Source organism: Paenibacillus sp. R-74696 (assembly GCF_055814915.1).
The window spans coordinates 230,686-288,356 of the sequence record NZ_JBPULM010000025.1 but is presented as its reverse complement, the minus strand read 5'-3'; the positions used below and the strand labels follow the sequence as shown (position 1 = coordinate 288,356).

The 57,671-nt window shown below is 50.1% G+C and carries 48 protein-coding genes and 1 pseudogene (2 of these 49 only partly in view); 37 read left to right on the top strand and 12 right to left on the bottom strand.

The genetic code is table 11. The features are described 5' to 3' along the window. The 3 genes in view from ACSR9A_RS08610 to ACSR9A_RS08600 are tightly spaced (at most 4 nt apart) and all read left to right on the top strand, a layout consistent with a single transcriptional unit that may run on beyond the window. Window positions 1-1,059 carry the 3' portion of a carbohydrate ABC transporter permease gene (locus ACSR9A_RS08610; protein ID WP_473756711.1) on the top strand. It extends 255 nt beyond the left edge of the window, so the window shows 1,059 of its 1,314 coding nt (coding positions 256-1,314); its start codon lies off the left edge, out of view; it ends in the stop codon at window positions 1,057-1,059. Continuing rightward, the gene (locus tag ACSR9A_RS08605; RefSeq protein WP_473756710.1) at window positions 1,056-1,892 is read left to right on the top strand and encodes a sugar ABC transporter permease; all 837 of its coding nucleotides are present in this window, start codon (window positions 1,056-1,058) and stop codon (window positions 1,890-1,892) included. Before ACSR9A_RS08610 ends, ACSR9A_RS08605 begins: the two co-directional genes overlap by 4 nt. 4 nt (window positions 1,893-1,896) lie before the next feature. Next, the gene (locus ACSR9A_RS08600) at window positions 1,897-3,585 is read left to right on the top strand and encodes an alpha-amylase family glycosyl hydrolase (protein ID WP_473756708.1); all 1,689 of its coding nucleotides are present in this window, start codon (window positions 1,897-1,899) and stop codon (window positions 3,583-3,585) included. A 220-nt stretch (window positions 3,586-3,805) separates the two neighbouring features. On the opposite strand, the gene ACSR9A_RS08595 is transcribed toward ACSR9A_RS08600, so the two are convergent. After that, window positions 3,806-5,662, bottom strand: coding sequence for a glycoside hydrolase family 13 protein (locus tag ACSR9A_RS08595; protein WP_473756814.1), 1,857 nt, complete (start codon window positions 5,660-5,662; stop codon window positions 3,806-3,808). A 207-nt stretch (window positions 5,663-5,869) separates the two neighbouring features. After that, on the bottom strand, window positions 5,870-6,814 hold the full coding sequence (gene trxB / locus ACSR9A_RS08590) for a thioredoxin-disulfide reductase (protein WP_341280972.1): 945 nt from the start codon (window positions 6,812-6,814) through the stop codon (window positions 5,870-5,872). Between the two features lie 144 nt (window positions 6,815-6,958). On the opposite strand from trxB, the gene ACSR9A_RS08585 reads away from it, so the two are divergent. From ACSR9A_RS08585 to ACSR9A_RS08540, 10 genes and pseudogenes are all read left to right on the top strand, one after another. Beyond that, window positions 6,959-7,633, top strand: coding sequence for a response regulator transcription factor (locus ACSR9A_RS08585; protein ID WP_473756705.1), 675 nt, complete (start codon window positions 6,959-6,961; stop codon window positions 7,631-7,633). Continuing rightward, window positions 7,630-9,081: a sensor histidine kinase gene (locus ACSR9A_RS08580; RefSeq protein ID WP_473756703.1), complete on the top strand. Its 1,452-nt coding sequence runs from the start codon at window positions 7,630-7,632 to the stop codon at window positions 9,079-9,081. Before ACSR9A_RS08585 ends, ACSR9A_RS08580 begins: the two co-directional genes overlap by 4 nt. A gap of 78 nt (window positions 9,082-9,159) precedes the next feature. Next, a complete protein-coding gene (galU, locus tag ACSR9A_RS08575; RefSeq protein WP_473756701.1) occupies window positions 9,160-10,035 on the top strand; it encodes a UTP--glucose-1-phosphate uridylyltransferase GalU in 876 nt (291 codons plus the stop codon). A gap of 136 nt (window positions 10,036-10,171) precedes the next feature. Continuing rightward, complete coding sequence (locus tag ACSR9A_RS08570; RefSeq protein ID WP_341280976.1) at window positions 10,172-10,582, top strand: BlaI/MecI/CopY family transcriptional regulator; 411 nt, start codon at window positions 10,172-10,174, stop codon at window positions 10,580-10,582. Beyond that, a complete protein-coding gene (locus ACSR9A_RS08565; RefSeq protein ID WP_473756698.1) occupies window positions 10,566-11,429 on the top strand; it encodes a M56 family metallopeptidase in 864 nt (287 codons plus the stop codon). The genes ACSR9A_RS08570 and ACSR9A_RS08565 overlap by 17 nt, the downstream gene beginning before the upstream one ends. A 144-nt stretch (window positions 11,430-11,573) precedes the next feature. After that, window positions 11,574-12,323, top strand: a complete 750-nt coding sequence (locus ACSR9A_RS08560) for a YceI family protein (RefSeq protein WP_473756696.1) — start codon at window positions 11,574-11,576, stop codon at window positions 12,321-12,323. Between the two features lie 209 nt (window positions 12,324-12,532). Next, window positions 12,533-13,645 (top strand): GntR family transcriptional regulator, encoded by a 1,113-nt coding sequence (locus ACSR9A_RS08555; protein ID WP_473756694.1) that lies wholly within the window; start codon window positions 12,533-12,535, stop codon window positions 13,643-13,645. 42 nt (window positions 13,646-13,687) lie between these two features. After that, window positions 13,688-13,846, top strand: a pseudogene (locus tag ACSR9A_RS08550) (FGGY-family carbohydrate kinase); the annotation flags it as partial. A 132-nt stretch (window positions 13,847-13,978) separates the two neighbouring features. After that, window positions 13,979-15,232 (top strand): zinc ribbon domain-containing protein, encoded by a 1,254-nt coding sequence (locus ACSR9A_RS08545; protein ID WP_473756692.1) that lies wholly within the window; start codon window positions 13,979-13,981, stop codon window positions 15,230-15,232. A 12-nt stretch (window positions 15,233-15,244) separates the two neighbouring features. Beyond that, window positions 15,245-16,399 (top strand): S1C family serine protease, encoded by a 1,155-nt coding sequence (locus tag ACSR9A_RS08540; RefSeq protein ID WP_473756690.1) that lies wholly within the window; start codon window positions 15,245-15,247, stop codon window positions 16,397-16,399. Between the two features lie 105 nt (window positions 16,400-16,504). Here ACSR9A_RS08540 and ACSR9A_RS08535 read toward each other — a convergent pair whose 3' ends face one another. Together ACSR9A_RS08535 and ACSR9A_RS08530 are read right to left on the bottom strand one after the other, a co-directional pair. Further along, window positions 16,505-17,257, bottom strand: a complete 753-nt coding sequence (locus ACSR9A_RS08535; RefSeq protein WP_473756688.1) for a response regulator transcription factor — start codon at window positions 17,255-17,257, stop codon at window positions 16,505-16,507. After that, on the bottom strand, window positions 17,229-19,109 hold the full coding sequence (locus ACSR9A_RS08530) for a sensor histidine kinase (protein WP_473756686.1): 1,881 nt from the start codon (window positions 19,107-19,109) through the stop codon (window positions 17,229-17,231). The genes ACSR9A_RS08535 and ACSR9A_RS08530 overlap by 29 nt, the downstream gene beginning before the upstream one ends. 279 nt (window positions 19,110-19,388) lie before the next feature. Between ACSR9A_RS08530 and ACSR9A_RS08525 the strand changes: the two genes are divergently transcribed. The 3 genes from ACSR9A_RS08525 (at window position 19,389) to ACSR9A_RS08515 (ending at window position 23,040) form a co-directional block, all read left to right on the top strand. After that, a complete protein-coding gene (locus tag ACSR9A_RS08525) occupies window positions 19,389-21,038 on the top strand; it encodes an extracellular solute-binding protein (RefSeq protein ID WP_473756685.1) in 1,650 nt (549 codons plus the stop codon). A gap of 34 nt (window positions 21,039-21,072) precedes the next feature. After that, window positions 21,073-22,029 carry an ABC transporter permease gene (locus tag ACSR9A_RS08520; protein ID WP_473756682.1) on the top strand — a complete coding sequence of 319 codons (957 nt, stop codon included), beginning with the start codon at window positions 21,073-21,075 and terminating at the stop codon, window positions 22,027-22,029. 90 nt (window positions 22,030-22,119) lie between these two features. Next, window positions 22,120-23,040 (top strand): carbohydrate ABC transporter permease, encoded by a 921-nt coding sequence (locus ACSR9A_RS08515; protein WP_473756813.1) that lies wholly within the window; start codon window positions 22,120-22,122, stop codon window positions 23,038-23,040. A 105-nt stretch (window positions 23,041-23,145) separates the two neighbouring features. On the opposite strand, the gene ACSR9A_RS08510 is transcribed toward ACSR9A_RS08515, so the two are convergent. Both ACSR9A_RS08510 and ACSR9A_RS08505 read right to left on the bottom strand, forming a co-directional pair. Next, window positions 23,146-24,036, bottom strand: a complete 891-nt coding sequence (locus ACSR9A_RS08510; RefSeq protein ID WP_473756681.1) for a hypothetical protein — start codon at window positions 24,034-24,036, stop codon at window positions 23,146-23,148. Between the two features lie 162 nt (window positions 24,037-24,198). After that, window positions 24,199-24,813: a superoxide dismutase gene (locus ACSR9A_RS08505; RefSeq protein ID WP_341280987.1), complete on the bottom strand. Its 615-nt coding sequence runs from the start codon at window positions 24,811-24,813 to the stop codon at window positions 24,199-24,201. A gap of 358 nt (window positions 24,814-25,171) precedes the next feature. Between ACSR9A_RS08505 and ACSR9A_RS08500 the strand changes: the two genes are divergently transcribed. From ACSR9A_RS08500 to ACSR9A_RS08460, 9 genes are all read left to right on the top strand, one after another. Continuing rightward, the gene (locus ACSR9A_RS08500; RefSeq protein ID WP_046232160.1) at window positions 25,172-25,594 is read left to right on the top strand and encodes a GNAT family N-acetyltransferase; all 423 of its coding nucleotides are present in this window, start codon (window positions 25,172-25,174) and stop codon (window positions 25,592-25,594) included. Window positions 25,595-25,834: 240 nt separating this feature from the next. Next, window positions 25,835-26,377, top strand: a complete 543-nt coding sequence (locus ACSR9A_RS08495) for a DUF402 domain-containing protein (RefSeq protein ID WP_473756678.1) — start codon at window positions 25,835-25,837, stop codon at window positions 26,375-26,377. A gap of 18 nt (window positions 26,378-26,395) precedes the next feature. Further along, window positions 26,396-26,998, top strand: a complete 603-nt coding sequence (lepB, locus tag ACSR9A_RS08490; RefSeq protein WP_473756676.1) for a signal peptidase I — start codon at window positions 26,396-26,398, stop codon at window positions 26,996-26,998. Window positions 26,999-27,054: 56 nt separating this feature from the next. Next, window positions 27,055-28,221 carry a tRNA epoxyqueuosine(34) reductase QueG gene (queG, locus tag ACSR9A_RS08485; protein WP_473756674.1) on the top strand — a complete coding sequence of 389 codons (1,167 nt, stop codon included), beginning with the start codon at window positions 27,055-27,057 and terminating at the stop codon, window positions 28,219-28,221. Between the two features lie 145 nt (window positions 28,222-28,366). Beyond that, on the top strand, window positions 28,367-28,606 hold the full coding sequence (locus tag ACSR9A_RS08480) for a YneF family protein (protein ID WP_046232156.1): 240 nt from the start codon (window positions 28,367-28,369) through the stop codon (window positions 28,604-28,606). A gap of 39 nt (window positions 28,607-28,645) precedes the next feature. Then, window positions 28,646-29,239, top strand: coding sequence for a GTP cyclohydrolase I FolE (gene folE / locus ACSR9A_RS08475; protein ID WP_056030885.1), 594 nt, complete (start codon window positions 28,646-28,648; stop codon window positions 29,237-29,239). Between the two features lie 520 nt (window positions 29,240-29,759). Continuing rightward, window positions 29,760-32,348, top strand: coding sequence for a glycoside hydrolase family 9 protein (locus ACSR9A_RS08470; RefSeq protein ID WP_473756811.1), 2,589 nt, complete (start codon window positions 29,760-29,762; stop codon window positions 32,346-32,348). A gap of 44 nt (window positions 32,349-32,392) precedes the next feature. Further along, complete coding sequence (locus ACSR9A_RS08465; protein ID WP_473756671.1) at window positions 32,393-35,665, top strand: glycoside hydrolase family 48 protein; 3,273 nt, start codon at window positions 32,393-32,395, stop codon at window positions 35,663-35,665. Window positions 35,666-35,926: 261 nt separating this feature from the next. Then, the gene (locus tag ACSR9A_RS08460) at window positions 35,927-37,561 is read left to right on the top strand and encodes a response regulator transcription factor (protein WP_473756668.1); all 1,635 of its coding nucleotides are present in this window, start codon (window positions 35,927-35,929) and stop codon (window positions 37,559-37,561) included. A 100-nt stretch (window positions 37,562-37,661) separates the two neighbouring features. On the opposite strand, the gene ACSR9A_RS08455 is transcribed toward ACSR9A_RS08460, so the two are convergent. Continuing rightward, a complete protein-coding gene (locus ACSR9A_RS08455) occupies window positions 37,662-38,612 on the bottom strand; it encodes an alpha/beta hydrolase (protein WP_473756666.1) in 951 nt (316 codons plus the stop codon). A 345-nt stretch (window positions 38,613-38,957) separates the two neighbouring features. Between ACSR9A_RS08455 and ACSR9A_RS08450 the strand changes: the two genes are divergently transcribed. The 3 genes from ACSR9A_RS08450 to ACSR9A_RS08440 all read left to right on the top strand — a co-directional run bounded on the left by ACSR9A_RS08450 (window position 38,958) and on the right by ACSR9A_RS08440 (window position 41,412). Further along, window positions 38,958-39,704 (top strand): IclR family transcriptional regulator, encoded by a 747-nt coding sequence (locus ACSR9A_RS08450; protein WP_473756664.1) that lies wholly within the window; start codon window positions 38,958-38,960, stop codon window positions 39,702-39,704. Window positions 39,705-40,180: 476 nt separating this feature from the next. Further along, a complete protein-coding gene (locus tag ACSR9A_RS08445; protein ID WP_473756662.1) occupies window positions 40,181-40,534 on the top strand; it encodes a DUF4358 domain-containing protein in 354 nt (117 codons plus the stop codon). A gap of 167 nt (window positions 40,535-40,701) precedes the next feature. Next, window positions 40,702-41,412: a DUF421 domain-containing protein gene (locus ACSR9A_RS08440; RefSeq protein ID WP_473756660.1), complete on the top strand. Its 711-nt coding sequence runs from the start codon at window positions 40,702-40,704 to the stop codon at window positions 41,410-41,412. 179 nt (window positions 41,413-41,591) lie between these two features. Here ACSR9A_RS08440 and acnA read toward each other — a convergent pair whose 3' ends face one another. Continuing rightward, window positions 41,592-44,303 carry an aconitate hydratase AcnA gene (gene acnA, locus ACSR9A_RS08435; RefSeq protein ID WP_473756658.1) on the bottom strand — a complete coding sequence of 904 codons (2,712 nt, stop codon included), beginning with the start codon at window positions 44,301-44,303 and terminating at the stop codon, window positions 41,592-41,594. Window positions 44,304-44,783: 480 nt separating this feature from the next. On the opposite strand from acnA, the gene ACSR9A_RS08430 reads away from it, so the two are divergent. The 6 genes from ACSR9A_RS08430 to ACSR9A_RS08405 all read left to right on the top strand — a co-directional run bounded on the left by ACSR9A_RS08430 (window position 44,784) and on the right by ACSR9A_RS08405 (window position 50,558). Beyond that, window positions 44,784-46,082, top strand: coding sequence for an amidase domain-containing protein (locus ACSR9A_RS08430; RefSeq protein ID WP_473756656.1), 1,299 nt, complete (start codon window positions 44,784-44,786; stop codon window positions 46,080-46,082). A gap of 33 nt (window positions 46,083-46,115) precedes the next feature. Then, window positions 46,116-47,228 carry a D-alanine--D-alanine ligase gene (locus ACSR9A_RS08425; RefSeq protein ID WP_473756654.1) on the top strand — a complete coding sequence of 371 codons (1,113 nt, stop codon included), beginning with the start codon at window positions 46,116-46,118 and terminating at the stop codon, window positions 47,226-47,228. Window positions 47,229-47,269: 41 nt separating this feature from the next. Continuing rightward, window positions 47,270-47,587, top strand: a complete 318-nt coding sequence (locus tag ACSR9A_RS08420) for a hypothetical protein (RefSeq protein WP_046232147.1) — start codon at window positions 47,270-47,272, stop codon at window positions 47,585-47,587. A gap of 3 nt (window positions 47,588-47,590) precedes the next feature. Continuing rightward, window positions 47,591-48,655 carry a UV DNA damage repair endonuclease UvsE gene (uvsE, locus tag ACSR9A_RS08415; RefSeq protein WP_473756652.1) on the top strand — a complete coding sequence of 355 codons (1,065 nt, stop codon included), beginning with the start codon at window positions 47,591-47,593 and terminating at the stop codon, window positions 48,653-48,655. A gap of 120 nt (window positions 48,656-48,775) precedes the next feature. Then, window positions 48,776-49,597, top strand: a complete 822-nt coding sequence (locus ACSR9A_RS08410) for a sulfite exporter TauE/SafE family protein (protein WP_473756650.1) — start codon at window positions 48,776-48,778, stop codon at window positions 49,595-49,597. Between the two features lie 106 nt (window positions 49,598-49,703). Next, window positions 49,704-50,558 carry an inositol monophosphatase family protein gene (locus ACSR9A_RS08405; RefSeq protein WP_473756648.1) on the top strand — a complete coding sequence of 285 codons (855 nt, stop codon included), beginning with the start codon at window positions 49,704-49,706 and terminating at the stop codon, window positions 50,556-50,558. 176 nt (window positions 50,559-50,734) lie between these two features. On the opposite strand, the gene ACSR9A_RS08400 is transcribed toward ACSR9A_RS08405, so the two are convergent. From ACSR9A_RS08400 to ACSR9A_RS08385, 4 genes are all read right to left on the bottom strand, one after another. Next, window positions 50,735-51,637, bottom strand: coding sequence for an Rpn family recombination-promoting nuclease/putative transposase (locus ACSR9A_RS08400; RefSeq protein WP_473756646.1), 903 nt, complete (start codon window positions 51,635-51,637; stop codon window positions 50,735-50,737). A gap of 96 nt (window positions 51,638-51,733) precedes the next feature. Beyond that, complete coding sequence (gene coaA, locus ACSR9A_RS08395; protein WP_473756644.1) at window positions 51,734-52,645, bottom strand: type I pantothenate kinase; 912 nt, start codon at window positions 52,643-52,645, stop codon at window positions 51,734-51,736. Window positions 52,646-52,689: 44 nt separating this feature from the next. Next, on the bottom strand, window positions 52,690-54,000 hold the full coding sequence (locus ACSR9A_RS08390) for a glutamate-1-semialdehyde 2,1-aminomutase (protein ID WP_473756642.1): 1,311 nt from the start codon (window positions 53,998-54,000) through the stop codon (window positions 52,690-52,692). Window positions 54,001-54,158: 158 nt separating this feature from the next. Continuing rightward, window positions 54,159-55,220: an LCP family protein gene (locus tag ACSR9A_RS08385; RefSeq protein WP_473756641.1), complete on the bottom strand. Its 1,062-nt coding sequence runs from the start codon at window positions 55,218-55,220 to the stop codon at window positions 54,159-54,161. Between the two features lie 289 nt (window positions 55,221-55,509). Here ACSR9A_RS08385 and ACSR9A_RS08380 point away from each other — a divergent pair, with 289 nt between their 5' ends. The 3 genes in view from ACSR9A_RS08380 to ACSR9A_RS08370 are tightly spaced (at most 7 nt apart) and all read left to right on the top strand, a layout consistent with a single transcriptional unit that may run on beyond the window. Beyond that, window positions 55,510-56,556: an ABC transporter ATP-binding protein gene (locus ACSR9A_RS08380; protein ID WP_473756639.1), complete on the top strand. Its 1,047-nt coding sequence runs from the start codon at window positions 55,510-55,512 to the stop codon at window positions 56,554-56,556. Next, window positions 56,553-57,347: an ABC transporter permease gene (locus ACSR9A_RS08375; protein ID WP_341281009.1), complete on the top strand. Its 795-nt coding sequence runs from the start codon at window positions 56,553-56,555 to the stop codon at window positions 57,345-57,347. Before ACSR9A_RS08380 ends, ACSR9A_RS08375 begins: the two co-directional genes overlap by 4 nt. 7 nt (window positions 57,348-57,354) lie before the next feature. Beyond that, window positions 57,355-57,671 carry the 5' portion of an ABC transporter permease gene (locus tag ACSR9A_RS08370; protein ID WP_473756638.1) on the top strand. Its footprint extends 475 nt past the window's final position, so the window shows 317 of its 792 coding nt (coding positions 1-317); its start codon is at window positions 57,355-57,357; the stop codon falls past the right edge of the window.

Sequence of the window (57,671 nt, the reverse complement as noted above, 5' to 3'; positions counted from 1 at the left end):
GGGTTAATTCTATTATTTCTCGTATTTGTGCTGCTGGGCGTGTATGTGTGGAATATCATGGATGCTTATCGCAATGGCAAGCTGCGGGATGAGAATAAGCCTGTCAGAACGTTCAGGCAATCGTATGAGCATGCAACGACCTTTTATTTTCCGTATTTTATGCTGGCGCTTCCGGCGCTAGGCGTGCTTTTTTTCACGATTATGCCTATCGTGTTTACGGTCATGCTCGCTTTTACAAACTATTCGGCTCCTGATCATATTCCGCCAGCGAAGCTTGTCGATTGGGTAGGGTTCAAGACGTTTACCGATCTTGTGAAAATGAAGTCATGGAGCCACACGTTTGTAGGCGTGCTGATCTGGACGATTATTTGGGCCGTCCTGGCGACGGTGACGACTTATTTTGGCGGAATTCTCGTTGCCCTGCTGATTGAGCAGAAGGGTATTCGCTTCAAGAAGCTGTGGCGCACGATTTTTATCATTCCGTATGCGATTCCGCAGCTCATTTCATTACTGGTCATGAAAAATTTATTTAATGGCCAATTCGGGCCGATTAATCAATATTTAGGCTACTTTGGACTCGGCGGCCTGCCGTGGCTCACCGATCCTTTCTGGGCCAAGGTGACGGTCATTACCGTCAATATGTGGATTGGCATTCCTGTCAGCATGGTGCTTATACTTGGCATTTTGACCTCGATTCCCCGTGATTTGTATGAGGCTGCTGATGTGGATGGGGCGTCGACGCTGCAAAAATTCCGCATTATTACGATGCCGTTTATTTTGTTTTCGACGATGCCGATCTTGATTATGCAGTTTGCAGGCAATATTAATAACTTTAATGTGATTTTCCTCCTGACGGGCGGCAATCCGGCGAAGGGCGATTACCAGTTTGCTGGTGCGACCGACCTGCTGATTACTTGGCTCTATAAACTGACGCTCGATAACAATAAATATAATGTGGCTTCGGCCGTTGGCATTATTATCTTTTTAATCGTGGCTATTTTCTCGATCTGGAATTTCCGGCGCTCGAAATCGTTTAAAGAGGAGGATATGATCCAATGAGAAAATGGAAAAGCAATGCCCGTCTGACCTTGAGCTACGCGCTGCTGCTGTTTATTTCGGTGGTCGCAATCTATCCGGCACTATGGGTCGTTCTGTCTTCGCTGCGCCCGGGAGGCTCGCTGTACAGTGAACATTTTTGGCCTAGGCAATTTACGCTCGTTCATTATGCGGAGTTATTTACCAGCAAGGCCTATCTATATGGCACGTGGTATTTGAATACGCTGAAAATTGCCGTCGTCACGATGATTTTATCGACGATACTCGTAACGCTCAGCATGTACGCCCTATCGCGGTTTCGCTTTCGCGGGCGCAAGACAGCCTTGACGGTTATGCTGGTGCTCGGGATGTTTCCGAGTTTTATGAGCCTGATTGCGATCTATATCATATTGCTGCAATTAAATTTGCTTGATACGCATATGGCGCTTATTCTGGTCTATTCGGCGGGGGCCGCGCTGGGCGGATTTATTGTAAAGGGCTTCTTTGACACGATTCCCCGCAGCTTGGATGAGGCGGCCAGAATAGACGGGGCCTCGCATTTGCAGGTGTTTGCGAAAATCATGCTGCCGTTGTCGAAGCCAATGCTCACCTACGTGGCGCTGACCTCGTTTACTGGCGTATGGGGCGATTTTATTTTCGCAAGGCTGGTGCTGCGTACGAAGGAAAACTGGACAGTGGCGGTGGGAATGTGGGATTTGGTCAATTCGCTGCAAAATAGCAATTTCACGATGTTCGCTGCTGGCTCTGTACTCATTGCGATACCGATTACGCTGCTATTCATCTTTCTCCAGCGTTTTCTCGTACAGGGGCTCACCTCTGGCGCATCGAAGGGGTGAGGCGATGTGGATAAGCGTTCATGGGTTAATGGGCGCCAGCGTGCGCAAGGCTGGTTTAGCTGTTTTTGTTCTGCTGCTGCTGCTCGTTGCCGCTTGCAGCACCGATTCAAACTCCAATTCCGGCTCCAGTTTCAGCTCTAGCGCGAGCGCCAGTCCCGATTCCGGTCCCAGTCCCAGTGCCGGTCCAGAAGTTGATAGCTATGAAGTGGATGAACAGCCCTCCACTGTCTATTATGAAATATTTGTGCGGTCGTTCTATGATACGAATGGCGATGGCATCGGCGATTTGAACGGCGTAACCGCAAAGCTGGATTATTTGCAGCAGCTTGGTATAGGCGGCATTTGGCTTATGCCCATTCAACCCTCCCCAAGCTATCATGGCTATGATGTGACGGACTATTATGCGATAAATCCCGATTATGGGACGCTGGAGGATTTGCATAGACTTCTGGCAGAGGCGCATAAGCGGGATATCAAAGTTATTATGGATTTGGTGGTAAACCATACAAGCACGGAGCATCCGTGGTTTAAGCAGGCCAAGGAGGATGCTGCAAGCCCTTATCGAAGCTGGTATCATTTTGCTGATAAGGATGAGAAGGTGCAAGCGGATGGGGCGCTTGGGGGCAAGCCTTGGCATGCTGCCGGCAGCAGCCGTTATTTGGGTGTTTTTTGGGAAGGGATGCCGGATTTGAATTTTGATGAGCCTGGCGTTAGAGAAGAGATGATCCAGATTGGGCGGTTTTGGCTGGAGCAGGGCCTAGATGGCTTTAGGCTCGATGCTGCCAAGCATATATATGGCGATTTTGCTTCTACAGTGAACAGTGATGCTGTGAAAAAGAATAACCAGCGCTGGTGGCAGCAATTTCGCAGCGGGCTTTCGGAGGTGAATCCGGGCGCTTTTCTCATTGGCGAGGTATGGGATTCAGTGACGGTTGTTGCGCCTTATCTGGAGGGGGCATTTGATTCGGCTTTCAACTTTGACTTGGCCGGGAAGCTGCTCCGTGCAGCAAGCTCCGAGAGCGACCCTGATGCTGCTTTTTCGCTGCAACGGGCCTATAAGCTGTACGGAGATGCTTCAGGAGGTGCGTTCACCGATGCTTCGTTTCTGAGCAACCATGATCAAAATCGTGTGATGTCGGTGTTGAATGGAAATGTGGCACATGCGAAGACAGTGGCTTCCTTGCTGCTGACACTGCCGGGCAATCCCTTCATCTATTATGGGGAAGAGATCGGAATGAAGGGCATGAAGCCGGATGAGCGTATTCGCGAGCCGATGCTTTGGCACTCCTCCATAGATGGCGGTAAAGGACAAACGACTTGGGAGGATTCCAGCTCCAATGCCGACCCGAGCTTGGTGTCTGTGGAAGCGCAGCTCAATGATGAGCAATCGCTGCTGGCCCATTATCAAATGCTGATCGGCTGGCGTAATGAGCTGCCCGCCCTGCGTGATGGCGGCATAGAGGAATATCGTCTGGATTCGCCGATAAGTCAGGTTAGCTCGTATGCAAGGGCAACTGCTAAGGAACGGGTGCTGGTGCTAATTAACTTGTCGAAGGAACAGCAGCTTGTTAAACTGCATGAGCAGGAGCCTTTCGGCTCTTTCAACAAGGTAATACGTGGCAGCCATAAGGGTGTGGAGATGCAAGATGGGCTCATAAGTCTGCCGCCATATAGTGTGTTTATTGTAAAATGAGGCGACTGAACGGGCTGAGTTAAAGGTAGCCTCGCTTGAAACGTAACAGCGCTTGAAACGAAACGGCGTTTGAAACGAAACGGTGAACACAGAAAAGACAGGCGAGCATGCTGCCTGTCTTTTTCCTTGTTTAAAATATAATAACGGAGAAGCTCCACATTTAGAAGCTTCTTATAATTCACCCTCGAAACGGCTGCCGCCGAGCTTACGCCCGCTGCTATTACAGCTTTTGTTGCAGCAGCACCTCATAGCCATAAGCTGGCAGCTGCAATGTAATGCTGCCGGACTTTGCATCATGTGCTTGTGGAGAATCGTGAAGCAGAGACAGCCATTCATAACGACGAATTACATCTTGGACGGCTTCTGTTGAGTTAACCAGCTCTACACTGCTTTCGTCTGCGCTTGCGGCAACCTCCCGCGAAGCTTCTCCACCCGCTGTATCTTCTACGCGAAAGCTCACCTCGGCCGGCTTGGCTCCGGCATTCATCGCAATAACGATTCGCTCATCGCCTGAACGGCGCTCATAAACGATGATGCGCCTTGTTTCATCGGCGTGGATGAAGCGTATGGCTGTGCTGCGAAGAGCAGCATGGCTGCGGCGCAGGGCAATCGCTTGCTTAAAGAAATCCAGCAGCACAGCGTTCTGTTCCTCTGGCTCCCACACCATGCATTTGCGGCATTCGGGATCGCCTCCGCCATTCAACCCGATTTCATCGCCATAATAAATGCAGGGAACGCCGGGATAGGTCAGCTTGAACAGGGTAGCCAGCTTCATCGCGCCGAGCTCATCTCCGCAAACCGTCAATAGTCTTGGCGTATCGTGGCTGCCTAGCAAATTGAAGGCTGTTTCGGTTACCTGCTGCGGATAAGCAGCGAGCTGCGCTCCGAGGGCACTAGTGAAAGCGGAAGCGTCAATTTTCTGATAGGCGAAAAAGTCGAGCACAGCATTCGTAAACGGGTAATTCATGACGGCGTCAAATTGATCGCCCTGCAGCCACATCATTGAGTCATGCCAAATTTCGCCGAGAATGTAGGCTTCGGGATTCGCTTTTTTCACAACGGCTCGGAACTCGCGCCAAAACTGATGATCCACCTCATTGGCCACATCGAGCCGCCATCCGTCGATTCCGATTTCCTCAATCCAGTAGCGGGCGGCCTTAAACAGGTATTCCTTAACATCGGGATGCTCGGTATTGAGCTTTGGCATCAGCGGCTCGAAGGCGAACGTTTCATAGGTGGGTATGCCGTCTACTACACGCAAAGGCCATCCCCGCACATGAAACCAATCAGCGTAAGGTGATGCCGCGCCGCGCTCAAGCGCATCCACGAAAGGTGGAAATGTTCGTCCGGAATGATTGAAGACCGCATCAAGCAGCACGCGTATGCCCCGCTGATGGCACGCGTCCACCAGCTCTTTGAGCTTCTCATTCGTACCGAAATGCGCATCTACCTTCATATAATCCGCGGTATCGTATTTATGGTTAGTCGTAGCTTCAAATAAAGGATTGAAATAAATAGCGTTTATGCCAAGCTCGCCTAGGTAGTCCAGATGTTCAATGACCCCCTGAAGATCGCCTCCAAAAAAATTGCGTGGCGTCGGCTCGCCGCCCCAAGCTTCGGTAGCTTCGGGATTTAAATCGGTATCTCCGTTTGCGAACCGTTCGGGGAAAATTTGATAAAAAACGGCATCCTTCACCCATGCAGGAGGAGCAAATACGTCAACGGGATTAATAAACGGATAGTCAAAAAAGCTGTTCGAGTTTTCCGGCATCGTCCCATGAAAGCCCGACTCCGTCAAAATAAGCTGCTCCAAGCCGCTAGTCAGCTGGAAGGCGTATCGCAGCCTGCGAAAAGGCGGTATTACCGCTGCTTCCCAATAATCAAACAAGGCGTCGGACGATAGCAGCGACATCTCAATCAGTTTCTGAGTTTCCTCCCAGGCATATTTGTCGCCAACGATGGCGTGGACGTGGTCCATATCGTCTTTTTTGGTGCGCAGGCGGATATGCAGCGTTTTCCCGTCGTAGGCATACGCCCAGTTTTGCTTTGGCCGATGATAAATAGCTTCCAATAACATCATTCCACTCTCCTCAAGTTTAATGGCTTAAACGAGCAAGAAGAACGCAAAAAAAGGTACAACCCGCACCTTTTCAGCGAGGTTGTACCTTCTCCATAATCGATCAGCCTTTGATCGTAATGTGTTCGGTAGCATTGCCTTTATCTTCAGCTTTGATTATACACCGTGAAGGGAAATCATGCCATCATTTATTTAAGGAAAATGAGCTTAAGCATGGACCGAAGCCACATGAGCCTGAGCTTCTAGGAAACGCTCGGCGTCGAGCGCCGCCATACAGCCGCTGCCAGCAGCAGTAATCGCTTGGCGATACTGGCGATCCTGTACATCGCCGCAGGCGAAGACGCCAGGGATGTTCGTCTCGGCAGTTCCGGGCTTCACAATAATATAGCCTTGATCATCGGTGTCGATTTGACCGCCAAGGAAGCCCGTGTTCGGCGTATGCCCGATCGTAATGAATACGCCGTCCGCCTCAATCAGCTCTTCCTCCCCGGTTTCATTGTTGCGCACTTTAAGGCCTTGAAGTCCTGTATCTCCGGCTGCTACCTCAAGCGGGGTGCGGTCGAGGCTCCAGGAGATTTTGTCATTGTCGCGAGCGCGGTCCTGCATGATTTTCGAAGCGCGCAGCTCGGAGCGGCGGTTAACGACCGTTACTTCCGACGCGAAGCGAGTCAGGAACACCGATTCCTCCATAGCGGAGTCGCCGCCGCCGACAACGAGAATTTTTTTGCCCCGGAAAAAGAAACCATCGCAGGTTGCGCATGTGCTGACGCCGCGTCCAATGTTCTCCTGCTCGCCCGGAATACCGAGATATTTCGCCGAAGCGCCGGTTGAAATAATGACCGATTCAGCCTGCAGCTCGCCGATTCCTTCCACATCGAGCGTATAAGGGCGTTTGCTGAAATCTACGCTTTTCACAGAGCCAGTGCGGAACGTAGCACCGAAGCGCTGTGCTTGCTTGCGCATATTGGACATCAGCTCGCTGCCGAGAATGCCGTCAGGGAAGCCGGGGAAATTTTCGATTTCGGTCGTCGTCGTCAGTTGGCCGCCTGGCTGCCAGCCTTCAATAACGAGTGGCTCCATGTTGGCGCGAGCCAAATAAATAGCAGCGGTTAGTCCCGCAGGTCCAGTACCGATAATAATTGTTTTATGCATAAATGATTGCCTCCATTCGATAGCCTCTGATAATAAATTCTAGTTTAAAATTATTACAATTAACGGGTACTGTCAAACATGTTCATCTTAAATTCATCTATATGTATTATGGTAGGGTAAAGTCGAACAACAGGGGTGATCCGCGTGCCAAAAATATTAGTCGTAGATGACGATCCAAACATTCGTGAGCTTGTCAGCATTTTGCTGCGCCGCGAAGGTTTTCAAATTATAGAAGCACAGGATGGACAGGATGCGCTAGAGCTGCTGGAGACGGTGCTGCCGGATTTGGCCGTTATTGATGTCATGATGCCGCGCATGGACGGCTGGACCTTATGCGAAACGCTGCGCGCCTCGTATGATATGCCGCTGCTGCTGCTGACCGCTAAAGGCGAAACGGCGAATAAAGTAAAAGGCTTCGGCCTTGGGGCCGATGATTATATGGTTAAGCCATTTGAGCCGCTGGAGCTTGCAGTACGCATTAAAGCTTTGCTCAAGCGCTACCGCATCGCGGCTTCACAGACCGTGGAGCTGGGGCAGCTGACGCTCAATTTGAGTGAATTTCATGTCACGATGGCTGGCAAGCGGATGCTGCTGCCGCCTAAAGAGTTTGAGCTGTTGTTCAAGCTGGCGAGCTACCCGGACAAAACGTTTTCAAGGGAACAGTTGATCGAGCAAATATGGGGCATGAACTATGAAGGGGATGAGCGGACGGTGGATGTGCACATCAAACGGCTGCGCGAGCGCTTTACCGAGGAAGAAGCGGGTATCCGGATCGTCACGATTCGCGGGCTCGGCTATCGAATGGAGGAGCTTGAATGATTCGCAGCCTGTATGTTCGCGTGACCTTGACGTTTCTGGTCATTGTGGTCATCAGCATGGGCATCGCTTATTGGATGGCGGATCAAATTTTCACAAGGGATTTAAGCGGACAATTTCCTAACCAGCTGGATCGCTCGATTGTACGAATGGAACAGCTGTATGCCGCTTCCTCGCCAAAGTCCTTGAGCATCTTCATTAAACAGGTTGCAGAAATGCAAAATATAGCGATTGTAGCCATAGGCCGTAGTGGAGAAGTCATTGAGGCGGGCAAGACCAGCGCGGAAATCACACAGCTTCTAACTCCAGAGGTGATTGAAAATGCTTTCGCCGGTCAGCTGCAAATGCTGCCGAGCCAAGCTGAGGGCGAGACCAGCGGGCCATCCTCGCCACCAGCTTTAGGGCGCAAAGCTGTGCTTGGCGAAAGGGACTGGGCGATCTTCGTTCGGCCCGATCGCGTCCCGGAAATTCGCAGCTTCCAGCGCAATACCTACACCATATTGATCACGCTGCTTGTCGTTGGCTGCATTCTAATTCCGATTGCCGCCCGTTATTTGGTCAAGCCGCTCAAAATGATGACCGAAGCGACGAAGCGCATCGCCACCGGAGATTTCTCTGTGCAGCTGCCGGTGCAGCGCCGGGATGAGCTCGGCAATTTGGCGGACAGCATCAATCGCATGACATTAGGCTTGTCGCAGCTGGAGACGATGCGGCAGGATTTTGTATCCAATGTCTCCCACGAAATTCAATCGCCGCTGACATCTATCGGCGGCTTCGCCGAGGTGCTGCGCAGCGAGGAGCTGACCGATGAGGAACGCAATCGATACGTCGGCATTATTAAGCAGGAGAGCAGCCGCTTGTCCCGGCTGAGCGAGAATTTGCTTAAGCTCGCTTCGCTGGATTCGAAGCAGCATCCCTTTGAGCCGCGAGCGATCAGGCTGGACCGCCAGCTGCGCGATGTCGTGCTTTCATGTGAGCCGCAGTGGATGGCGAAGCAGCTCACGGTTGAGCTGCTGATGGAGGAGACGGTCATCGTCGCGGATGAGGATCAGCTGAGTCAGGTTTGGAACAATCTGCTGGCGAACAGCATGAAGTTTACACCGGATAATGGGCATATCCGCATTACGCTGTCTGAGGAAAATGGCTGTGCAACCGTGCGTATTGCCGATAACGGCAGCGGCATTTCCCCCGCTGATCAGGAGCGGGTATTCGAGCGCTTTTATAAAGCGGATGCGGCGCGTGACCGGGTGAAAGGCGGCAGCGGGCTAGGGCTGTCTATTGTGAAGAAAATCGTCGATATTCACGAAGGCGTGATTGAAATCGAATCCAGCGTCTTAGCAGGCAGAGGCAATGGGGCGCCATCCGGCACGACGATTCGGGTCATGCTGCCGCTTCGTTCGGCGCAGCTGCAAGCGGCTCAAGCTGACAGCGATGAAAAAGACATGGACTAGCTGGAAACAGAAGCCAAGACAAGGTATGATGAGGAGAGCTTTACTCGAACAAAATGTGAAAGACGGAGGCGGCGACGTATGGGACAAAAGGTACGCAAGGCGATTATCCCTGCAGGCGGACTTGGCACAAGATTTTTGCCCGCAACGAAGGCGCAGCCTAAAGAAATGCTGCCGATTATAGATAAGCCAGCGATTCAATATATTGTGGAAGAAGCGGTGCAGTCGGGCATCGACAGCATTGTTATTGTGAGCGGCCGTCATAAACGGGCGATCGAGGACCATTTTGACAAGTCGGTTGAGCTTGAAGGAGAACTAGAGGAGCGCGGCAATGAGGAAATGCTCAAGGTTGTAAAAGAAATTTCGCAGCTGGCCGACATTTATTATGTTCGGCAGAAGGAGCCGCTCGGTCTCGGGCATGCGGTGCTGTGCGCGCAGCGTTTTATTGGCGACGAGCCATTCGCGGTGCTGCTTGGGGACGACATTCTGACGTCCGAGCCGCCATGCCTGAAGCAAATGATCGATCGTTATGAGCAGTATGCCTCCTCAGTCGTTGCTCTTATGGAAGTGCCATGGAATCAGACGCATAAGTATGGCATTGCCGATATTCGCGACGAAGCGGGACATATCCGTGAGCTGATCGAGAAGCCGCTGCCTGGACAAGCACCCTCGAATTGGGCTGTTGTGGGACGCTATGTGCTGGAGCCGGTTATTTTCGACCTTTTGTCTAAGGCGGAGCCGGGCAAAGCGGGGGAGATTCAATTAACGGACAGCCTGCAGCGGTTGAACGAGCTGTCGCCGATTATTGGGCATCGTTTTACAGGCAAGCGCCATGATGTAGGGGATAAGCTGGGCTTTGTTCAAGCGACGATTGATTTTGCGCTGGAGCGTGAAGATTTGCGGGAGGACGTTCGGCGTTATGTGCTGGAGCGCCTTGCTGCCTATACACACAGCTAGTCCGCATGAGGCGTTTATGTATTTTTGTGTCAGATCAGTAAATTAATTTTCTGCTCATCTTTTTTTAAGGTTATTTTCATAAACCGGTTTTATAATTACACTACATTAAGTAGTTATAGCAAGGTGTGAGGCAGTCATGGGAACAAGTGACATTCAGACAAAAGGGCTGGAGCGGTTTTTTGGCCCGCTGGAGGCAAGGATTATGACCATCCTGTGGTCGCAGCCTGATAGCTACATCAAGGATGTGCAGCATAAGCTTGATCAGGACAAGCCGTTAAATTTCAACACCGTTATGACCGTCATGAATCGTCTTGTGGACAAGGGACTGCTGGTGAAGTCATCAGGAAAGCCATCGAAATATGCGCCTGTGCACACGCAAGAGCAATTTCTGAGCATTCAGTCTCGGGAGCTTCTTGAAGATCTTGGCCCGCTCGTCGTCAACTATATGTTCGATGCGATGGAAGAGGTTGATGAAGAGCTGCTGGACAAGCTTGAGCAAAAAATCAAATCGCTTAAAGAGGGCAGACGCCATGAGCTGGAGTCTTAGGTCGAAATGGATGTTTGGCTTTTGCCTGATGCTGATTGGATTTACGCTGCTGCAAATGGGCATGTATGCGGCGCATACGCTGTTCGGCTGGGAGAAGGCTGCGTTTAATGTATTTGAATTATGCGAGAGCCTGATCAAGCGGTACAGCCTGCTGCTCCTTAGCTACATTATGAAGCTTGCTGTCTTTGGGACGTTCGTCCATCTGATGTACGTAACGGTGAAGCAGTGGCTTGGCGTACGGGCCGCAAACCGTAAAATGAGTGTTTTACAGCATGACAACTTATCGGATGAGCTGAATGCGCGTTATTTTGCAGGCAGCAAGGCGATCATGGTCGTATCACATCCAGAACCGATTGCACTGACGCTTGGTTTTCTACGTCCCAAAATCATTTTATCCACTGGGCTTCTCAATCTGCTTGATAAGGAAGAGCTTGAGGCGGTCATCGAGCATGAGCACTTTCATTATCGCAATCGCGATCCGCTGATGATTTTGATATTGCAGGTAGGGGCAACGGTGCTGTGGTATATGCCGATTCTTCGCTGGGGAGTCGAGCAGTATAAAACGACCCGTGAGCTGTTAGCGGACCATTTCGCTTTGCAGCGGCGGGTGAGCGAGCATAGTCTTGGCAGCGCGCTGCTCAAGCTGGTGAAGTATAGCCGTGGAGAGCGCAGTGTTCGGACCTTTGTCCATGCTTCTTTCGCCGACCATTCGATTAATTATCGGTTAATGAGGCTGCTCAATCCCGAGTCACAGGAGCTAAGCATGCGTTGTCCGGTGCTGGCACTGGTATTATCGATACTGACCTTCGGATCGATCTCCGTCATGTATCTTTCTATTATGCTATAGAATTTGCAGCTTGATGCCCTTCTACAAATTCGAAATACAGGTTTTATGCGAAGCGCACAGATCCCTCAAGGGAAGGCGCGCTTCGCCTTTATATAACTTACAACACTACACAATGTAGTTTTAAAAACAAAGGAGGATTTTAAGATGAAGAAGAAAAATGTGGTTATAGGTGCTGTTGTTGCGGTGGTTTTGCTAGGTGGAGCAGGTGCATATGCGATGTATGATTCGTTTACGGGCAACAACAAGGAAATCCAAAGTGTCATTGGCACGGATTCGACAGCTACGAATAGTGCAGCAGGCACGAATAGCTCAGGTTCTGGTTCTACAAATAGTACAAGTGGTACGGAGACAGCTGCTGCTGGAGCTGTAGCAGATGTAAACGGGGCGTGGACGATTGATTCCACCTCCAATGTGTATTTCTCGGTTACGACTTCCCGTGAGACGGTGAACTTTGAAGTAAATGGCGTAACGGGAACATGGAATGTAGATACGGCGGATGCGGCAGCTAATGCGGCGGATGCGAGCCTGGATATGAACGTTCTCGATTCTGGCAATGGCCAGCGCGACGGACATGTGAAAGAAGCGGATTTTCTCGATGTGACCAACTTCCCAAGCTCCACATTCAAAGCTACAAAGTTTGAGGCGCTGCCATCGGAAGTGAAGGACGGAGAAACGTTCCCGCTTATCATGACAGGTGACTTGACGATTAAAGGGATTACGAAGGAAGTTACCTTTACAGGACAAGCGGCATACAGCGGCGGTAAACTGAATGTGGAGAGCGAGACGGTCGTCACGTTTGAGGAGTTTGGCATGCAGAATCCGCATAATGTCGTGATGGATACTGAAAATAACGTTACCGTGCAGCTGCGCCTTACTCTATCGCAAAACGCCTAATATGCGATTGGCGAGCCGCTAATCAGTTTCTTTTTAAAGCAAGAGCAGGGCTTAGGCCTTGTTCTTGCTTTTTTTATGGAAGAAAGGGAAAATGCAGAAAGTGGTCAAGTCCATTATTGGGAATGATATGGAAATATGTACGTACAAGTTGGCGATATGCTATACTTATGCAAATAATAGGATTTTATAATTGAGGTGCAGTGCAAAATATGCAACGTTCTCCTAAATATATGCAGTTGAAGCAAGAGATTACGAGCTGGATTGCAGCGGCGCAATTTCTCCCGCATGACCGGCTGCCATCGGAAAATGAAATCGGCAAGCAATTTGGCATGAGCCGACAGACGGTTAGGCAAGCCCTTGGCGATTTAGAGAAAGAGGGCTGGCTTTATCGCGAGCAGGGCAAAGGCACCTTTGTCTCGGATCAAAGCGTGCATGAGCGCAGAAGCGTCTCGGCAGGATTGACCGTCGGATTGATTACGACACATATTTCCGATTACATATTTCCGACGATCGTTCGCGGTGTAGAATCCAGCTTGCGATCGAAGGGCGGAAGGCTGGTGCTTGCCAGCACGGACAATGAGAAGGAGAAAGAGCGGGAAAGCCTCGAGTCTATGCTGCGCGAGCCGCTCAGCGGACTAATCATTGAGCCTACGAGAAGCGCGGAGGGAAATCCGAACTTTAATTGTTTTTTGGCGCTGGATGCGCTGCAAATTCCTTATATTATGCTTAATGAACGCTATTCGGACGTAGATGCGCCATGCTTGAGGCTCGATGATGAGCTGGGCGGCTACTTGGCTGCCGAGCATTTGCTCGACCTTGGACATCGCCGTATAGCAGGCTTTTTCAAGACGGATGATTTCCAGGGCGTGCACCGCATGCGCGGTTTTCTGCGGGCTTGCCGTGAGCGCGGCATTGCTGTGCAGCCAGAGCATCTCGTACGCTATAACACAGAGGAAAAGGCAACAAAACCGCAGCAGTCGCTTGATCTAATGCTCGGCCGGGCGCCTGAGCTTCGTCCTACCGCGGTCGTTTGCTATAACGATGAGCTGGCAGTTCGCATGCTGGATGTTGTGCGGCGACACGAGCTTCATGTCCCTGAGCATTTGTCTTTAATCGGTTTTGATGATGCGAATTTGGCGACGGCAACCGAAGTGAAGCTGACGACGATGGAGCATCCAAAGACGCGGCTGGGCGAAGATTCAGTGGACAAGCTGCTGCAGATGATTCAGCAGGGAGCTCCTTCCGGCCAAGTTCGGATGGCTGATACGGTGTATAAGCCGAAGCTGATTATTCGGGAGTCGACGGCGGAGCCTTTTGTCTGAAAAACAAGCTAGGCACTTGTTCGTACAACTTATATTAGAGTTATGGCGCGAGTACGCAAGGAGACGTTTAAACCGATTCCGGCCCATGCAGCGGTGTATGATAAACTTTATGCAGAATACAAGCTGCTGCATGATTATTTTGGCCGCGGGGTGAACGATGTCATGAAAAGACTGAAGGAAATTAAGGAAGCAGCGCGCTAATTCAAAAGGAATGTTATGATAAGCTTATTAATTTTTTAATTCCCATCATTTAAAAATGGAGATCATTTACTATTTCATATAGAATAGAGGCAAGGACGATTAAAGTTTGATTGCGTCAGGAGATGAGCACAGGTGCATTGCCAACATTGCGGAAATAAATATGAGCCTAGTGCCGTATACTGCAGCAAATGCGGGAAACCGCTGCTTCAGGACGCACAGGCAAATGAGCAGACGCAGGCCATTGTCATTCAAGAGCATGAATTATTTATTCGGGAGGCAAGTGCCTCATTAGTGCCAGAGCAAGCGCCAGTACGAAACAGAAGAACCCGTGCCGGGGCTGGGCGTAAGTTTATAATTGCGCTCGTGCCAGTTGTTGTGTTCATTACAACGTCTGCCGGGGTTTTTTCTTATTACATATATGAAAGCGATTTGAATGATCATGTCGCCGAATGGCATGAGCAAGCGAAGCAGAAGGCTTGGGGAGGCAAATATCACGAAGCGATGATCCAGCTTGAGAAGGCAGCGAAGGTGCGTCCAGCCTATGGTGCTCTTCAGGAGGATATGGATATTGTCAACGAGGCGGTTGCAATTGAAAATAAAATTAACAGCCTTGCCAGCGAGCTGGACAATGGAGCTTTGACGGAGGCTGGACCGCTAGTGAAGCAGTTGAATACGCTGCTTGCAGGCCGGGAAGAGCAGATTTTTTCTCCGCTGCGCGAGGCGTTTGCCGATTTAAATGTTAGAATGGTCGTTGTACAGGTGCAAAATGAGCTGGACCAGATTAACTCGCTGGATGCTTTGGCCGTAAAGCTTAATACCGTTAATGGTTTAGGCGGTGAAGAAGCGGTAGCTGTACGCAAGCAGATCGTGGACAAAATCGCGATTGTATGCCAACAGCAGACGAAGGAGCTGCTTCAGAAAAAAAGCTTCTCCGAGGCGATCGCCACCGTACAGAAGGGAATGGCTTATGCCCCGGAGGATACGAACTTGACGAAGCTGCTTGAAAGCATTCATGCGGAGAAGCAGGCTTTTGAGAAGGCGGAGCAGGAAAGAATTGAGCGTGCCATGCAGAAAGCGGCCGAAGAGGATTTGCTTAACCAGACGGCAGCCGCCCAGGTGGTTAAGGTGGATACGAGCTTTGATGAAACGGGCAGCTTCAAAATCCATGCCTTGCTCAAAAATGCTGCCACCCGGCCGATTTATTCCGTTGAAATCCAATATTCGGTGCGCGGCAAGGATAAACAGATTTTGAAGAAGGGTACGTCTATCGCCATGCCTAACTATATAGAGCCTAACGAATCCTTTACTTTCGACGCAGCTGTGGAAGGCATTGAAGAGACCGATGCTACTGTCGTCATCGATCATGTCACATGGTATTTGGACTAGGAGAAGATATTCATGAGAAAAGGAACTTGGCTTAGTCTTATAATGTCCGTTGCTTTTCTGCTTTTCGGAGCGGGAGCGGTCGTATTTATCCGTTCCGAAATTCCCAAGCAGCTCAGTGGCAAGCCGCTGCTCGCCGTGTCAGAAACGCGCTCGGAGAAAACCGGCAAGCCGCTTAAAGACGTCATATATGAAACCCAGAAGCTGGTCGTGATGATTGAAAGCGGCAATGGCAAGCAGGGATCAGGCTTTTTATACAATAATCAAGGTGACTTGATCACCAATGCGCATGTCGTATCCGGCGTTCATAAGGTGAAAATCCACACGTCTGATGCAAGGGAGCTTGATGGCGAAGTCATTGGCATCAGCAAGGAGACAGATATCGCGGTCGTACGCGTCCCGGGACTGGTTGGCGAGAAGCCGCTTAAGATGGTTCGCAATAAAAAAGCGGAAATAGGCGATGAAGTGATGGCGATCGGCAGTCCGCTTGGTTTTCAGAATACAGTAACGACAGGCATCATTAGCGGCTTGGGCCGTAATTTTACAATCGAACCGTATTCGTATAAGGATTTGTATCAAATTTCTGCGCCCATTGCGCCAGGAAACAGCGGCGGCCCTCTGGTCAGAAGAGAGACAGGCGAAGTGCTCGGCATTAATTCAGCAGGGATTGAGCAAGGATCTATTGGGTTCAGCATTCCAATTGTAAATGTGCTGGCAACGGTGGAAGCATGGTCGACGAAGCCTATGGAGGTGCTCCCTGAGCAGGAAGGCACGAATAGCGCGGGCATGGAAAAGCAGGAAGCGACGATGAGTGAATATGCCAGCTACTTGGTTACTCATTTTTACGACAGCCTGAACAATGCCGATTATGTATATGCCTACTCCTTGCTGGGCGGCAGTTGGAAAGAGGGAACAAGCTATGACGAATTTCGGGAAGGCTATATGCCAACGCGCAATGTCGTTATCGACGATATGCATGTAACGGTCAACAACGATCAGCAAGCGACTGTGACGGCGATTATTTCAGTTGATGAGAGAGTAAGCGGCAAAAACAAGCTGAGCAAATATCAGGTGATTTACGAGGTTGGCTATGAGAACGACCAGCTCAAGCTGATAACCGGCAGAGGCAAGGTGATTGAGCAGGCCGCGCATGAGAAAGAGCAACATTAACGCTTATTGCAGAGAAAGCCAGCAAACCGAATAAGGGATGCTGGCTTTTTTGTATGGATACAAAATAAAATTATTTGAATCTTATATGGAAAAATTAATGAAACGCTACAGCTGATTTTTACGAAAATGGGAAGGGGTGCAGCCGGTAAATTTCTTGAACTGCTGCACAAAATAGTCCGGGTCCGGATAGCCGACGCCAGCAGCGATGTCGGCTATTTTGCTGCTTGTAGTGGCGAGCAGCAGCTGCGCTTTATCCACCCGAATCTGATGGACGTAATCATTGAAGTAGATACCGGTTGATTTGCGGAACAATTGCCCGAGATAGAAGGGATGGAGAAACGTTTTGCCGGCAATTTCTTTCATCGTCACCTGCTCCTGATAATGTGAGGCCACATACTCTTTGACAAAAGCGATGGGATCATCCGAAGGCATTCCCGCATCCGGTAGCACAGCATCCGCCGAGCTGGCATTTGTGCTGGCCGAAGCTTTGAGCAGCCGTTGTTTCACCCGCAGCAGAGCACCAATCAACTGCTCCTCCTCCACAGGCTTCAAAATATAATCAACAGCACCGCAGATGAGGGCTGTCTTCACATATTCAAATTCATCATAGCCAGAAATGACGATAAAGCAGGTATCCATTCGTCCCGTTACGTCCTTCATAAGTTCAAGCCCCGTAATGCCGGGCAGACGAATGTCGGTAATGACAAGTGCGGGCTGCTCGCGTTCAATCAATTCTAGCGCCTGCCGTCCATTTTCCGCATCACCGCATAGATTAAAGCCGTACTTCTCCCAATAAATGATTCTTTTCAGTCCTTCACGCATTCGCGGCTCATCTTCCACGATCAATGTTTTCAACATCGATGATTCTCCTTTCAACTACAGATTCATCCTTAGCGAAGGCGGCGGGAATTTGCAGCTCAATCGTTGTGCCTTCCCCATAACGGGAACCCAGACTAAAGCTGAACTCCTTCCCAAAATGCCACTTGAGCCGGTCATAAACATTTTTCAGTCCGACATGGTTGCCCTGCTGATGCTGCGCTCCTGCTTGCTCCAGACTTGCAAGCCTTTGCTGCAGCTTCTCTTCTTCCATTCCAATGCCATTGTCTGACACGCGAATGACAATGCGGGCGCTATGCAGCTTGGCTGATACGATAATATTGCCCGGCTGCTCGGAATGCTCAATGCCATGAATACAGGCATTTTCGACAAGCGGAAGGATGCTCATTTTCGGCAATTGCAGCTCAAGCACTTCTTCATCCATTTCCAGCTGGTAGGAGAGGCGATGGCCGAAGCGGAAATGCTGAATGTCCAGATAGTCAGTGACGAACGCCATCTCCTCTTGAAGCGGAATCATATCCTCGCCCCAGCTTAGCGATCTGCGGAAGCCGCGGCCGAGCAGCTTAATGACCGATGCCGTTTCCTCTTCGCCTTTAATGACGCAATTCATTCGAATGGCATCAAGCGTGTTAAACAAATAATGAGGGTTGATTTGGCTTAGCAGGGCATTAAACTGCGCCTGTCGACGATCCAGCTCTGCCACGTACACATCTTGGATGAGGCCGTTGATCTGCTGTGTCATGCGGTTAAATTCCTCGGTCAGCTGCCCGATTTCATCGGATGCCGGTTCAGTCCGCAGCACTTCAAAGCGCTGATTTTTCACCCGTTTAATACCCCCCAGCAGCATGCCCAGCCTCAGATTAAGCGATCTGGCAATAAGTAAAATAATAATGCTCGGAAATAGCAGATTCACACAGGTCAAGTAAATAATAAATTTGCGTGAATCAAATAGGCTTTGATTAACGACGTCATTAGGGTAGATACCTACCATCTCCCAGCCTTTCAGGTAATCGATGCCTTCAAACGGGCTGACGATGGTTGTTTTGTCCTGCGGAGAGCTGCCATGAATGAACGCTGGCGGCTCTGCCTCCGACGAGTAAATGACATGGCCCTGCGGATTCAATAAATAAATTTCACCGGGAAACGAATGATCAAATAATGTATTTTCCAAATAATGCGGCAAAATATCCACTCTGAGAATTTTATGATAGTTGGAATAGGCTTTGTAAAAATCAAGCTCGCGGATCACGCTCAAATACGGAGCGCCGCATTCTGCCGATTCTGTTCGTACGGTTGTTTCCCCGCTGGCTGTGAGCGTTGCCGATGCTGCCCCAGACTGCCTGCAAAGCGCGCTCGGCGTGTTCGTGTAAAGCAGCCATTTTCGGCTTCGCGCCTGGTCGGTAGTCGCTTGAAACCAGCCCTCCTGCTTCGTCTGCAAGTCAATGTATTGCAGGAGGCCTGCGTGAATCAGGCTGTCGTTGTCGGTAAACAAATACGCATTATAAAATTGCTTATTCAGTGGAACGAAGCGGTTAATCGAGTTGCTCAGCACCTCGCCATAGGCCGAAATGACTTCACTTTCGCTCGCATAAGTGCGATCCAGCGCGCTGTAGAGGATGCCGTCATTATAGATGACCGAGGAGAAGCTAATGACGCCCTCCAGCATTTTACGAAAGTTATCCTTGTTCCGCTCAAGTGATTGCCGAAGATCCTGGACCTTCTCTGTTCGGACATTGCCTGCGGTTATCGTATAGAAAAACGTATTCGTCAGCATGACTGGGATAAAAACAGCGGCAAAATATAAAAGCAACAGCTTGTTTCGCAGCCGGAAATCATTCCAGCGGAAGGGACGGAGGTTTTGCATCATTTTCATCGCTTGCTGCTCCTTTGACCAAAGGCTAACCGAATCATTTTGTTAGTATAATAGTGTCATTCAAAAGCTAATGAAGCGTTTTCATTAGTAAAATTAACACTTATTTGTTGAAATAGCTACCCTAAATATATAAAATATGGTAATTCTCCACCCCGTCGCCGGAGCAACAGCTGCAAATCTCGTTAGATTTGCAGGGTATGATGTTAAGGTTTTTCGGGTACCTGGGCAGCTACCTGTTTGATACAGTTAATTTATATTAAAGGGAGGGTGGCAATGATCTTGAGTAAAAATATAGCGCTTACATGGATCGCCGGGACGTCTTTGGCCTTATCGATGCTAGTGGGAGGATGCAGTACGGAGAGCACGAATACGGCTGCGGGCACGAGCAAAAATAACAGCTCCGAAGAGTTGACCACATTCAGCTATTTCATATTTGACCCCGGCGATAATGTACCTGAGCATACGAAAATCGGCGATATGATTGAGCAGAAGACAGGGGTGAGGATCAAATATGAACGTCTTGTCGGCGAGAAGGAGCAGAAGGTAGGCGTAATGATCGCCGGAGGCGATTACCCTGACCTCATCAATACGAGTGAGACGGTTAAGTTTGAGGATGCGAACGCGCTCATTCCGCTGGAGGATTTAATTGAGCAGCATGCCCCGAACATTAAACGCATTTATGGGCCATACTGGGAACGGCTGAAAGCAGCGGATGGACATATTTATGCATTGCCGCAGGTCGCACCTACGGGGACGCCGATTAAGGGCATTAGCGCAGCCTTTTGGATTCAGAAGGAAGTGCTTAAGGACGCAGGCTATCCGAAAATAACGACGTTCGATCAATATGTCGATGTATTGCGCGCTTATTATAAAAAATACCCGCAAATCGATGGTGCGGATACGATTCCTTTTGAAATTTTAACCTATGACAACCGCAATTTCACGTTGACGACCGCGATGCAATTTTTAGCCGGCGGGCCTAACGATTCACGGGCTATTGTTGACCCGGTGGCGAACAAGCTGGCCTTCTACCAGACGGACGAAAACGTTACGAAGCGTTATTATGCGAAGCTGCAGGAAATGTACCGGGAAGGCATGATTGACAAGGAAGCTTTTGTGATGAACTATGAGCAGTATTTGGCTAAGCTGTCCAGCGGCCGGGTGCTGGGGATGTTTGACCAGAAGTGGCAGTTTCAGACGGCGCTTGATTCCTTGAAGCAGCAGGGCAAAGCAAACCGGATGTTTGTACCGCTCCAGCTCACCTTTGATGACAGCATTCAGCCGGATTATTTGGACGTGCCTTCGATGAACTACAATATGGGCTTCTCCATTACGATTAATGCGAAGGACCCTGTAGCGGCTATCAAATATGCCGATTACATGGCAAGTGAAGAAGGACAATTGCTGCGCAACTGGGGCGTGGCGGGCGAAGATTATACGGTCAGCGAAACCGGACGGTTTTATCGCAATCAGGAGCAGCGGGACTTTTTTGCCGACCCGAAAAATGGCTTGAAAACAACCGGAAACATCCTCTGGTACTGGCCGGGCTCGTCGGGGACGATGGCTGACGGCAACAGCTATCAGCAGTATCAGCAGCCGGAAGAAATTGCAGCCGGATACGATGAGATGGATTTGGAGCTGCTGCAGGCTTATGGCGTAACAACCTACGAGGAGCTGTTCGATGGCCCGAATCTAGACCGCAAATATTTCCCGCTCTGGAGCATCGAGCTAACGGAGAAAAACAAGGTGTTCAACCAGAAGCTTAACGATATTAATAAAAAATATCCGCCGCAAATGGTCGTTGCCAAAAATACCGACGACTTCGAAAAATATTGGAATGAGTATGTCGCTGCGGTCGAGAAACTGGATATTCAAGGCTGGCTCGATGAGCTGACGACGAAGGTGAAGGACCGCCAAGAGAACTGGTAGGAAACACGCAGCAAGGAGGGAGAGGGAGCATGCCATGTCTGTAACGGTCGAGCGTGTGAAAGAGCATACCCAAATCCAGAAAAGGCCGCGCAAATGGAGCAAGCTGTGCAGTCAAAAGGCGCTAATGATCATGTCCATTCCTTTTCTGGTGTATGTCATTATTTTCGCCTACGTGCCGTTGTACGGGTGGATGATGGCTTTTCAGAATTATAAGCTTGGTTCTGTGATGGTTGAAAACGAATGGGTGGGCCTCGCCAACTTCAGAGAGCTGTTTCAGGATGAGAATTTCATTCGCGTCATTCGCAATACACTCGCGATGAGCCTCATCAATCTTGTGTTTGGGTTCGTCAGCTCGATTGGCCTTGCGCTTATGCTCAATGAAGTGCGCAAGGTGATGTTTAAGCGTGTCGTCCAGACGGTTAGCTACTTGCCGCATTTCCTATCTTGGGTTGTGGCCGCGAACCTGATTATGAACGTGCTCTCTATTGATGGGGCCGTCAACAAGCTGCTCGTGAGTCTTCATATTATTAAGGAGCCTATTATGTGGCTCTCCGAGCAGCATTATTTTTGGTGGATTATTGGCGCCTCCAACGTGTGGAAGGAAATCGGCTGGAGCGCGATTATTTATTTGGCCGCGATGACGACGATTGATCCTTCGCTCTACGAGGCGGCCAGCATCGACGGGGCGGGACGGTTTCGAAAAATAAGGCATATTACGCTGCCCGGCATTCGCGGAATTATTGTTATCCTGCTTATCATGAATATTGGACATATTTTGGACGCCGGCTTTGAACAGCAATATTTGCTGCAAACCCCAATGGTGGTGGACTTTTCCGAGACGATAGACATTTTCGTGTTGAAATATGGCATTAATCTGTCGCGGTTCTCGTTTGCAACCGCTGCCGGCATTTTCAAAACAGTCATCAGCGTCGTGCTGCTGCTGGCCGCAAACCGAATGGCGAAGCGGATGGGTCAGGAGAGGCTGTTTTAGTTGAAGATGAAAGGAGCTTTTGCCGCCCTGCAGTGGACGGCAAAAGCCTGTTTTACGCTCATGCAAGATGACAGGGAACAGGAGGAAACGATGACAACGACGACACTTGGCAGGTCGAAGAGGTCTGTAGCAGACTTGCTTTTTGACATATGCAATACCGTGTTTCTGCTAGCGCTGCTTGTGCTTACGCTTTATCCGGTTTTGAATACGCTCGCGGTTTCGTTTAACCAGGCACAGGATACGGTTCGGGACAGCACCTTTCTGTGGCCGCGCGAGTTCACGACACTAAATTACAGCACGCTGTTTCAGGACGGGCTCATTTATCATGCCTTCTTCATTTCCGTAGCCCGGACGCTGCTCGGTACAGTAAGCAGCGTGTTTTGCACAGCGATGCTGGCCTATACGCTCAGCCGCAAGGAGTATATGCTGCGGGGGCCGATATCCTTCATCTTCATCTTTACGATGTATTTCAGTGGCGGCTTGATTCCAACCTACATGCTCATCAAAAATCTGCATTTGTACGGGACGTTTTGGGTTTACGTCATTCCGGGGCTTATAGGCGCGTTCAACCTTATTGTGATGCGATCCTTTATGGAGGGCCTGCCCGAGAGTCTGGTTGAATCAGCTCAAATAGATGGAGCGACGCATTTCTCCATATTTTTACGGATTATATTACCGCTCAGCCTGCCCGTCATTGCTACGATTGCCCTGTTCGTCGCAGTGGGACAATGGAATAGCTGGTTTGATACTTTTTTATATAACTCCTCGAACATTAACCTTAGCACGCTGCAATATGAATTGATGAAAAAGCTGCAATCCGCCAATATGAGCGTTGGAGGAACGGCGGAATCGGCTTTTGCCAGCAGCAAAAATATACAGGCAAATATCGTAACGCCAGCCTCCATCCGTGCAGCCATTACAGTCGTAGCCACCGTTCCGATTATTATCGTATATCCTTTTTTGCAAAAATACTTCGTTACCGGGCTGACGCTCGGCGGTGTTAAGGAATAAAGGAAGGCTTGTCCATTTGCTACAGTGGAAGCTGAAGGTAAACGGAAAGATGAAAAGAGCGAGCCTACGGAATTCGGTAGGCCCGCTCTTTTTAATTCAACTATATTAGGACTGCTGCGTAACATCTGAAATATCAGCTAAATCTTCATCGCTCTGGCGGCCGGAAGGCGAGTAGATCAGTTCCAGAGCTACGGCGTCATTGCGCTGAAGCGGGAAGTTCAGCAGCGTGGAAGGTATAACTCTGCCATTCAGGCGGAGAAGATAGCTGATGTTGCCGCCAATTGGAATGCCGCTGATTGAGGTAATTTGTCCGTTGAAGCCAAAGCGGACAACTCCGGTCGCCAGCAGCGCCTGATAAATCGTCATGCCGATGCGATGGATCACTCGGTAAGCCTGCGTGACATTAGGGAACGTCCGTCCTCCGTTAATAACGACCGTTACTGTCCCTTGCGGCCCCGGCGGGAAAGGAATAGGAATCGGCAGGGGAATCGGGAACGGGAACGGCGGAAACGGTCCTGGCGGGAACGGCCCTGGTCCCGGAGGGAACGGTCCTGGTCCTGGCGGGAACGGTCCTGGTCCCGGAGGGAATGGCCCTGGCCCCGGAGGGAACGGCCCTGGCCCCGGAGGGAATGGCCCTGGCCCCGGAGGGAACGGCCCTGGTCCCGGAGGGAATGGCCCTGGTCCTGGCGGGAACGGCCCTGGTCCCGGCGGGAACGGTCCTGGTCCTGGCGGGAACGGTCCTGGTCCCGGAGGGAATGGCCCTGGCCCCGGAGGAAATGGCCCTGGCCCCGGAGGGAACGGCCCTGGTCCCGGCGGGAACGGTCCTGGTCCTGGCGGGAATGGCCCTGGTCCCGGCCCTGGCGGGAATAATCCCGGGCCTCCAGGCATCAGCATGCGCGGGCCGCCGCAGCCGCAGTCTTGCCCTGCGCGGGAAGACGGAGATGGCGGGATATGAATCTGCACTTGCCCATTGGTAAAACCGTAAGTATCGTTCATGCGATAGGTCAGACTCCTTTGCACGTCGAGTTAGGCATTTAACTATCCTACTTCATGTTATGCGGCGAATGCCTATTCTTGTGCATGGTTTTACACGAAAGCTGGAAAACAAAAAAAAGCGGAGCCTCCGCATGGAGACTCCGCTTTAAACGGCAAGCCGTATTATTTAACTGCTGCTTCGTAACGTTTGCCAACTTCAGCCCAGTTTACAACGTTCCAGAACGCTGCAATGTAGTCAGGGCGTTTGTTTTGGTAGTTCAGGTAGTAAGCATGCTCCCAAACGTCCAGACCAAGAAGCGGCGTTTCGCCTTCCATGATCGGGCTGTCTTGGTTTGGCAGGCTGGAAACTTTCAGCTTGCCGTCTTTTGTCAGGGAAAGCCATGCCCAGCCGCTGCCGAAACGAGTAGCGCCAGCTTTTGCAAAGTCAGCTTTGAATGTATCGAAGCCGCCTAGCTCGCTTTCAATCGCAGCAGCTAGTGCGCCAGTTGGAGCGCCGCCAGCGTCAGGACCGATTGTTTCCCAGAACAGGCTGTGGTTAGCATGTCCACCGCCATTGTTGCGAACCGCTGTACGGATCGCTTCAGGTACGCTTGCCAGATCAGCAATCAAATCTTCAATAGATTTGCCTTGCAGCTCAGGAGCAGATTCCAAAGCAGCGTTCAGGTTTGTTACATAAGCATTGTGGTGACGGTCGTGATGGATTTCCATCGTCAGAGCGTCGATGTGGGGCTCAAGAGCGTTATTAGCATACGGAAGTGCTGGTAATTGATGTGCCATAATATAAACAGCCTCCTAAAATTAGAATATGTAAATTACTCTTCTTATTATCCCTTATCCGATCACATAAATCAACATTGATGTTTCAAAAGTCGGATTTTGATAGATAAGGTAGACCCCAATAGCATGACATTTAGATAAAGTAATTATGCATAAGCGGGAGAAAATCCAATCAAATGAACGAAAAAGGGCCAAAACTTTATGTAAGCGCTTAATTTAAAGCGTTTTCAGTCATAATTCGCTAAATTCTTAGATTTTTTTAAACAAATTTTAAAATTTTGTGAAGGAAAACGATAGAAGATGTAGTATAATGATTAAATTGCAGCACAATGACATGGTATAGAGGTGTGTATCGATAATGAATGTTCGTTCCTTCCAATTATCAGATTACAGGTTGCTAACAGCTCTTCTTGCGGATGTATTAACTGAAGAATGTTACGAGCAAACAATGGAAGCTTTTGCGCGTCAATTGTCATGGGATAGCGAGCTTGTTCTCGTCGCTCTCTATGAGTCGGAAGTTGTAGGTGTCATTATCGGTACGATTGATAATAACACGGGCTACTATTATCGTGTTGCGGTCCATGCGGACCATCAGCGTCAAGGAATTGGCAAAGCACTTATTGAGTCATTGCGCCTAAGATTCCAACAGCGCCAAGTAAAGAAAATTTTAATTACAGCTGATGAGCACAATGAAGCCGTTTTGCCGCTTTATGAATCGCTGGGCTATGTGTCCAAAGATTTTTTCCGCTCTTTTCAACAGCTAAGTATTATAGCAGGTTAGGACAAGCCTCTGGCTGTCCAATAACCGTTTGTAGGGCATATCTGCATCGCCATTGCTTTTGGCGGTGGGGTATGCTTTTCTATTTAAAATATAAGATTTTATAAGTTTTACACCTATAAATACGCTTATATTTCTCTGACTGAAACGCGCCGCGCCGCCAGAGGACGGAGGGCAGCCGTTTCACCTTATTAAGAGGGCTGTTTAAGCGCTGCGCTTAGCGCCTGCAAAGAGGAGAACAACATGGAACCCTATCAGCATTGCGTCATCAAGAGCTTCAAGCACGATGGAAGCATTCATCGCAGCTGGGAGCATAATTGGCTTATTCCGGCACCGCTGCTCCTTCCGCAGCATGCTGCACTTGGGTTTATGGTGACGATCAACTTTGAGACACCTATTGTGGAAGCCAGCGGCAAGGTTTGGATGAGCGAGGTGCCTGCGGTTTCTTTTTTTCTGCCGGGACAGTGGTATAATGTGGTTGCGCTGCTTGAGGAAGGCGGTATTCGCTATTACTGCAATCTCGCTTCTCCATTTGCTCGGCATGGCGCGCTGCTCACCTATATCGATTACGATTTGGATGTCATTCGTATGCCGGATGGCAGCCGCCAAGTGGTGGACGAGGATGAATACGAGCTGCATAAAGCGAAGTACGACTATCCAGGAGATGTGCAGGAGCATGTGCTGCTTGGACTAGGCGAGCTTCTTTTGAAGATGGACGAGAATGCAATTCCTTTTAATGACGAAGTGATTATTGCTTATTATGAAGCATGGCGCACAAGCTTATAGGGCGGAGGCGGTTAAGGAATGGACAGATTTTCATTTGACGGCGGCGGCAGCAGCGAAGCTGAAGGAAGGGAGCAGCTTGGGGCAGTTAAACGCCCAGGTTGGTCGAAGGAGCTTTGGGAATGGGTGAAAACCGTTGGCATATCGTTCATTATCGTAGCAGCGCTGCATCTGTTTGTGTTTAATCTTTCTACCGTAGAAGGACATTCCATGGAGCCAACCTTGCAGGAGAAGGAATGGCTGTTTGTAAATAAATTCGTATATTTGATCGGTGCGCCAAAAATCGGCGATGTCGTTATTTTGCAGGACCCCTCAGCGTTTGGCAAAGAGAAGGAGCTGCTCGTAAAACGCGTCGTCGGCTTGCCAGGAGACCGAATTGAAATTTCGGACAAGCATTTGTATCGCAATGGCGAGCTTGTGGACGAACCGTATATTGATACGGATATTGAGGATCTGGACATCATGCCGCTAACTGTCGAGGCAGGCAGTTATTATGTCATGGGCGACAACCGTCATGCGCGGGCGAGCAAGGACAGCCGAATGTTTGGAGCGGTTCCTATTGCAGCGATTGAGGGCAAGGCGCAGTTTATCGTATGGCCTTACAAACAAATAAAGCCGTTATAGATTTAGATACAGCAAGCGCGTCAAACATCAGGCTGAAGCTTTTGGGAGGTGAAGGGATGGAGGAACGGGCGTATTACGCAGCATTGAAAAAAGAAATGAAAGCCGCCGCGCGCAGCCTCGGCATCGACAAAATAGGCATCGCCTCTGCTGATCCGTTCATCACCTTGAAGCAGCGGCTTATTTCGCACCGGGAGCTTGGCTATGAGTCTGGATTCGAAGAGCCGGACCTTGACAAGCGTACCAATCCGGCGCTGTTGTTTGACCAGCCCCAATCGATTATTGCCATTGCGATCGCTTACCCATCCAAGCTCCATCAGCCTCCTAAATCGGAGCCGGGAGCCAGAAGGGGCATTTTGTCCCGCTCTGCTTGGGGAGAGGACTATCATAAGGTGCTGCGCAATAGGCTAGGGCGGCTTGAAGCTTGGCTTTCGGAACGCGTACCGGGCTTTCGCGCTGAAAGCATGGTCGATACTGGGGCTTTATCGGATCGGGCCGTTGCCGAGCGGGCGGGACTAGGCTGGAGCGCCAAAAATTGCTCGATATTGTCCGAGGATCTTGGCTCGTGGATCTACCTCGGGGAAATGATTACAAATTTGCCTCTGGAGCCGGATGAGTCAGTGACCGATGGCTGCGGCGAATGCACCAAATGCATTGACGCTTGTCCGACGGACGCGCTCGTTGGCCCTGGCCAGCTTAATTCGAGCCGCTGCATTTCATTTATTACGCAGACGAAAGGTTTTGTAGAAGACGGATATATGCGAAAAATCGGCAATCGTCTGTATGGCTGCGATACTTGCCAGACCGTATGTCCAGTAAATCGGGGCAAAAACTGGACGCATCAGCCCGAGCTGCAGCCCGATCATGAGCTGGTTAAGCCGCTGCTTACACCATTGCTGACGATTGGCAATAAAGAATTTCAACGCCTATATGCGAGCAGTTCTTCTGCTTGGCGGGGCAAAAAGCCGATTCAGCGCAATGCGGTTATTGCGCTGGGCAATTTTAAGGATCGGAGCGCAGTGCCGGATCTCATTCAAGTGCTGCGGCAGGATGTGCGCCCGGTTATGCGGGGAACCGCGGCATGGTCGCTGGGCCGCATTGGCGGCGCAGAGGCAGAGGAAGCGATCCAGCAGGCATTGCTGCAAGAAGCGGATGATGACGCACGGCGCTATATGGAGCAGGCATTGCTCTCACTAGCAGAAGGTGCTGATACGTTACCTCGTTGATCCAGCAGCTGCCTGCGCTTAGCGGCTGCTGGAATAGGGAAAACCGTTTGCGCTTCCAACGTTTGCGAATGTCAAGTTTACATGCTATTATAGGGGTCATTGTAGACAAGTTTAAGTCAGGAAAGGGTCAGGTGATTTGCTTTTTATGTGGAGTTACATTATTCCGATTGTGACATTAATCGTGGGGGCAGTCGGTGGATTTTTCATCGGCGTATTCTACTTGCGCAAACAGCTAGAGAAAATGCAGAGCGATCCAGAAATGATTCAAAAAATGGCAAAACAAATGGGCTATAATCTGAACAAGCAGCAGATGACGCGTGCCCAAAACATGATGAAAAACCAGAACCAGAATATGAACAAAAATCAGAAGATGCCGCGCAGATAAAGGCATAAGCCTCTGATTAGCCGAAAGAGGGTGGTCCGCATGGCGGGAAAGAAAGATTACGTCAACTCTAAAGTCATTCAGAACCGGGAGCAGATCGAATTTCATGTGAAAGAAATTTTGAAGCTCGTGGGCGAGAATGTGGAAAGGGAAGGGCTGCTGGAGACGCCTGCACGCGTCACCCGCATGTATGAAGAAATTTTCGCAGGCTATGAGGTTGATCCGAGCGAGGTGCTAGGCGTTACGTTCGATGAACAGCATGAAGAGCTGGTTATTGTAAAAGATATTATCTATTACAGCCAGTGCGAGCATCATATGGCGCCATTTTTCGGCAAAGCACATATTGGTTATATTCCAAGCGGCAAAATTGCCGGCCTCAGCAAGCTCGCTCGCCTAGTAGAAGCTGTTACAAGGCGCTTGCAAGTGCAGGAGCGGATAACGAGCCAAATCGCAGATATTTTAGACAAGGAATTGCAGCCGCATGGCGTTATGGTCGTCGTTGAAGGCGAGCATTTGTGCATGTGCTCCCGCGGGGTGAAGAAGCCTGGCAGCATGACGGTGACGTCGGCTGTGCGCGGTGAGTTCCGTTCCAATCCGGCTTTGCGTTCCGAATTTTTAGCTTTGCTCAAGTCCTAATTTTTTCGTAGTCGTTTATTGTGTAAGGGAGACCGCTTCACAAGCTAGTGTGCATCACGCACCAGCTTGTGGAGCGGTCTTTTTTTAAATATAAGACTTTATAAGTTTCATCCTTATAAATGGACTTATATTCCACCTGCGAAACGGAAGCCTTGCCGCCAAAGGACGGCTTCAGCCGTTTACGCTTGTGTGTTAAGTATGACAAGCGGTGAGCTGAAATCGTCCCAAATGCTGAAACCATTTGAACTATTCTCCTCAAAAAAGGAAGGACTTAGGTAGGGGTTGTACGAAAAAAACGCCAAAAAAGTCATTAAAGTGACAGTAAAGAAGTCATTTAAAGGACTAGTGCCATCTGAAATCGATCCTATAAAATGGTAATAGACCCTCGTATTAGTTTATACAGTGGGGAGGGCGACGGAATAGAAGCAGAAGGGAGGATAGAACAAAGACAAGGCCAATACGAAGCACATGGCAGTGAAAATGATGAGAGGAGTTGTTGGTTTTGAGTAAAAACCGCAAAATGCGGATCAAATGGGTGCTCATTCAGACACTTGCAATCGCACTGCTATTAGGCAGTTTGCCATTGCAGCCAGTCTCGAGCGTTCAGGCGGCAGGTAATTATAATTATGCAGAGGCATTGCAGAAAGCGATTTATTTTTACGAAACTCAGCGTTCAGGGGCGCTTCCTGACACGAACCGTGTCGAATGGCGTGGCGATTCCGGTTTGCTCGACGGAGCTGATCATGGCGTCGATTTAACAGGCGGCTGGTATGATGCTGGGGACCATGTGAAATTTGGGCTTCCGATGGCTTTTTCAGCAACGATGCTGGCTTGGTCGGTTTATGAATATAAGGAAGGCTATGAGCAGGCTGGCCAATTGAACGAGATTTTGGATAATTTGAAATGGGCCACCGATTATTTTGTTAGAGCGCATACTGCGCCTAATGAGCTTTGGGGGCAGGTTGGAGGCGGCAACGCAGATCATGCTTGGTGGGGACCTGCGGAAGTGATGCAAATGGCTCGTCCTTCTTTCAAAATCACGGAAACATGCCGTGGCTCGGACTTGGCAGGAGAGACGGCGGCGGCGCTCGCTTCCTCATCTATCGTGTTTAAAGCATCAGATCCGGCTTATTCCGCACTGTTGCTCCAGCATGCGAAAGAGCTATACAATTTTGCGGACACATACCGGGGCAAATATTCGGATTGTATTACCGATGTTGCTTCCTTCTACAATTCGTGGAGCGGTTATACAGATGAGCTAACCTGGGCAGCGACTTGGCTGTATATGGCAACAGAGGATAACACTTATTTGAATAAAGCTATTCAATCTGCTTATGACTGGGACACGGACAGCTCAAGCAACACTTGGGCTTACAAATGGACAATCGGCTGGGATGACAAACGTTATGGCGCCCAATTGCTCCTCGCCCGGATTACATCAGAGCTTGGGAGGCCTGAGGCCAGTGATTTTATCGCCTCGACTGAGCGCAATTTGAACTATTGGACCGTTGGAGCAAACGGATCGCGAATTACGTATTCGCCGGGCGGCCTGGCATGGCTGGATTCATGGGGCTCCCTGCGTTATGCGGCGAATGCTTCTTTCCTTGCATTTGTATATTCCGATTTTGTAGCGGACCCGGTCAAAAAAGCGCGCTATAACGATTTTGCCGTTAGCCAGATTAAATATATGCTCGGCGACAATCCGCGTAACAGCAGCTACGTGGTCGGATATGGCGTCAACGCACCAGAGCACCCGCATCATCGTACGTCACACAGCTCGTGGACGGACAGCCTGAGCAATCCGACCTCGCACCGCCATACGCTTTATGGCGCATTGGTAGGCGGACCGAATGCATCGGATCAATACACCGATTCGATAAACGACTACGTCAGCAATGAGGTGGCGACGGATTACAACGCAGGCTTTACGGCTTCGCTTGCAAAAATGAACCTGCTGTACGGCGTAGGCCAGCAGCCGCTTGCGAACTTCCCTCCGGCCGAAACGAAGGCCGATGAAATGTTTGTGGAAGCGCAAGTGAACCAATCTAGCTCAAATTTTACTGAAATTAAAGCATTCATAAATAATCAATCGGCATGGCCTGCCCGCATGGGCGACAAATTGTCCTTCCGCTACTTCATTGATTTAAGTGAGGTATATGCGGCCGGCTACACCGCAGCTAACGTAAGTGTTGCTGCCAACTATAATCAAGGCGCAGCGGTTAGCTTGAAGCCATTTGACGAGGCAAACCATATTTATTATGTGCTGGCAGACTTTACAGGCACGAAAATCTACCCAGGCGGACAACCGCATTTCCGCAAGGAAATTCAGTTCCGTATTTCCGGTCCTCAAGGGGCATGGAACCCGGCTAATGATTATTCGTATGCAGGGCTTTCATCAAGCCAGATAGTAAAGACAGCTAAAATTCCGGTCTACGATGCTGGAGCGCTCGTGTTCGGTCAGACGCCGGATGGAGGCGGTGTCACACCGACGCCAACGCCTTCTGCTACGCCGACACCGACACCAACACCGACACCGACACCAACAACAACGCCGAGTCCTACACCGACACCGTCGACGACGCCAACACCAACACCAACACCAACAACGACGCCAAGTCCAACGCCGACTCTACAGCCGACGCCAACTCCGGCAGGCGGCCTGAAGGTGCAATACCGAGCAGCGGATACGAATGCAACGAACAATGCGATGATGCCGCAGTTTGAAATTTTCAACAACGGTTCAAGCGCTGTAGCTATGAATACGCTTAAGCTTCGCTATTACTTCACAGCTGATGGCACGCAGTCGCATCAGTTCTGGAGCGATTATGCCCAGATCGGCAGCAGCAATGTGCAGGCTGCTTTCGTGACAATGAGCTCGCAGGCTGCAACGGCAGATACGTATTTGGAGCTCAGCTTTACGACAGCTGCAGGCTCGATTAGCGCAGGCGGCAGCAGCGGTCAAATTCAAGGCCGTATTTCCAAAACAGACTGGTCGAATCTGAACGAGGCGAATGATTATTCATTCGATGCAACAAATACATCATTCGTCGATTGGAGCAAGGTGACGCTTTACCAGAATGGAACGCTCGTATGGGGAATCGAACCTTAGTATTAGTCGCTAGCCGTTATTCCAAATTGGGGAGGTAAAATCAAATGAAACCGATTTTCACATTGAAAGCTTCGAAAAAAGTGACGGGACTCGTCTTGTCTACAACGCTGCTCGTCACGCTGTCCACCGGACTTTGGGGATCTACTCCAAAAGTATCCGTGGCTGCTGCGGCGGCAGTCAGCATTGAGGAGTCGCGCTTCCTGCAAATGTACGACCAGATCAAAAATCCGTCGAACGGTTATTTTTCACCGGAAGGCATTCCTTATCACTCCATTGAGACGCTGATCAGCGAAGCGCCGGATTACGGTCATATGAGTACTTCCGAGGCTTACAGCTACTGGCTGTGGCTGGAGACACTGTATGGTCACTATACGCAGGACTGGAGCCATTTGGAAGCGGCCTGGGACAATATGGAGAAGTACATCATTCCGGTTAATGAAGGAGACGGCAAGGAAGAACAGCCGACAATGAGCTACTACAATCCGAATAGCCCAGCGACGTATGCGGATGAAAAGCCATTCCCGGATCAATATCCGGTGCAGCTTTCCGGCAAATATGCAGCGGGAAAAGACCCGCTTGATGCCGAGCTGAAAGCGACGTACGGCAACAACCAGACTTATTTGATGCATTGGCTGATTGACGTTGACAACTGGTATAATTATGGAAATCTTCTTAACCCAACACATACGTCTACTTACGTTAATACATTCCAGCGCGGCGAGCAGGAGTCGGTGTGGGAGGCGATCCCGCATCCTTCTCAGGACAATCACACCTTTGGCAAAACAGGCGAAGGCTTTATGTCCCTCTACACGAAGGAAAATCAGGCGCCTGCGAAGCAGTGGCGCTATACGAATGCGACGGATGCGGACGGCCGTGCTGTACAAGTGATGTACTGGGCGAAGGAGCTGGGCTATAACAATACGGCTTACTTGAATAAAGCGAAAAAGATGGGCGATTATCTCCGTTACGGCATGTACGATAAATACTTCCAAAAAATTGGAAGCGCAAGCGGCGGTGCGCCAACTCCGGGAACGGGCAAAGATTCCAGCTCCTATTTGATGGCATGGTATACGTCGTGGGGTGGTGGCTTGGAGCAAGGTTCTGGAAATTGGGCTTGGCGTATCGGCGCAAGCCACGCGCATCAGGCCTACCAAAACCCGGTTGCCGCATATGCACTATCGTCCCAGGATGGCGGACTTATCCCAACGTCCGCGACGGCGCAGACGGACTGGAACGCATCTCTTAAACGCCAGCTCGAGTTTTATACATGGCTGCAATCGTCTGAAGGCGCAATGGGCGGCGGCGCAACGAACAGCTGGAATGGCCAATATTCCGCTTATCCGGCAGGCGTGAGCAAATTCTACGGCATGGCCTATGATGAGGCTCCGGTTTATCATGATCCGGATTCGAACACTTGGTTTGGCTTCCAAGTATGGCCGCTTGAGCGTGTAGCTGAGCTGTATTACATTTTGGCTGAAAATGGCGACCTTAGCTCGGAAAACTTCCAAATGGCTAAAACCGTCATCGAGAAGTGGGTGGATTGGACGCTGGATTATGTATTCGTCGATGAGCGTCCGGTAACTGATGCTGACGGCTACTATTTGAATGCGCAAGGCCAGCGTATACTGGGCGGCAGCAATGTGAACGTAGCGACTGTAGCTGCACCAGGCGAGTTCTGGATTCCTGGAGGCCAAGAGTGGAATGGCCAGCCGGACACATGGAATGGCTTCGGCTCCTATACAGGCAACCCGACCTACCATGCGACTACGATCAATCCGAGCCAGGACGTTGGCGCGCTCGGCACTTACGTTAAAGCACTTGCGTTCTTCGCAGCGGGTACGCAGGCTGAGACGGGAAGCCTGACTCCGCTTGGATCCGAAGCGAAGGAAATGGCTGCCAAGCTTCTTGACACGGCTTGGACCTACAACGATGGCGTTGGTATCGTCACAGAAGAGCAACGCGGAGATTACAACCGCTTCTTCACGAAGGAAATTTACTTCCCAAGCGGCTGGACGGGTACGTTTGGCCAAGGCAACGCGCTTCCAGGCAGCGGTGCAGTAGCCTCCGATCCGGCGAAAGGCGGCAATGGCGTCTATATCGGCTATGCTGATTTGCGTCCGCTGATCCAGCAGGATCCGCAATGGTCGTACTTGTCCAATTTGTACAACACGTCGTGGAACAATACGACGCAAACATGGGATAATGGCGTACCGACGTTTAAGTACCACCGTTTCTGGTCGCAGGTAGATATTGCAACAGCTTATGCTGAGTATGACCGTTTGCTGGGCACACCGGCAGCTCCAACCGTTCCTGGCGCTCCGGCGACACTGACAGGAACAGCTGGAAATGCACAGGCCAGCCTGAGCTGGAGCACGACGCCGGGCGCAACAAGCTATAATGTGAAGCGTGCTGCGACAACTGGCGGACCATACACGACGGTAGCGACTGCAGTTAGCGGCACAAGCTACAGCGATACGAGTGTCACGAATGGCACAACCTACTATTATGTGGTGAGTGCCGTCAATGCAGTAGGGGAATCCGTTAATTCGGCACAGGTGACGGTAACGCCTCAGGCACCGGGCGCGGTCGTACCTGGAGCATTCGCCTTGACGGGAACCGCAGGCAATGCGTCAGCGGCACTTTCCTGGACAGCAGCAAGTGGAGCGGACTTCTATAATGTTGAGCGTTCCTCGGGAGGCGGCGTGTTTGCCCCTGTAGCAACTGGCCTGACAACAACGGCGTATACGGATGCTACTGCTGTGAATGGAACCATTTATACGTACCGAATTGTCGCTGAAAATGCTGCTGGCACAACGCTTTCCAATACGGTAGCCGTAACGCCTGTCGCGCCACCAGTTGGCGGCAATCTCAAGGTCCAGTATAGAGCGGCAGATACGAATGCAACGAACAATGCGATGATGGCGCACTTTAATATTTTGAACGATGGCACGACAGCTGTAGACTTGAGCACGCTGAAAATCCGCTACTACTTCACGGCGGATGGCACGCAGCAGCACAGCTTCTGGAGTGACTATGCACAAGTGGGCAGCAGCAATGTGCAGGCCTCCTTCGTGACAATGAGCTCGCCAACTGCAACAGCTGATACGTATGTGGAAATCAGCTTCACAGCTGCAGCAGGCTCCATTGCAGGGGGCGGAACGAGCGGCCAAATTCAGACGCGCGTCTCCAAAAATGATTGGTCCAACTTGAATGAGGCCAATGACTATTCCTTCGATGCGACTAAAACCTCGCTCGTCGATTGGAATAAAGTGACGCTTTACCAAAACGGCACGCTTGTATGGGGCATTGAGCCTTAGAAAATACAGCAGCGCCTAAGCAAGCTAACAGTTAGTATTAGGGGAAGAGGAGTCGTGCTGGGTGAATATGCCTTGCGCGGCCCTCTTTTTCTTTATGGGAAACCTCATCAGGAAGGGAGAAAATATTGTTTTAATATCCATAATTTGATAAGATTAAATTGGAAAACATCTGGAAGGAAGCGATGCATTCAAGCGATAGACGGCTTGTGCGAACCAGGCCGCTGAAATAAACATTTCAAAGCGCAAAGGAGGGTGCTAATTATGTATCGCCTTCTCGTGGTAGATGATGAAGCTTATGCTTTGAAAAGTATCATGGAGACGATAAATTGGAATTCGTTAGGAATAAGTGATGTGTATGGAGCGATGGATGTAGAGGAGGCGCGACTTATTTTTTGCACCCAGCGGATTGATGTGGTCATCTGCGATATTGAAATGCCGGGTGAAAATGGGCTGGAGCTGCTCGAATGGCTAAACCAGGAGCAATTTTCGGCCAGCGTCATTTTTGTTACGGGGCATGACCGCTTCGAATATGTTCAGGCGGCGCTGCGTGCAGGCTGCTTCGATTATATGCTTAAGCCTGTCAGACATGAGCTGCTGCTGGAAACGGTAGCTCGTTCGCTGCGCAAGCTGGAACAGGATCGGGAGCATAATTTGCTGAAACGGCGGATGGGCAAGTTTGAAAAGGTGCTGCGCCATCACAAGCAGGAGCTTGTCGAGCGCTTCTGGAACGATGTGCTTTATCCTGCTGGGAAAATGCCTAATAATGAAGCGCTGCTTAGCCAGCTTTCATTGATGGAGCCGGATGCAGCAGATAGCGGCGAGTTTATGCTCGTGCTCGTCAGCATCTCCGGCTGGAAGGCGCGCTTTGGCATAAAGGATGAAGAAATTTTAGAGTACGCGGTTATGAACCGTGCAGAGGAAACCGTTTTGGAAAATTGGCCGGGCGCCGTTCTCAAGAGCCGCAATGGCGAGCTGTTTATCGTCGTCTACCACGCGCAGGAGCAGGGGAGAAGCATTGCCGAGCTGCGTAGAAGATGCTTGGGGCTGGTCGAAGATTGCGGGGTTTATTTTTACAGCCGTGTGAAATGCTATATCAGCTTGCCGGGAGCTCTCTGTACGCTCGGGAGTCACAGCGCCTCTTTGCTTAAACTGGAGCGGCAGTGCGCGGGCGATATGAAGGACGTATGGGTTGAGGGCGAGCAAGCGCATCAGATGCCGGAGCAGCTGCTTGGGCGCAAGGAGTGGCCGGCGGAAATTGCCTTGCTGCTGCAGAAGGGCCGCCATGCGGAGCTGTATCAGTCAGTCGATGAATGGTTCGCTTCCTATGACAGGGAATATCCACTTTCCAAAGAAGATTTGAAAGCGCTCTATTATCATTTGCTATCTTCGCTCTATCAATCATTTAATCAAAGTGGTATTTCAATCGGATATGTTATTGACGCGATCAGCGTTAAACGGGAGGGGAGTGCGCCGTGCACAAAGTCGCTTGCCCATTTGCGCTTGTGGACGAGGCAGGTCATTGAGATGGCGCTTGAGCATGCGGCGAGTCAGAAGGAAAGCGAGCCGACTGTCGTAGAGCAAATCGAGCAATATGTAAAGTCGCGAATGTCAGAGGAGGTCAGCCGGGAGGAAATCGCCTCGCTGCTGCATTTTAACCCTGCGTATTTATCCCGATTGTTCAAAAAGGAGACAGGCTCGTCTCTAACGGATTATATCCTAAGCCAGCGTATGGAATACGCGAAGAAGCTGCTCAGTGAATCGGATCTTAAGGTGAGCGATGTGGCCGAAATTACGGGCTATAGCAATTTTTCCTATTTTTCACGGCTGTTTAAAAAGCAGGAAGGGTATTCGCCGATTGAGTTTCGCAAACGCTACAAGGGTGAAGCGGGGATTTAAGCCGCGCTAACGGTTCATAGTAGAAGTTGTGAGAAAAAATGCCCCGCTGCTGGAAAAGCTCCAGTATGCGGGGCATTTGCGATGCGGCATGCCGCTTTGTTTAAGCGCTGGCTGCTGCCGGATCAGCTTTAGCAGCGAGCACCTGCTGATTAACCTGGCTTAGGAAAAGCGCAGCGCGCTGAATGTATTCGCTCGGATGCTCGCGGAATAGCATTTCATGCTGTCCCTGCTGCACAATCCACGAGCGGGACAATGGATTCGTCTGTTTGTCTGCAATATGCTCCGCCGTCGTATAGGGCGACTTCACATCCTGCGTGCCATGAATAATATAAATCGGAATATCGTAGCTCGTATTCATCATTTGCTCAGCGGGTACGGAGTCGATGCCTACTCCTGTCCAGAGGGGAAGCAGCGCCCCGATCAAGGTTTCAGATGGGAAACGAGGCAAGCTGACTACCTGGCTGACATTGTTGAACAGCGAATCAGCGCTTGGCACGAACAGACTGTCAAGGATCATGCCGTTAATATCCTTGGATTGCAGCGCAGCTTGCAGTGCGGTTCCTGCCCCCATGGAGAAGCCCCATACGATCACTTCCTTGGAGCCCTGCTCCTTCACATATTGTACGGCGGCTAGCAATTGCTGGGATTCTTCCAAACCGCCGGTTGCTGCCGTTTTGTCAGCAGCAGAGGCGTAGCCATAATCAAAAAGCATAACATTATAATGAAGGCCATTAAGCAGCTTCGTTAAATCATACATCGGTACCCATGTCTCTTCACGGTTCGCGCCGTAGCCGTGGCTGAACACGATCGTGCGAGTAGCAGGTTCACTGTTAGAATCATCGCTGTAGGCAGGCACGTACCAGCCGCTGACGTTGGTTTTGCCGCTAATGCTCGGAATGAGCACATCCTCGTAATCAAGTCCGATGGCAGCCTTCGGATTGGAAGTAAGCGGTGCGACGTAGGGATAGGCGAGCATCCAAGCCACGTAGGCATGGAAGATAACAACAACGATCATGCAAAGAGCTAGCAGTGAGGCAATAAGAGCAACCAATGCGTGCAACCTCCTGGTTTTTGCGCTCGGGCGTGGCAGTTGGAGCTTATCCAGAGAAGGAAAGGGATGCAGTCCCTGGGGGAAGGTTCCCTCCATTGAAACAGATGTCATCATAGTTGTGCTCATACCCTTCTTCTCCTCCTCTCGAACCATGTAAACGCTTCTCATTTCTAGTACTTTAATCGTATGCGGAGCGGGAGTGCCTGTCAATTGATGTCGACGTATTGTTAAGGTGTTGTAATGCTTCTGTAATCAAGTGAACTTTTCTTTACGATTAAGCCTTTCATGAGTTATACTGTGTGAGAATGAGTTTCACTTAATGAAACGAGGGAGGTGTGGCACATCATGGCGGAGGAAGGGAAATCAACCGTACGCGCAGTCGAACGAGCGCTGGATATTTTGTTATGTTTTACAGCGGGAAAGGATCTGGTTATGACGGAAATCGCCGAGCGGACAGGGCTCCATAAGAGCACTGTCCATCGGATGCTGGCCACCCTTGAAGATAAAGGCTTTATAGAGCGTGACCTGGTGACGGAGCGCTACCGACTGGGCATGCGGGTGTGGGAGCTGTCCGCACATTTATCCCGGACGGATGATCCAGCGGTCATTTGGCAGCCGGAGATGGAGCGTCTGCGCGATAAGCTGGGCGAGACCGTCAGCATTTACGTGCGCGATGGCTCGGAGCGGATTCGCATTCAGGCGGTGCAGAGCAATCAGCCCGTGCGCCGGGTAGCGCCAATCGGAGCGAGGCTGCCGCTTTACGCAGGGGCATCAAGCAAGGTACTGATCGCTTATGCCGATCCGCTCGTGCGGGAAGAGATTTTTGGCGATCCATCATGGCTGTTTACGATTGATCTGGATCAATATAAGATGCAGCTCGCAGACATTACGGAGCAGGGCTATGCGACGAGCTTTGAGGAGCGGGAGCCGGGTGCAGCTGCATTTTCCGCTCCGATATTTGGACGAGAAGGCAAGCTTGTCGCTGCCTTATCTGTATCCGGTCCGGCAAGCCGCATGACGATGGATAAAATGCGGGATGCCGCTCCTATTTTGCTGGAAGCGTCCAAGCGGATGAGCACGATGATGAAATAGCGGTCAGCAAGGCAGCTGCATGCTTGTATGTTGAACGCATGAATAGAAAAGCAGCGCCCGCTTCACTTGAGAATAAGTGAAGTGGGCGCTGCTTTTTTTATGCTGTTCGGATGTCGAAAGAAAATAAAGTGTTGGACTAATAACGTCCCATTAAGCTGGAGGGTAGTATAGTTTAATGCTCTAGGAAGGATTGTAACCAATAAACAGCGAATAAAAGGTATCGAGGATCATAGCATCAACAGGTGTAAAATCATCAGAGTAAGACCTAAGAATTGTTCTTATATGTCATATGTTAGCTTAATTTCAACAAGGAGGAGAACTTCATAAAAACTATATCAAAGAAAAAACTCGTTTTTGCCCTAGTAGCTGTAGTGATTGTCCTAACAAGTATTTACGTCCTGATGCAACCCATAACAAAAATTAATATCAATAAGTTTTCCGAGTTTATGCTGACGTCATCGGTTTATTACAAAGACATGAAAGAACTTGATATTTCCAATATCAAGCAACATTACAGCGGCGTAACCGTCTCAGATGTTTCCAGCGCGAAAGTGTTCGTTAGCACAGATGGCACCGCCAGAGAATTTGCAATTATCGAAGCGAATGGCCCACAAAGTGCCGACAATATTCAAAGTGCGATAAGCTCCTATTACAATGAGCTTATGAACAAATATCAATCGGAAAATGCAGAAGAATATGAACGCCTGCGAGGATATTACATCCACAGAACAAGAAACTATGTAATTTTAACAATCAGCGACAGCACTGGAAGTGGCAAACAACTTGTTGAATCATATCTTGATAAAATCAATTATGATAAGAGAGCATGATTGCTCAACCTAAAAACATTGTACAAACGGGTAACGTTAGTTCAAAAACAGCGACAGTCTAGGACTTTATTTTCTCGTCCTTGGCTGTCGCTGTTTCAATTTGTAGGGGCAGTCTAACACATTATTTTCTGCTGACATCGGGAATAATAGGGGGAGGAGGGTTGTAAATGACGTATGTGGAAATTTTGATCCGGACCATTCTTGCAGTGGGACTGCTGCTGCTCATTCCCCGCATTCTAGGCAAGCAGACTCTTTCGAATATGACGTTTAACGATTTTGTAACGAGCATTACGCTGGGCTCCCTGGCGGCGAACTTGGCGTTTAATGCCACCCTGAAGCCCTCCTACATCGTGCTGTCTCTGATTGTGATTACAGCTATGTCTTTTCTGCTTTCTCTGCTCGCTCTCAAAAGCCGAAAAATGCGCAGCTGGATCTCAGGCTCTCCCACCGTACTGATAGAAAACGGTAAAGTCATGGAAGCCAACATGCAGAAAATTCGCTATACGCTGGATTCGCTGAACCAAGCGCTAAGGGAAAGGGGCGTTTTCAATATCGAAGAGGTGGAGTATGCCTTGCTCGAAGACAATGGAAGAATCTCTATTCTGAAAAAGGATGCGTACCGGCTTGTCACGAAGCAGGATATGGGGCTGCCGCAGCTAGCGCAGGCTTTTCCCGTAGAGCTTATTATGGACGGCGCGGTGATGGAGGATAATCTGAAGCTGCACGGGCTGACCCGTGAGTGGCTGGAGCATGCGCTGAGGCAGAAGCATAAGGGGAAAACGCTGGCCGAAGTGTTCTATGCGGTAAGAGGCACGCAGCAGCAGCTGGCCTTCGATTTCTATGAGGATGGTATTGAGCAGCCGCTGGATCAGGAGTAGCAAAGAGACTCGGGGGCAGACAGCGAATGGGGAGCAAGCTTTGACCATTTGGCTGGGGAAGGGTGAAGCATGAGATTGGATAGTTTCCCCTAGCCCCAAAATAAAAAGCAGCGATTCTCCAATAACGGGAGAATTGCTGCTTTTCTTAATTTCTGCGAATCAAGCTGAAAGTTAGCTTATTACATGTTAGCAATCATTTGACGAAGCACGGTTTGCAGAATACCGCCATTACGATAGTAGTCTACATCAACCATGGAGTCCAGACGAACGATAGCTTGGAAGTCAAATGCAGTTCCGTCTTCACGGGTTGCCGTTACAGTAACGGACTCGCCCGCTGTCACATTGTTGGACAGTCCAGTAATATCGAACGTTTCACGGCCAGTAATACCAAGCGTTTTCCAGCCATGGCCTTCTTGGAATTGCAGTGGAAGTACGCCCATGCCGACCAAGTTGGAACGGTGAATACGCTCGAAGCTTTCAGCAATAACGGCTTTTACGCCGAGCAGGAAAGTACCTTTTGCCGCCCAGTCACGGGAGCTGCCTGTGCCGTATTCTTTACCAGCGATAACGACAAGGTTTTTGCCGGATTTTTGATACTTCATGGAAGCATCGTAGATCGACATTACTTCGTCAGTAGGCAGGTAAGTCGTTACGCCGCCCTCAGTGCCCGGAGCCACTTGGTTGCGGATACGGATGTTGGCGAATGTACCGCGCATCATGACTTCGTGGTTACCACGACGCGAGCCGTACGAGTTGAAATCTTCTCTTTTTACGCCATTTTCGATCAAATATTCGCCGCCTGGGCTATCTGCTTTGATGTTGCCGGCAGGGGAGATATGGTCAGTTGTAACCGAGTCGCCCATAAGCGCAAGCACATTTGCAGAATGGATGTCGGCAATGTCGTTAAGCTCCGTACCAAGGTTTTCAAAGAACGGCGGATTTTGAATGTAAGTGGATTTTGGATCCCACTCGTAGCTTTCGCCTTCTGGTACGTCGATTGCATTCCAACGATCATTTTGCGTAAATACATTTTCATATTTATCACGGAACATTTGCGGATTAAGCGCAGCCGCAGTTGCTTCCTGAATTTCTTTCGAAGTTGGCCAAATGTCCTTCAGGTAAACTGGGTTGTTGTCTTTGTCATAGCCGATTGCATCTTTGGAAAGGTCAATGTTAACCGTTCCTGCAAGCGCATATGCAACAACAAGCGGAGGAGAAGCCAAGTAGTTCGCTTTCACCTGAGCATGAACACGGCCTTCAAAGTTACGGTTACCGGACAATACAGCCGCTACCGTCATATCATTGTCAGCAATAGCTTGGCCTACTTCATCAGGAAGCGGACCGGAGTTGCCGATACAAGTAGCGCAGCCGTAACCAGCCACGTGGAAACCAAGTGCTTCCAACGATTCCAGCAGGTTTGCTTTCTTCAAATATTCCGTAACTACGAGCGAGCCCGGCGTCAGGGAGCTTTTTACATAAGCAGGCTTGGTTAGTCCGAGAGCTACCGCTTTCTTCGCAACTAGGCCCGCACCCAGCATAACGCTTGGGTTAGAGGTGTTCGTACAGCTTGTGATAGCTGCAATAACAACCGCGCCAGTGCCCATTTTGCTTGCTTGGTCGTTCGGGTGCTTCACGTCAACGAACTCTTCGATCTTCTCATCCGTCATGCCGTATCCGCCTTTATCGATCGGCGTGCGGATGATGTTGTTGAACTCTTCTTTCATTGCTGTCAGCTCAACGCGGTCTTGAGGACGCTTAGGACCAGCAAGGGAAGGAACAACAGTCGACATATCAAGCTCAATCACATCGGAGAAGACAGGATCTGGCGTCTCATCTGTGCGGAACATGTCTTGTGCTTTGTAGTAAGCTTCAACCAGAGCGATCTGCTCTTCTGTACGGCCAGTTGCACGCATGAAGTTAAGCGTCTCGCTGTCGACTGGGAAGAAGCCCACAGTTGCGCCGTACTCTGGTGCCATGTTGGCAACTGTTGCACGGTCAGCAAGGCTGATGTTGGACAGGCCTGGACCGAAATACTCGACGAATTTGCCGACAACGCCTTTTTTACGAAGAATTTGCGTAACGGTCAGGGCAAGGTCAGTCGCCGTAGCGCCTTCTGCCAAGCTGCCTGTCAATTTGAAGCCGATAACTTCAGGTGTTACAAAATAAAGCGGTTGGCCCAGCATACCTGCTTCAGCCTCGATACCGCCAACGCCCCAGCCGACTACGCCAAGACCGTTGATCATGGTTGTATGGGAATCCGTACCAACGAGGGAATCCGGGAAAACAACCGTTTCGCCATCGATGACTTTTGTAGCAGCAACAGATGCAAGGTACTCGAGGTTAACTTGGTGAACGATACCTGTTCCCGGCGGTACAGCACGGAAGTTATCGAACGCCGTTTGTGCCCAGCGCAGGAAGCGGTAGCGCTCTTCATTGCGCTCAAATTCTACCTTGGTGTTGTATTCAAGCGCGTCCGCGTTGCCGAATGCATCAACCATGATCGAGTGGTCGATTACGAGGTCAACCGGAACGAGCGGATTGATTTTTTTAGGGTCGCCGCCTGCACGTTTAACCGTATCACGCATAGCTGCCAGATCGACTACGACGGGAACGCCAGTGAAATCCTGCAAAACGATACGAGCAGGAATAAACGGAATTTCTTTGTCCTCGCGTCCATCTGCCCATGTTGTCAGTTGTTTAACATGCTCAGGCGTAATAGCGCGGCCGTCGAATTGACGTACAGCAGCCTCGAGCAATACTTTGATGGAGTAAGGAAGCTTGGAAATTTTTCCAAGGCCTTGTTCTTCCAGGCCGGACAAACGGTAATACGCAAAGGATTTGCCGTTTACGTCAAGCGAGGTGCGAACGGAGTAATGATTTTGATGAGACATGGTTCAAGTTCCTCCTTAGATGGCTTTACTTTTGTAAAAGAAAAGGTAACATTCTTTAAAATATAGGAAGGTATATGATGTTTCCATACATTCTCTATATTTCTACGCGAAACGGTAGCATTGCCACCAAAGGATGGCTTCAACCGTTTACGCTCGGGATGTGTTTCGCTCTGTGAAACACGATTTCAAATTTGCTATGCCTCTAGTATATCGCTAAATAGGGGCTCTCGTAAAGTCCAATTGTACCCGCTTTCGCGAATATTGGCGCCCATTTTAGGCATTTAGGCTGATGGACGAATGTAACATCTATCGGCATCGCTTGTTTTATCCTAATAATGGATTATTATGCGAGCTTTTGGCAGAGCTTCATGTTTGGAGAGATGTGAACATATAAATAAAAGGATTAGGCGCTCCGCACCCTTGCCTGGCGCCCGTCGCAGCACGTGCGGATTAAAAGCTTGCTTTTAGGAGGGAAAGCCGATGTCCTTGCGATCAGACAAACAAATGGCAAGCCGCCGTGCAGGCAAGCAGGAGCGGCAGCCGCTGCTGAACCTGTCCGCCTCTCAGAAGCGGCCCGCTCTGCGGCCCGCGCAGCAGCATGCTCAAGCGGGAACGACGAATGGCGGAGCGAAGCAGCACAAGCGGCAAAAGCCGGAGCCAGCCGCTGCTGAGCAACCGCGAATGGCTGCGTCTTCCATGACCTCGCTAATGCGTTCAGGCGATTCTCCGCCGCTTTCCGGGGAGGAAGCCCGGGGCTGGAAGCCTGCTGTGCATCAGTATGTAAGCCTGTATAATCAGGCGGAAACCGAGCAGCATGCGGCAGCGGTAGACGGCTTCGTCGCAGACAAGGAACATTGCGGCAGGCTTCGCGGACGACTGAATCGGCTGCGCGAGCGGGATTTGCTGCGCGGCGTCCTGCCCTCGCGCAGCGAGACGAAGGCGGAGCTTGTCAGGGTGCAGGAGTCTGGGGCCGAAGCATCCGTGCTCATTCGGCTGCATATTAAGCGGCAGATTGAGCATAGAGGAATGCGTTATATAGAAGAACGGAAAGAAGTGGAGCGGCTATGGCTGGCCGCTGCTGGCGAACGCTGGCATATCGTTCGCATTGAGCCGATCATTGCGGAACGGCGGCCACGCTTCGAGCTTTCTTTTCAGGATCAACAACTGGCTGGAGAGGAAGAGCAGCAGCTAGAAGAGGAGCAATTCCGGCTTCGCTCCGTGCCCTACTTAAATTATGACCTGTTTGCGGCCTTCCAACCCCAAGCCGTCCGCGCACTGTATCGGCGCGATTTGGCCGCCGCTTACGCCGACCGTTGGTGGAATGAACCAAACCCTGCATATGAGGAGTTCGAGGTCAACTGCACGAACTACATCTCCCAGTCGGTCTTTGCAGGCAATGCTCCGATGAATTATACTGGTAACAGGGGCAGCGGCTGGTGGTATAAAGGCCGTAACGGAGGCAGGGAATGGTGGAGCTACAGCTGGTCGGTGTCAAATGCGCTGACAAACTATTTATCCACTCCCCGGCAGTCAGGTCTTCGGGCCAGAGTCGTTGACTCGGCTGAAGAGCTCCAGCTTGGCGATGTCATCACTTATGACTGGAACGGCGACAACCGTTTTCAGCACAGCACGATCGTAACAGCTTTCGATGCAGCGGGTATGCCGCTTGTTAATGCGAATACTGTGCCTAGCCGTCATCGCTACTGGGACTACCGCGATTCTTATGCCTGGACGGAACAGACCAGGTACCGTTTTTTTCATATTGAGGATCAATTATAAGTTATTATTTATTATTTTACCGGAGGATATGCGATGGGGACGAAAGTAAACGTAGCACTTGTATATGGAGGAAAATCAGGCGAGCATGAAGTTTCGCTGCAGACCGCGTTCGCAGTAATGGGAGAATTTGATTACGATAAATACGCAATTACCCCCTTCTATATTACTAAGCAGGGCGAGTGGAGAGTTGGCGGCAAGCTTGGAAGCAAGCCGCAAACCGCCAGCGAGCTGCGCCTTGCAGCAGGCGCTTCCGGAGCGGGCTTCCCGCTTGCTCCGCTGTTTGCCGGTTTAGATACATCAGTTGCAGCAGCAGCTGGAGCAACGGCTATTGATGTCGTATTCCCGCTGCTGCATGGCACATTTGGCGAGGATGGCACGATTCAAGGCTTGTTCGAAATGGCAAACATTCCGTATGTTGGCGCAGGCGTACTGGCATCAGCAGTAGGCATGGACAAGGTGACGATGAAAAAAGTATTTGCGCAGGAAGGTCTGCCGCAATGCGTGTTCCGTTACTTCAACCGTACGCAGTGGGAGAAGGATGCTGCCTTTTTTGTAATGGAATGTGAAGTAGCCCTCGGCTACCCATGCTTTGTTAAGCCAGCTAATCTGGGCTCCAGTGTCGGCATTTCCAAGGCGCGCAACCGCGAGGAGCTGATGGCGGCAGTCAATTATGCCTTCAAGTATGACCGTAAAGTGATCGTTGAGGAATTTGTCGATGCGAGAGAAATCGAAGTTGCGGTGCTTGGAAATGACGAGCCTAAAGCTTCTGTGCCGGGCGAGGTTATTGCTTCTAATGAATTTTACGACTATAAGGCAAAATATGTAGATGGCAAATCGGTCATGCAAATTCCAGCGGAGCTTTCGGAGGAAATTTCAGAGACGGTTCGGGATATGGCAATTCGCGCCTTTCTGTCCATTGATGGATCAGGCCTTTCCCGCGTAGATTTCTTCATGCGCAGGTCGGACGGCCAGCTGTTTATTAACGAGGTTAATACGCTGCCGGGCTTTACGCCTTTCAGCATGTACCCGCTTATGTGGAAAGAAACAGGCATGCCTTACCGCGAGCTGCTGGATAAGTTGATTGAGCTGGCTCTAAGACGGCATGGCGAGAAGCAAAAAATCAATTTCGGAGCAAGCGAAGCGTAATAAAGCTTCAGGGGAATCACTCTAAAGAAAGGAGGGAGATCATGGGATTTTCAACCGAGTTTAATTCTGTATGCAAATTCAAGTCGGAGCAGGAGCTTCATGAATTGCTTGAATACGGCAAGGGCAAGATGGTAAAGAGCGGATTTCGCGTATACCCTACGGGCCAGAAGGTAATTGCGTATACGACGAACAATGAGGCTATTGCCATAGTCCGCATCCTCGCTTCGATCGCTGAAATTAATTTTCAAGGTGAAGAAGTGACTGAAGTGGAGATGGAGCTTGTGAGAAAGCTGACAGAGGAAGAGGCTAAAGTGCAGACTGCACTAGCTTACGAAATGTTTTTTGGCGAGCGTGAATAGCAGATGCTGGTTAGGTTCGGGTTCGTAGCCATGAGCATGCTGCTGGAAAACGCTTCGCCTTCGCGAACGATGACGTTTGCAAATTTTACGAAGCTTGCTGACCGCGAAGCGGCTCTGCGCAAGCTTGAGCGGATTGCTGAGGATAATTTGCGCAGCACACTGCGGATGCTGAAGCATGCCAAGGCGAGCGATATTCAGATGTATCGTTTCTCCTCTAAGCTGATCCCGCTGGCAACCCATCAGGGTGTAGCCGATTGGGATGCTTATCCGGCCCTGCGTGAAGCTTTTCGTGAAATTGGTGATTTTGTGCAAAAAAATCGGATGAGGGTTTCGTTTCACCCTGACCATTTTTGCGTATTCAGTACGCCTCGGCCCGAGGTGCTGGAAAGCTCTATACGGGACATGGAATATCATGTCCGCATGCTGGAGATAATGGGACTGCCGGAGTCAGTCAAGTGCAACATACATATTGGCGGTGCATATGGCGATAAGATGGTCGCAGGAGCACGCTTTATTCGGCAGTTTCAGGCACTCCCGGAGCGCTATCGACACCGCGTCACGCTGGAGAACGACGATAAGACGTTCAATGCAGTCGAGACGCTGGAGGCGGCTCAGGCTGTGCAAGTGCCGATGGTGCTTGACGTGCATCACCATCAGGTGAATGATGGCGGCGTTTCCTTGGACAAGCTGTGCAGCAGTCTGTGGCCGCAAATCGCCGAGACGTGGCGGCTTGAAGAGCAGCGGCTGAATAGCGAAGCGGCTGATGCGGCAAATGCGGCTGCTGGCAAGGACGATACGGACGAAATTAGCCTGCCGCCGAAAATCCATTTTTCCAGCCCGAAGGATGGGCCGAATCCACGCAGTCATGCTGATTATTTGAATGCGGACGATTTGCTGCTGTTTTTGCGGAAGGTTGCGGCGGTGACTCCGAAGCTTGACTGCATGCTCGAAGCGAAGCTCAAGGATAAGGCGCTGCTGGCGCTCATGGATGAATTCCGCATGTTGGCGGATAGGGGCGAAGGCGTTCGGATCGTGGACGACGGCAGTATTGAAGTAACCGAGTTATAGGCCTTACACAAGCATGCAGCACCGTCAGCTATCGTTGACGGTGCTCTTCTACTAGGAATGAAAAGTGACGGTGTAGGGGAACATGTAACGCATCATGATTGAACAGAAGGCGGTGACAGCGTGTTTGAATGGATTGCACTCGTATTATTAGGGATGGCAGCAGCGATGTTCGGAAGCATTGTCGGTCTGGGCGGTGGTATTATTATAGTGCCAGCCCTTATGTATTTGGGGCCTTCACTTATAGGCGCTCCAATCGACCATGGCACAGCGGTTGGCACCTCGCTTACGATGCTCATTGTAACAGCGCTTGCCTCGACGCTATCCTACGCGAAGCGCAAAATCGTCGATTATCGCAGCGCCTGGCTGCTGTTCACGACAAGCGGTCCGGCTGCCATGCTTGGAGCGGCTATGACAGGGCTTTTGAAAGGCGCCGCATTTAATTTGTCCTTCGGCATTTTTATGCTGCTTATATCTGCTTTATTGATCGTACGAAATTATTTGAAACCGGTTGCGCGGGAGTGGTCGGTGCAGAGGACGATGGTGGATGCAGCTGGCGAGCAGCATACGTATGGCTATGCGATTTGGCCGATGCTTGTTATTGGGTTTGGTGTTGGCATCATTTCCGGATTGTTTGGCATTGGCGGGGGCTCATTGTTCGTTCCGCTAATGGTGCTGCTGTTCCGTTTTCCGCCGCATGCGGCAACCGCTACGTCGATGTTTGTCATTTTTTTATCGTCGATATTAGGCAGTGCCACGCATGTATGGCTGGGGGAGATCAACTGGTGGATTTTACTTGCCCTTATTCCGGGCGCATGGGTTGGCGGGAAGCTAGGAGCTTATATTGCTAACCGCATGAGCGGTAATGGGCTGCTATGGCTGCTGCGGGTTACCCTGCTCGTTCTGGCCTGCCAACTGGTCTATGAAGGCATTAGGCAGCTGTAGCTTTTTTTGAACTCTAGCAAAAAGACAGGAACGCATATTGATTTATGAGCGTAATAATAGATAATGTTAATAGTTAAACTTATAAAAGAGAGTTGGGTGATGCACCGTGAGTGATCAGCGTGAACCTTCAGTTGTAAGCGGCAAAAGCTTCACTGCGGTTGCGATCAATTGCGCGGCCAAAGCGGGCGAATGGATCAAGACGAAACTGGGGAATTATAATAGACTGGATACAAAATTCTCTTCGCATGATTTAGTAACAGAAGTAGATAAGGGCTCGGAGCAGCTTATTAAAAAGCTGGTTCTGACTCATTTTCCCCATCATTCTTTTTTGGGGGAAGAAGGGGTCGAGCCTGGACCTGAGGCTTCAGCTCAGGCACTCGCCGACAAGAGCGAGGCGGAATATTTATGGATTGTCGATCCGATTGATGGAACAACGAACTTCGTTCATGGTTTTCCTTTTTTCGTCGTATCGATTGCGCTTGCTTATAAAGGTGAAGTCATCGTTGGGGTTGTATATGACCCGATGAGGGACGAGCTGTTCCTTGCCGAGAAGGGGAAAGGCGCCTATGTATCCGGCAAGCGGATGCAGGTGTCGAAGGAAGAAACGCTCAGCAGCAGCTTGATCGCGACGGGCTTCCCGGCAGATCATCTTTATGCGCTGCCGCTGAATTTGAAAGGCATTCAGGCGCTTGCGCCGCAGGTACGCAATCTTCGCTCGTCAGGCTCGGCTGCGCTTCATATGGCTTATGTGGCAGCAGGCCGCCTTACAGGCTTCTGGGAAATCGGGCTGAACAGCTGGGATTTGGCAGCAGGCTCGCTGCTTGTACAGGAATCGGGCGGCATCGTCACAGATACGCAGGGCAAAGGCTACCATCTCGGCGTTCGAAATGTAGCGGCTTCGAATGGGCTGATGCATGAGCCGTTTTTGAAGGCATTGGCGGATGCCGAGGCAGTAAAGTAGCAGGGGATAGAGTGGATGTGCTTGATTAGTCGTCAGTTAAATTAATGAGCAGCAGCAAAGAAGCAGCCTACTGTAGGCTGCTTCTTTGCTGCTATGATAATGGTACTCTATGCAGTACCAATGGTTTAAGTGGGGTACGTGATCGCAGGCAAAGTGCATCGAGTGTACGATCGATCTTATTCCCCTTGCTTCTTAAGCGCAATAATTTCAGCTTCTGATAAACCGGAAGCCGCAGCAATAATGGAAATCTCAACGCCGAGTGCTAAAAGCTTCTGGGCAACTTCTAGCGCTTTTTTTTGCTCGCCTTGAAGGACTCCGCGTGCCTCTCCGCGTGCCTCTCCGCGTGCTTCTCCGCGTGCCTCTCCTTCAGCAAGCGCTCCCTCAATCATAGATGCCTCATCATGAAGGAATTTCTGCCTGTCTTCATATAATCTGCGAGCCTCAGCATCCTGGCTAAGAAACTCTAAGGTAGTCATGGCCTTCTTTAATACCGGTTCGTTCATTGTAAGCACCTCCCAATTGAATTTATGCGTACCCTTAAGAAAAAGCAGCCAATTGATTAGACCGCCATGTTCAACGGGCACTGCACGATCATCCAGCTTTGGCAGCTCTAAGAAATGCAGTTCGATATCGTCAATGAGGGGGATGCCGCTACGCTCTTCTCGCAGATGGAATACACTATGATATTGATCATTGGGTAGAAACGAATAATTCAATATATTAATGGTTACGCATTTTTTCAGCAACTTGTAGGATTGCCCTTCCTGCAATTGTCCACTATACAGCTTACTCCAATAAAACATGGTTCGCTTCTCTGTATCATATTTATTAAACAGTTGCATTTCCACATTAATCAGTTCGCCTTCTGCTGTCCTCGCACGTATATCTAAAATGGATTGCTTATCCCGTGGAGAGTCCTTGTCCGTATAAGGATTAAGCAGAATAATTTCGGTAAGCGGCGGCTTTCCGGCCTCTGCAAATGTCCGGTTCAAGAAAGCCAGCAAAACATCGCGATTTTCTTCACTGCCGAATATTCGTTTAAACAAAAAATCATTACGAGGATCAAGAAGCTCAGCCATTAGCATTCAACTCCATTTATGATAAGTATATCACGTTGCCGGATGCTTAAACATACTGGGAAGAATGAGAAAAATAGCTGCAATGAAAAGCTTATGCTATTTCCGCAACTGAATTTGCTGAATACGATGCTGGGCATCCTTTTGCAGTATCAGCATAGCCCGCCGTTTCGTCGGCAAAATATTATCGTACAAATTGACGCCATTGATTTCCTTCCAGATCGATGCTGCTGTCTCGACAGCTTCTTCATCCGTAAGGCTGGCATAGCGGTGGAAGTAGGAGTCCTTGTTCTTAAAAGCAGTATGCCGCAGCATCAAAAATCGTTCGACATACCAGCGCTCGATGAACGTTTCTGGCGCATCGACAAAAATCGAGAAGTCGAAAAAATCGCTTACAAAAGAGTGCGCTTCTTTACTGACCTGCAAAACGTTAATCCCTTCGACAATCAACACATCCGGCTGTTCGACAAGCTGATATTGCCCGGGAATAATGTCATAGGTCAGATGAGAATAGAGCGGCGCCTCCACGTGGGGATTGCCCGATTTAATTTGTCCCATAAAATCCATCAGCGTCTTGACGGCATAGCTTTCAGGAAACCCTTTACGCTTCATCAGCCCGCGTTCCTCCAGTACCCTTTTGGGGTAGAGGAAGCCGTCTGTTGTAACGAGATCGACCTTGCGGCCACTCCCATGCATGGAAAGCAGCCGCTGCAGCAGCCGCGCTGTCGTGCTTTTGCCTACGGCTACACTGCCGGCTATGCCCAGTACAAACGGTACTTTAGGTGCCTCCATATGCAGAAAAGCAGCTGAAGCCTGCCTTAGCCGCTCAGCAGCTTCGATATGCAGGTTCAGCAGATGGGTAAGCGGCAAATAAATCGCCTCAACCTCCTCAAGCGACACTTGGTCATTGAGGCCTTTCAGTTCACCCAGTTCATCCTCCGTGAGTGGCAGAGGGGTATGATCACGGAGTGCCGACCAAGCGGCGCGGTCAAATTCCATATATGGGTTCATCAACATGTCCCTTTCTATTACAGAAGGCATTGGGCTGACCTCTCCTAAAGCTTGCTGAAAGCGTGCTCCGCCGCTTCAATGGTCGCATGAATATCTTCATCGGTATGGGCGATGGTCAGAAACCACGCTTCATATTTGGAAGGTGCCAAATTAATGCCCTGATCGAGCATTAGCTTAAAGAAGCGACCGAACAGCTCGCCGTCCGTATCCTGCGCTTCATCGTAATTCGTAACGGGATGATTGCAAAAATGGGCCGAAAATGATCCGCGAATTTGATTAATCGTGAGCGCAAAGCCATTTTTATCTGCTGCCGCTTTCAATCCTCCTGCCAGCTGCCCAGCAAGCCGATCCATACGCTCATAAATGCCAGGCGTCTTCAATACTTCTAGACAGGCGATACCTGCGGATATGGAGGCGGGGTTGCCGGCCATCGTTCCGGCCTGATAAGCAGGGCCGAGCGGTGCGACCTGCTCCATAATGCTGCGGCGTCCGCCATAAGCGCCGATCGGCAGACCGCCGCCGATGATTTTGCCAAGCGCCGTAAGATCCGGCTCAATAGCAGCTTGATTAGGGAAGGTAGCGAACGTTTGCGAGGAGCCGTAATGGAAGCGGAATGCGCTAATGACCTCGTCATAAATGACAAGCGCTCCTGCCTCACGCGTCAAAGCGCAAAGCTGCTCCAAATATCCTTCATGCGGCATTACCATGCCGAAATTGCCAACAATAGGCTCTACCATAACGGCTGCCGTCTCGTGGCCGAAGCGTTCAAGCGCCTGCTTCAAGGCCGGAATGTCGTTGAAAGGCACCGTAATGACCTCTTGGGCAATGCTAATCGGTACGCCAGCGCTGTCCGGTATGCCAAGTGTTGAGGGACCTGAGCCTGCTGCTACGAGCACTAGATCTGAATGTCCATGGTAGCAGCCGGCGAATTTAATAATTTTGCTGCGCTTCGTGAACGCCCGTGCGACGCGAATGGTCGTCATCACCGCTTCGGTGCCGGAGTTGACGAAGCGCACTTTATCCATAGAGGGAATCGCGTCCTTCAGCATGCGTGCCAATTGAACCTCAAGCTCGGTCGGCGTACCATACAAAATGCCATTTTGCGCGGCTCGAACAATCGCTTCGGTAATATGCGGATGGGCATGTCCCGTAATAATGGGACCGTACGCCGCCAAATAATCGATATAGCGATTGTCGTCGACATCCCAGAAATAAGCGCCCTCGGCACGTTTCATAAATACGGGTGCACCGCCGCCAACACCTTTGAACGAACGGGAAGGGCTGTTGACGCCGCCTACAATATGCTCAAGCGCTTCGGCATATAGCGCCTCGGAACGTGGTCTTTGAATCGTCATAACGATAATTCCCCCTTGAAAAATAGTGCAGCATCCCGCCTGGAAGGCGAGAGTGCCAGCCTAAATATGTAACATCAAAACGTCCTCATTCCACTTGGAATGAGGACGACAAACATCAATCTCAATCTGCTGTCTAAACAGCTCATTACTAGATTATCTTATGGGGATGGAGTGGCCGATGCTCCAGCACTGCTGCTGGCATCTCCGCCGTCAGCGCCAGGTGATGCTTCAGGAGAAGCGAGCGTATCGTCGCTTTCCAGCAGCGTGTCCACATAGGCCTTAAGCTCATCCTCATTGCGTACGCCAAGCACCGAAGCGCCGCCAACCTCTTCATCAGCAATCATATCCATCGGCGGAACCTGTGCGGTTCCAGCGACATGGCTGTCAACTCCAAGCTGTCCGAGCTTGAGCATGTCTGTGGTCGTTAAATTCGTTTCAATATACGGAGAGACGCTCTCCAATATTTCTTTCATTTTAAGAATATTCCAGCCCGATTGCAGTTCCTTGGCAAGAGCCTGCAGAAATTTGCGCTGACGCTCCGTACGTGTGAAATCGCTCATTGCATCATGGCGGAAGCGCACATATTGCAGCGCTTTGTCGCCATCCAGCAGCTGGACGCCCTTTTTCAAATCGATATCGTAACGGTTGCCGTCGGCATTGTCGGTATAACGCATATCCTTCTCGACATCGATCGTGATGCCGCCCATTGTATCAATTAAAGATTTAAAGCCTTCAAAATCCGTATAGACATAATACTGAATGTTGAGTCCCAGCAAGTCGCTGACCGTCTTCATTGCCAGCTCAGGCTTGCCTAGTGTGATGGCTGTATTAATACGTCCCCGTCCATGCCCTTCGATACTGACATAGGTATCGCGGAGTATAGATAACAGATGCGCTCTCTTCGTAGTTGGGTCTATAGAAAGAACGAGCATAGAGTCCGAACGCGGAATTTGACCTTCATCCATGCCACGAGCATCGCCGCCCAGCAGCAAAATGTTGACGCGCTCTGTTCCTTCCCATTTAGGTGCTTCGAGCCCCGTGTCCTCAAAATGGGAGAATCTTGATTCCTCTTTAGGTTTATTGAAATCCGACGTAGCATTATAAACGCCATAAATCCAGTAACCTGCATAAGCAATACCGATTCCCAGCAGAATAAGGACAATTGTCAGAATCCATTTCCACGTTTTTGATAGCTTAGCTTTCTTCGGCCGATTTTCCATTATGCTAGTAATGCCCCTTTCAAAATGTCACAGTACCCCGTCTTCCATTCATTCCCCTTGACTGCCATTGTAAAACGTTTCTCTAATAGCATTTACGTGCCCTGCCATCTGCTGTATGATTACATATTGTAAAATTATAATTCGGAAGGACATACGGAAGCAAGTTTTATCAAAATATAGGATAATGAAGTGTGATGACCGTGAATCATCGCTCTTTTTGCAAACGGGGGATTAGCATAATTTCCCGGGGAATGTCGACCGTATTAACGGAGAGGAGCTAGACGAACCAATGCTGGCAATAGATGTTAAGGATCTGCGCAAGCAGTTTAATGTGCAAAAAAACCGGGAAGGGCTGTCCGGGGCGCTGAAAGACCTGTTCAAACGCGAATATACGGAGGTTACAGCCGTAAAGGATATTTCTTTTCAAATCCCGCAAGGCGAAATCTGTGGCTATATCGGTGAAAATGGCGCAGGCAAATCGACAACCATTAAAATGCTCACCGGCATTTTAGTGCCAACGTCCGGCGATTTGCGTGTCAACGGTTACGTTCCCTACAAGGACCGCGAAAAGTTTGTCGCTGAAATCGGAGTCGTTTTCGGACAGCGTTCGCAGCTATGGTGGGATATTGGGGTTATTGAGTCATTTCAATTGCTGCGTAAAGTGTATCGTGTATCGGAGGCCGATTTTCGCAAGCGGTTGAACAATTTGATCGAGCGTCTTGAGCTTGGAGATTTGCTCAACCGTCCTGTCCGCAAGCTGAGCCTCGGCCAGCGGATGCGCTGCGAGCTTGTCGCTTCGCTGCTGCATAATCCGTCGATTTTATTTTTGGATGAGCCGACGATTGGTCTTGATATTATCGTCAAAACAGAAATTCGCGAATTTCTGAAGGATTTGAACCGCGAGGAAGGAACGACGATTTTGCTCACGACCCATGATTTGCAGGATATCGAGGCACTATGCTCACGTGTCATTATGCTTGATGATGGTCGCATTATCTATGACGGCGGGCTGGAGGACTTGAAAAATCGCTGGAGCAAGGGGCGCGAAATTCACTTTGAGTTCAGCACGCAGACGAAGCTGTCGACGCTTCAGGCCTTGACTGGCGAGTTAGATGTAACTTGGAAAATGGACAATGATTTGACGGCAACGATGTGGCTGCCGCATGCGATCAATGTATCTGACGCCCTGTCCAAGGTTGTAGGCGGTGCGGCCATTCAAGATATTAAAATTGTGGAGACGAATACGGATGAAATCGTTCGTGAAATTTACCGCTCCGGCTCGGCTAGCACAGAATCAGAGCAGCAGGCAGCGCTTAAGGAGACGACGGTCTCATGATGGGCGCTTATCTGGATTTTATTCGCATCCGTTTTATTACGATGCTGGCATACCGCGTTAATTATTACAGTGGTATCGTTATTTATGCGATTAACATCGGGGCGTATTATTTTTTGTGGAAAGCGATTTTCGGCGAGCAGCAGGAGCTGGCGGGCTTTACCGTCGCCCAGATGACGACGTATGTCGCAGTATCGTGGATGGCGAGGGCGTTTTATTTTAACAATTTAGACCGTGAAATTGCGAATGACATTCGGGACGGCAGCGTCGCTACCCAAATGACCAGACCGTATTCCTATTTGCTCGTGAAAATGATGCAGGGCTTTGGCGAAGGCTTATTCCGCCTGCTGCTGTTCATGATTCCGGGCATGATTATCGTCTGCCTGATTTTTCCGGTGAAGCTGCCGACCGATCCCATGACTTGGATGATTTATTTAGTCATGCTGCTGTTCAGCTTTCTCATTAATTCACAAATCAACATTTTAACAGGGCTGTTTGCCTTCTTCGTTGAAAATAACGAGGGCATGATGCGGATGAAACGCGTAATGGTCGATTTATTTTCCGGCGTCGTCGTGCCGATTGCTTTTTTTCCGGGCTGGCTCGCAGCCATTATGAAATGGCTGCCGTTTCAGGCCATCACGTATTTGCCGAGCTCTGTTTTCACAGGCAGGACGCCGGGCAGCGAAATTGCTGGCGTGTTTGGCCTGCAAGTAGTATGGTTCGTCGTGCTGCTTGTGCCAATCTGGTTCACATGGCGGGCGGCGCGCAAGCGTCTGTTCGTGCAAGGAGGTTAAGGCAGGCATGCTGTACGCACAATTATTTTGGGAATATATTAAAAACTACGCGAAGACGCGGCTGACCTACCGAATGGATTTTTGGATCGAGATTTTGTCCGATATGATGTTCCAGTTCATGAACCTGATCTTCATCTTAATTGTTTTTCGCCACACCCCATCGCTGGGCGGCTGGTCCGAGGCAGAGGTTGTGTTCGTCTATGGGTTCTTTATGATTCCATATGGCATTTTCAGCACCTTTTTCAGCATCTGGAATTTCAGCGAGCGGTATATTGTCAAAGGGGAAATGGACCGGATTTTGACGCGTCCGGCACATAATTTGTT

What these genes read in the sequence shown, in the direction of transcription:
- ACSR9A_RS08605 (WP_473756710.1), top strand. Translation starts at nt 1,056, where the DNA reads ATGAGAAAATGGAAAAGCAATGCCCGTCTGACCTTGAGCTACGCGCTG.
- ACSR9A_RS08600 (WP_473756708.1), top strand. Translation starts at nt 1,897, where the DNA reads ATGTGGATAAGCGTTCATGGGTTAATGGGCGCCAGCGTGCGCAAGGCT.
- ACSR9A_RS08595 (WP_473756814.1), bottom strand. Translation starts at nt 5,662, where the DNA reads ATGTTATTGGAAGCTATTTATCATCGGCCAAAGCAAAACTGGGCGTAT.
- trxB (WP_341280972.1), bottom strand. Translation starts at nt 6,814, where the DNA reads ATGCATAAAACAATTATTATCGGTACTGGACCTGCGGGACTAACCGCT.
- ACSR9A_RS08580 (WP_473756703.1), top strand. Translation starts at nt 7,630, where the DNA reads ATGATTCGCAGCCTGTATGTTCGCGTGACCTTGACGTTTCTGGTCATT.
- galU (WP_473756701.1), top strand. Translation starts at nt 9,160, where the DNA reads ATGGGACAAAAGGTACGCAAGGCGATTATCCCTGCAGGCGGACTTGGC.
- ACSR9A_RS08570 (WP_341280976.1), top strand. Translation starts at nt 10,172, where the DNA reads ATGGGAACAAGTGACATTCAGACAAAAGGGCTGGAGCGGTTTTTTGGC.
- ACSR9A_RS08565 (WP_473756698.1), top strand. Translation starts at nt 10,566, where the DNA reads ATGAGCTGGAGTCTTAGGTCGAAATGGATGTTTGGCTTTTGCCTGATG.
- ACSR9A_RS08560 (WP_473756696.1), top strand. Translation starts at nt 11,574, where the DNA reads ATGAAGAAGAAAAATGTGGTTATAGGTGCTGTTGTTGCGGTGGTTTTG.
- ACSR9A_RS08555 (WP_473756694.1), top strand. Translation starts at nt 12,533, where the DNA reads ATGCAACGTTCTCCTAAATATATGCAGTTGAAGCAAGAGATTACGAGC.
- ACSR9A_RS08540 (WP_473756690.1), top strand. Translation starts at nt 15,245, where the DNA reads ATGAGAAAAGGAACTTGGCTTAGTCTTATAATGTCCGTTGCTTTTCTG.
- ACSR9A_RS08535 (WP_473756688.1), bottom strand. Translation starts at nt 17,257, where the DNA reads ATGTTGAAAACATTGATCGTGGAAGATGAGCCGCGAATGCGTGAAGGA.
- ACSR9A_RS08530 (WP_473756686.1), bottom strand. Translation starts at nt 19,109, where the DNA reads ATGAAAATGATGCAAAACCTCCGTCCCTTCCGCTGGAATGATTTCCGG.
- ACSR9A_RS08520 (WP_473756682.1), top strand. Translation starts at nt 21,073, where the DNA reads ATGTCTGTAACGGTCGAGCGTGTGAAAGAGCATACCCAAATCCAGAAA.
- ACSR9A_RS08515 (WP_473756813.1), top strand. Translation starts at nt 22,120, where the DNA reads ATGACAACGACGACACTTGGCAGGTCGAAGAGGTCTGTAGCAGACTTG.
- ACSR9A_RS08510 (WP_473756681.1), bottom strand. Translation starts at nt 24,036, where the DNA reads ATGAACGATACTTACGGTTTTACCAATGGGCAAGTGCAGATTCATATC.
- ACSR9A_RS08505 (WP_341280987.1), bottom strand. Translation starts at nt 24,813, where the DNA reads ATGGCACATCAATTACCAGCACTTCCGTATGCTAATAACGCTCTTGAG.
- ACSR9A_RS08500 (WP_046232160.1), top strand. Translation starts at nt 25,172, where the DNA reads ATGAATGTTCGTTCCTTCCAATTATCAGATTACAGGTTGCTAACAGCT.
- ACSR9A_RS08495 (WP_473756678.1), top strand. Translation starts at nt 25,835, where the DNA reads ATGGAACCCTATCAGCATTGCGTCATCAAGAGCTTCAAGCACGATGGA.
- lepB (WP_473756676.1), top strand. Translation starts at nt 26,396, where the DNA reads ATGGACAGATTTTCATTTGACGGCGGCGGCAGCAGCGAAGCTGAAGGA.
- queG (WP_473756674.1), top strand. Translation starts at nt 27,055, where the DNA reads ATGGAGGAACGGGCGTATTACGCAGCATTGAAAAAAGAAATGAAAGCC.
- ACSR9A_RS08480 (WP_046232156.1), top strand. Translation starts at nt 28,367, where the DNA reads ATGTGGAGTTACATTATTCCGATTGTGACATTAATCGTGGGGGCAGTC.
- folE (WP_056030885.1), top strand. Translation starts at nt 28,646, where the DNA reads ATGGCGGGAAAGAAAGATTACGTCAACTCTAAAGTCATTCAGAACCGG.
- ACSR9A_RS08470 (WP_473756811.1), top strand. Translation starts at nt 29,760, where the DNA reads ATGCGGATCAAATGGGTGCTCATTCAGACACTTGCAATCGCACTGCTA.
- ACSR9A_RS08465 (WP_473756671.1), top strand. Translation starts at nt 32,393, where the DNA reads ATGAAACCGATTTTCACATTGAAAGCTTCGAAAAAAGTGACGGGACTC.
- ACSR9A_RS08460 (WP_473756668.1), top strand. Translation starts at nt 35,927, where the DNA reads ATGTATCGCCTTCTCGTGGTAGATGATGAAGCTTATGCTTTGAAAAGT.
- ACSR9A_RS08450 (WP_473756664.1), top strand. Translation starts at nt 38,958, where the DNA reads ATGGCGGAGGAAGGGAAATCAACCGTACGCGCAGTCGAACGAGCGCTG.
- ACSR9A_RS08445 (WP_473756662.1), top strand. Translation starts at nt 40,181, where the DNA reads ATGAAAGAACTTGATATTTCCAATATCAAGCAACATTACAGCGGCGTA.
- ACSR9A_RS08440 (WP_473756660.1), top strand. Translation starts at nt 40,702, where the DNA reads ATGACGTATGTGGAAATTTTGATCCGGACCATTCTTGCAGTGGGACTG.
- acnA (WP_473756658.1), bottom strand. Translation starts at nt 44,303, where the DNA reads ATGTCTCATCAAAATCATTACTCCGTTCGCACCTCGCTTGACGTAAAC.
- ACSR9A_RS08430 (WP_473756656.1), top strand. Translation starts at nt 44,784, where the DNA reads ATGTCCTTGCGATCAGACAAACAAATGGCAAGCCGCCGTGCAGGCAAG.
- ACSR9A_RS08425 (WP_473756654.1), top strand. Translation starts at nt 46,116, where the DNA reads ATGGGGACGAAAGTAAACGTAGCACTTGTATATGGAGGAAAATCAGGC.
- ACSR9A_RS08420 (WP_046232147.1), top strand. Translation starts at nt 47,270, where the DNA reads ATGGGATTTTCAACCGAGTTTAATTCTGTATGCAAATTCAAGTCGGAG.
- uvsE (WP_473756652.1), top strand. Translation starts at nt 47,591, where the DNA reads ATGCTGGTTAGGTTCGGGTTCGTAGCCATGAGCATGCTGCTGGAAAAC.
- ACSR9A_RS08400 (WP_473756646.1), bottom strand. Translation starts at nt 51,637, where the DNA reads ATGGCTGAGCTTCTTGATCCTCGTAATGATTTTTTGTTTAAACGAATA.
- coaA (WP_473756644.1), bottom strand. Translation starts at nt 52,645, where the DNA reads ATGAACCCATATATGGAATTTGACCGCGCCGCTTGGTCGGCACTCCGT.
- ACSR9A_RS08390 (WP_473756642.1), bottom strand. Translation starts at nt 54,000, where the DNA reads ATGACGATTCAAAGACCACGTTCCGAGGCGCTATATGCCGAAGCGCTT.
- ACSR9A_RS08385 (WP_473756641.1), bottom strand. Translation starts at nt 55,220, where the DNA reads ATGGAAAATCGGCCGAAGAAAGCTAAGCTATCAAAAACGTGGAAATGG.
- ACSR9A_RS08380 (WP_473756639.1), top strand. Translation starts at nt 55,510, where the DNA reads ATGCTGGCAATAGATGTTAAGGATCTGCGCAAGCAGTTTAATGTGCAA.
- ACSR9A_RS08375 (WP_341281009.1), top strand. Translation starts at nt 56,553, where the DNA reads ATGATGGGCGCTTATCTGGATTTTATTCGCATCCGTTTTATTACGATG.